This window comes from Thermovibrio sp. (assembly GCA_015488335.1).
In the GTDB taxonomy this organism is placed as follows: domain Bacteria; phylum Aquificota; class Aquificia; order Desulfurobacteriales; family Desulfurobacteriaceae; genus Balnearium.
This window is the reverse complement of record WFNZ01000023.1, coordinates 1-54764: the sequence shown is the minus strand read 5'-3', so window position 1 is coordinate 54764 and position 54764 is coordinate 1. Positions and strand designations below refer to the sequence as shown.

Annotated in this window: 61 protein-coding genes (1 of these 61 running past the window's edge); 19 read left to right on the top strand and 42 right to left on the bottom strand. The window is 45.8% G+C overall.

From position 1 onward, the window contains the following. The 5 genes in view from F8H35_RS02685 to ispG are tightly spaced (at most 53 nt apart) and all read right to left on the bottom strand, a layout consistent with a single transcriptional unit that may run on beyond the window. Positions 1-1194, bottom strand: the start of a protein-coding gene (locus F8H35_RS02685) for a homocysteine S-methyltransferase family protein (protein WP_472572029.1). The gene continues 1335 nt to the left of window position 1, outside the view; 1194 of the gene's 2529 nt are visible here — the first part of the coding sequence; it begins with the start codon at positions 1192-1194; its stop codon lies off the left edge, out of view. Positions 1195-1247: 53 nt separating this feature from the next. Continuing rightward, a complete protein-coding gene (locus tag F8H35_RS02680) occupies positions 1248-1859 on the bottom strand; it encodes an epoxyqueuosine reductase QueH (protein WP_472572028.1) in 612 nt (203 codons plus the stop codon). Beyond that, the gene (locus tag F8H35_RS02675; RefSeq protein ID WP_472572027.1) at positions 1856-2935 is read right to left on the bottom strand and encodes a GGDEF domain-containing protein; all 1080 of its coding nucleotides are present in this window, start codon (positions 2933-2935) and stop codon (positions 1856-1858) included. The genes F8H35_RS02680 and F8H35_RS02675 overlap by 4 nt, the downstream gene beginning before the upstream one ends. Then, positions 2917-3264: a dihydroneopterin aldolase gene (locus F8H35_RS02670; RefSeq protein WP_472572026.1), complete on the bottom strand. Its 348-nt coding sequence runs from the start codon at positions 3262-3264 to the stop codon at positions 2917-2919. Before F8H35_RS02670 ends, F8H35_RS02675 begins: the two co-directional genes overlap by 19 nt. Further along, entirely contained in the window at positions 3242-4318 is a 1077-nt protein-coding gene (gene ispG, locus F8H35_RS02665) for a flavodoxin-dependent (E)-4-hydroxy-3-methylbut-2-enyl-diphosphate synthase (protein WP_472572025.1), read from the bottom strand. The genes F8H35_RS02670 and ispG overlap by 23 nt, the downstream gene beginning before the upstream one ends. A gap of 39 nt (positions 4319-4357) precedes the next feature. On the opposite strand from ispG, the gene F8H35_RS02660 reads away from it, so the two are divergent. After that, the gene (locus tag F8H35_RS02660) at positions 4358-5062 is read left to right on the top strand and encodes a methyltransferase domain-containing protein (RefSeq protein ID WP_472572024.1); all 705 of its coding nucleotides are present in this window, start codon (positions 4358-4360) and stop codon (positions 5060-5062) included. On the opposite strand, the gene F8H35_RS02655 is transcribed toward F8H35_RS02660, so the two are convergent. Together F8H35_RS02655 and mdh are read right to left on the bottom strand one after the other, a co-directional pair. Further along, positions 5059-5904, bottom strand: coding sequence for a fumarate hydratase (locus tag F8H35_RS02655; RefSeq protein ID WP_472572023.1), 846 nt, complete (start codon positions 5902-5904; stop codon positions 5059-5061). The genes F8H35_RS02660 and F8H35_RS02655 overlap by 4 nt on opposite strands. 11 nt (positions 5905-5915) lie before the next feature. Continuing rightward, complete coding sequence (mdh, locus tag F8H35_RS02650; RefSeq protein WP_472572022.1) at positions 5916-6857, bottom strand: malate dehydrogenase; 942 nt, start codon at positions 6855-6857, stop codon at positions 5916-5918. A gap of 150 nt (positions 6858-7007) precedes the next feature. Between mdh and F8H35_RS02645 the strand changes: the two genes are divergently transcribed. Continuing rightward, positions 7008-7277, top strand: a complete 270-nt coding sequence (locus F8H35_RS02645) for a hypothetical protein (RefSeq protein ID WP_472572021.1) — start codon at positions 7008-7010, stop codon at positions 7275-7277. Here the strand turns inward: F8H35_RS02645 and F8H35_RS02640 are convergent. From F8H35_RS02640 to F8H35_RS02585, 12 genes are all read right to left on the bottom strand, one after another. Continuing rightward, the gene (locus tag F8H35_RS02640) at positions 7274-7672 is read right to left on the bottom strand and encodes a 4Fe-4S binding protein (RefSeq protein WP_472572047.1); all 399 of its coding nucleotides are present in this window, start codon (positions 7670-7672) and stop codon (positions 7274-7276) included. The genes F8H35_RS02645 and F8H35_RS02640 overlap by 4 nt on opposite strands. Positions 7673-7683: 11 nt before the next feature. Then, positions 7684-8004 carry a hypothetical protein gene (locus F8H35_RS02635; protein ID WP_472572020.1) on the bottom strand — a complete coding sequence of 107 codons (321 nt, stop codon included), beginning with the start codon at positions 8002-8004 and terminating at the stop codon, positions 7684-7686. A 9-nt stretch (positions 8005-8013) separates the two neighbouring features. After that, entirely contained in the window at positions 8014-9099 is a 1086-nt protein-coding gene (locus F8H35_RS02630) for a hydrogenase large subunit (RefSeq protein ID WP_472572019.1), read from the bottom strand. A gap of 1 nt (position 9100) precedes the next feature. Beyond that, positions 9101-9445 (bottom strand): NADH-quinone oxidoreductase subunit C, encoded by a 345-nt coding sequence (locus tag F8H35_RS02625; RefSeq protein WP_472572018.1) that lies wholly within the window; start codon positions 9443-9445, stop codon positions 9101-9103. Further along, entirely contained in the window at positions 9426-9956 is a 531-nt protein-coding gene (locus F8H35_RS02620; RefSeq protein WP_472572017.1) for an NADH-quinone oxidoreductase subunit B family protein, read from the bottom strand. The genes F8H35_RS02625 and F8H35_RS02620 overlap by 20 nt, the downstream gene beginning before the upstream one ends. Further along, positions 9956-10798: a respiratory chain complex I subunit 1 family protein gene (locus tag F8H35_RS02615; protein ID WP_472572016.1), complete on the bottom strand. Its 843-nt coding sequence runs from the start codon at positions 10796-10798 to the stop codon at positions 9956-9958. The genes F8H35_RS02620 and F8H35_RS02615 overlap by 1 nt, the downstream gene beginning before the upstream one ends. After that, the gene (locus F8H35_RS02610; RefSeq protein ID WP_472572015.1) at positions 10795-12666 is read right to left on the bottom strand and encodes a proton-conducting transporter transmembrane domain-containing protein; all 1872 of its coding nucleotides are present in this window, start codon (positions 12664-12666) and stop codon (positions 10795-10797) included. Before F8H35_RS02610 ends, F8H35_RS02615 begins: the two co-directional genes overlap by 4 nt. Next, on the bottom strand, positions 12654-13139 hold the full coding sequence (locus tag F8H35_RS02605) for a cyclic nucleotide-binding domain-containing protein (RefSeq protein WP_472572014.1): 486 nt from the start codon (positions 13137-13139) through the stop codon (positions 12654-12656). Before F8H35_RS02605 ends, F8H35_RS02610 begins: the two co-directional genes overlap by 13 nt. A 62-nt stretch (positions 13140-13201) precedes the next feature. After that, complete coding sequence (locus tag F8H35_RS02600; protein WP_472572013.1) at positions 13202-14443, bottom strand: Ni/Fe hydrogenase subunit alpha; 1242 nt, start codon at positions 14441-14443, stop codon at positions 13202-13204. Beyond that, the gene (locus F8H35_RS02595; protein WP_472572012.1) at positions 14427-15197 is read right to left on the bottom strand and encodes an NADH-quinone oxidoreductase subunit B family protein; all 771 of its coding nucleotides are present in this window, start codon (positions 15195-15197) and stop codon (positions 14427-14429) included. Before F8H35_RS02595 ends, F8H35_RS02600 begins: the two co-directional genes overlap by 17 nt. Beyond that, positions 15197-16075, bottom strand: coding sequence for an FAD/NAD(P)-binding protein (locus F8H35_RS02590; protein ID WP_472572011.1), 879 nt, complete (start codon positions 16073-16075; stop codon positions 15197-15199). The genes F8H35_RS02595 and F8H35_RS02590 overlap by 1 nt, the downstream gene beginning before the upstream one ends. Beyond that, on the bottom strand, positions 16020-17111 hold the full coding sequence (locus F8H35_RS02585) for a 4Fe-4S dicluster domain-containing protein (RefSeq protein ID WP_472572010.1): 1092 nt from the start codon (positions 17109-17111) through the stop codon (positions 16020-16022). Before F8H35_RS02585 ends, F8H35_RS02590 begins: the two co-directional genes overlap by 56 nt. Positions 17112-17273: 162 nt before the next feature. Here F8H35_RS02585 and coaD point away from each other — a divergent pair, with 162 nt between their 5' ends. Continuing rightward, complete coding sequence (coaD, locus tag F8H35_RS02580; RefSeq protein ID WP_472572009.1) at positions 17274-17765, top strand: pantetheine-phosphate adenylyltransferase; 492 nt, start codon at positions 17274-17276, stop codon at positions 17763-17765. A 138-nt stretch (positions 17766-17903) separates the two neighbouring features. Further along, on the top strand, positions 17904-18296 hold the full coding sequence (locus F8H35_RS02575) for an HI0074 family nucleotidyltransferase substrate-binding subunit (protein ID WP_472572008.1): 393 nt from the start codon (positions 17904-17906) through the stop codon (positions 18294-18296). On the opposite strand, the gene F8H35_RS02570 is transcribed toward F8H35_RS02575, so the two are convergent. Together F8H35_RS02570 and F8H35_RS02565 are read right to left on the bottom strand one after the other, a co-directional pair. Next, positions 18291-19724: an aldehyde dehydrogenase family protein gene (locus F8H35_RS02570; RefSeq protein WP_472572007.1), complete on the bottom strand. Its 1434-nt coding sequence runs from the start codon at positions 19722-19724 to the stop codon at positions 18291-18293. The two genes, F8H35_RS02575 and F8H35_RS02570, sit on opposite strands and share 6 nt — an antisense overlap. A 1-nt stretch (position 19725) precedes the next feature. After that, entirely contained in the window at positions 19726-20448 is a 723-nt protein-coding gene (locus F8H35_RS02565; protein ID WP_472572006.1) for a metallophosphoesterase family protein, read from the bottom strand. A gap of 23 nt (positions 20449-20471) precedes the next feature. On the opposite strand from F8H35_RS02565, the gene F8H35_RS02560 reads away from it, so the two are divergent. Further along, positions 20472-21407 (top strand): amino acid--tRNA ligase-related protein, encoded by a 936-nt coding sequence (locus F8H35_RS02560; RefSeq protein WP_472572005.1) that lies wholly within the window; start codon positions 20472-20474, stop codon positions 21405-21407. Here the strand turns inward: F8H35_RS02560 and F8H35_RS02555 are convergent. After that, positions 21388-21960, bottom strand: coding sequence for a UbiX family flavin prenyltransferase (locus F8H35_RS02555; RefSeq protein ID WP_472572004.1), 573 nt, complete (start codon positions 21958-21960; stop codon positions 21388-21390). The two genes, F8H35_RS02560 and F8H35_RS02555, sit on opposite strands and share 20 nt — an antisense overlap. Before the next feature lie 58 nt (positions 21961-22018). On the opposite strand from F8H35_RS02555, the gene argB reads away from it, so the two are divergent. The 4 genes from argB (at position 22019) to F8H35_RS02535 (ending at position 26171) form a co-directional block, all read left to right on the top strand. Further along, on the top strand, positions 22019-22897 hold the full coding sequence (gene argB / locus F8H35_RS02550; protein WP_472572003.1) for an acetylglutamate kinase: 879 nt from the start codon (positions 22019-22021) through the stop codon (positions 22895-22897). A 108-nt stretch (positions 22898-23005) separates the two neighbouring features. Continuing rightward, on the top strand, positions 23006-24406 hold the full coding sequence (locus F8H35_RS02545; RefSeq protein WP_472572002.1) for a cytochrome ubiquinol oxidase subunit I: 1401 nt from the start codon (positions 23006-23008) through the stop codon (positions 24404-24406). Positions 24407-24421: 15 nt separating this feature from the next. Continuing rightward, positions 24422-25615, top strand: coding sequence for a cytochrome d ubiquinol oxidase subunit II (gene cydB / locus F8H35_RS02540; RefSeq protein ID WP_472572001.1), 1194 nt, complete (start codon positions 24422-24424; stop codon positions 25613-25615). Positions 25616-25748: 133 nt separating this feature from the next. Continuing rightward, positions 25749-26171, top strand: a complete 423-nt coding sequence (locus F8H35_RS02535; protein WP_472572000.1) for a hypothetical protein — start codon at positions 25749-25751, stop codon at positions 26169-26171. Positions 26172-26285: 114 nt separating this feature from the next. On the opposite strand, the gene F8H35_RS02530 is transcribed toward F8H35_RS02535, so the two are convergent. Genes F8H35_RS02530 through gltX form a run of 5 tightly spaced genes read right to left on the bottom strand, consistent with a single transcriptional unit; the run spans position 26286 to position 31956 of the window. Then, positions 26286-27893 carry an Rqc2 family fibronectin-binding protein gene (locus F8H35_RS02530; protein ID WP_472571999.1) on the bottom strand — a complete coding sequence of 536 codons (1608 nt, stop codon included), beginning with the start codon at positions 27891-27893 and terminating at the stop codon, positions 26286-26288. Continuing rightward, a complete protein-coding gene (locus F8H35_RS02525; protein WP_472571998.1) occupies positions 27893-29305 on the bottom strand; it encodes a hypothetical protein in 1413 nt (470 codons plus the stop codon). The genes F8H35_RS02530 and F8H35_RS02525 overlap by 1 nt, the downstream gene beginning before the upstream one ends. After that, positions 29298-29537: an RNA chaperone Hfq gene (gene hfq, locus F8H35_RS02520; protein ID WP_472571997.1), complete on the bottom strand. Its 240-nt coding sequence runs from the start codon at positions 29535-29537 to the stop codon at positions 29298-29300. The genes F8H35_RS02525 and hfq overlap by 8 nt, the downstream gene beginning before the upstream one ends. A gap of 46 nt (positions 29538-29583) precedes the next feature. Further along, positions 29584-30498 (bottom strand): tRNA (adenosine(37)-N6)-dimethylallyltransferase MiaA, encoded by a 915-nt coding sequence (gene miaA, locus F8H35_RS02515; protein ID WP_472571996.1) that lies wholly within the window; start codon positions 30496-30498, stop codon positions 29584-29586. Then, on the bottom strand, positions 30499-31956 hold the full coding sequence (gene gltX, locus F8H35_RS02510) for a glutamate--tRNA ligase (RefSeq protein WP_472571995.1): 1458 nt from the start codon (positions 31954-31956) through the stop codon (positions 30499-30501). It lies immediately after the preceding gene. A 48-nt stretch (positions 31957-32004) separates the two neighbouring features. On the opposite strand from gltX, the gene F8H35_RS02505 reads away from it, so the two are divergent. Beyond that, positions 32005-32274 carry an EscU/YscU/HrcU family type III secretion system export apparatus switch protein gene (locus F8H35_RS02505; protein WP_472571994.1) on the top strand — a complete coding sequence of 90 codons (270 nt, stop codon included), beginning with the start codon at positions 32005-32007 and terminating at the stop codon, positions 32272-32274. On the opposite strand, the gene flgM is transcribed toward F8H35_RS02505, so the two are convergent. Genes flgM through F8H35_RS02460 form a run of 9 tightly spaced genes read right to left on the bottom strand, consistent with a single transcriptional unit; the run spans position 32252 to position 39812 of the window. After that, complete coding sequence (gene flgM, locus F8H35_RS02500; RefSeq protein ID WP_472571993.1) at positions 32252-32521, bottom strand: flagellar biosynthesis anti-sigma factor FlgM; 270 nt, start codon at positions 32519-32521, stop codon at positions 32252-32254. The genes F8H35_RS02505 and flgM overlap by 23 nt on opposite strands. Before the next feature lie 53 nt (positions 32522-32574). Beyond that, the gene (locus F8H35_RS02495) at positions 32575-33288 is read right to left on the bottom strand and encodes a uroporphyrinogen-III synthase (protein ID WP_472571992.1); all 714 of its coding nucleotides are present in this window, start codon (positions 33286-33288) and stop codon (positions 32575-32577) included. Further along, positions 33279-34214 (bottom strand): hydroxymethylbilane synthase, encoded by a 936-nt coding sequence (gene hemC / locus F8H35_RS02490; RefSeq protein ID WP_472571991.1) that lies wholly within the window; start codon positions 34212-34214, stop codon positions 33279-33281. Before hemC ends, F8H35_RS02495 begins: the two co-directional genes overlap by 10 nt. Before the next feature lie 4 nt (positions 34215-34218). After that, on the bottom strand, positions 34219-35493 hold the full coding sequence (hemA, locus tag F8H35_RS02485; protein ID WP_472571990.1) for a glutamyl-tRNA reductase: 1275 nt from the start codon (positions 35491-35493) through the stop codon (positions 34219-34221). A 9-nt stretch (positions 35494-35502) separates the two neighbouring features. Then, positions 35503-36321: a cytochrome C assembly family protein gene (locus tag F8H35_RS02480; protein WP_472571989.1), complete on the bottom strand. Its 819-nt coding sequence runs from the start codon at positions 36319-36321 to the stop codon at positions 35503-35505. An 8-nt stretch (positions 36322-36329) separates the two neighbouring features. Further along, positions 36330-37088, bottom strand: coding sequence for a type I 3-dehydroquinate dehydratase (aroD, locus tag F8H35_RS02475; protein WP_472571988.1), 759 nt, complete (start codon positions 37086-37088; stop codon positions 36330-36332). Beyond that, entirely contained in the window at positions 37088-37429 is a 342-nt protein-coding gene (locus F8H35_RS02470; RefSeq protein WP_472571987.1) for a DUF190 domain-containing protein, read from the bottom strand. The genes aroD and F8H35_RS02470 overlap by 1 nt, the downstream gene beginning before the upstream one ends. Beyond that, complete coding sequence (gene pilB, locus F8H35_RS02465; protein ID WP_472571986.1) at positions 37429-39135, bottom strand: type IV-A pilus assembly ATPase PilB; 1707 nt, start codon at positions 39133-39135, stop codon at positions 37429-37431. Before pilB ends, F8H35_RS02470 begins: the two co-directional genes overlap by 1 nt. 8 nt (positions 39136-39143) lie before the next feature. Then, positions 39144-39812, bottom strand: coding sequence for a bacterio-opsin activator (locus F8H35_RS02460; protein ID WP_472571985.1), 669 nt, complete (start codon positions 39810-39812; stop codon positions 39144-39146). Between the two features lie 93 nt (positions 39813-39905). On the opposite strand from F8H35_RS02460, the gene F8H35_RS02455 reads away from it, so the two are divergent. The 3 genes from F8H35_RS02455 to F8H35_RS02445 are packed head-to-tail and all read left to right on the top strand — an operon-like array spanning position 39906 to position 43481. Next, positions 39906-41063, top strand: a complete 1158-nt coding sequence (locus F8H35_RS02455) for an N-acetylmuramoyl-L-alanine amidase family protein (RefSeq protein ID WP_472571984.1) — start codon at positions 39906-39908, stop codon at positions 41061-41063. Between the two features lies 1 nt (position 41064). After that, positions 41065-42357 (top strand): 3-phosphoshikimate 1-carboxyvinyltransferase, encoded by a 1293-nt coding sequence (gene aroA, locus F8H35_RS02450; protein WP_472571983.1) that lies wholly within the window; start codon positions 41065-41067, stop codon positions 42355-42357. Beyond that, the gene (locus F8H35_RS02445) at positions 42354-43481 is read left to right on the top strand and encodes an MFS transporter (protein ID WP_472571982.1); all 1128 of its coding nucleotides are present in this window, start codon (positions 42354-42356) and stop codon (positions 43479-43481) included. The genes aroA and F8H35_RS02445 overlap by 4 nt, the downstream gene beginning before the upstream one ends. A gap of 8 nt (positions 43482-43489) precedes the next feature. On the opposite strand, the gene F8H35_RS02440 is transcribed toward F8H35_RS02445, so the two are convergent. Next, positions 43490-43795: a NifB/NifX family molybdenum-iron cluster-binding protein gene (locus F8H35_RS02440; protein ID WP_472571981.1), complete on the bottom strand. Its 306-nt coding sequence runs from the start codon at positions 43793-43795 to the stop codon at positions 43490-43492. A 127-nt stretch (positions 43796-43922) separates the two neighbouring features. Here F8H35_RS02440 and F8H35_RS02435 point away from each other — a divergent pair, with 127 nt between their 5' ends. From F8H35_RS02435 to F8H35_RS02425, 3 genes are all read left to right on the top strand, one after another. Next, the gene (locus F8H35_RS02435) at positions 43923-44156 is read left to right on the top strand and encodes an FmdB family zinc ribbon protein (protein WP_472571980.1); all 234 of its coding nucleotides are present in this window, start codon (positions 43923-43925) and stop codon (positions 44154-44156) included. 92 nt (positions 44157-44248) lie between these two features. Then, complete coding sequence (locus F8H35_RS02430; protein ID WP_472571979.1) at positions 44249-44446, top strand: hypothetical protein; 198 nt, start codon at positions 44249-44251, stop codon at positions 44444-44446. Positions 44447-44448: 2 nt separating this feature from the next. Then, entirely contained in the window at positions 44449-44850 is a 402-nt protein-coding gene (locus tag F8H35_RS02425) for a PIN domain-containing protein (protein ID WP_472572046.1), read from the top strand. A gap of 14 nt (positions 44851-44864) precedes the next feature. Here F8H35_RS02425 and F8H35_RS02420 read toward each other — a convergent pair whose 3' ends face one another. Next, positions 44865-46097 (bottom strand): peptidase U32 family protein, encoded by a 1233-nt coding sequence (locus F8H35_RS02420; RefSeq protein ID WP_472571978.1) that lies wholly within the window; start codon positions 46095-46097, stop codon positions 44865-44867. An 81-nt stretch (positions 46098-46178) separates the two neighbouring features. On the opposite strand from F8H35_RS02420, the gene F8H35_RS02415 reads away from it, so the two are divergent. Both F8H35_RS02415 and F8H35_RS02410 read left to right on the top strand, forming a co-directional pair. Then, positions 46179-47207: an SO_0444 family Cu/Zn efflux transporter gene (locus F8H35_RS02415; protein WP_472571977.1), complete on the top strand. Its 1029-nt coding sequence runs from the start codon at positions 46179-46181 to the stop codon at positions 47205-47207. Then, a complete protein-coding gene (locus tag F8H35_RS02410) occupies positions 47204-49423 on the top strand; it encodes a multiheme c-type cytochrome (protein ID WP_472571976.1) in 2220 nt (739 codons plus the stop codon). The genes F8H35_RS02415 and F8H35_RS02410 overlap by 4 nt, the downstream gene beginning before the upstream one ends. A 26-nt stretch (positions 49424-49449) precedes the next feature. Here F8H35_RS02410 and F8H35_RS02405 read toward each other — a convergent pair whose 3' ends face one another. The 4 genes from F8H35_RS02405 to F8H35_RS02390 all read right to left on the bottom strand — a co-directional run bounded on the left by F8H35_RS02405 (position 49450) and on the right by F8H35_RS02390 (position 53836). Continuing rightward, entirely contained in the window at positions 49450-49992 is a 543-nt protein-coding gene (locus tag F8H35_RS02405; protein ID WP_472571975.1) for a hypothetical protein, read from the bottom strand. Positions 49993-50123: 131 nt separating this feature from the next. Further along, positions 50124-52019 (bottom strand): acetate--CoA ligase, encoded by a 1896-nt coding sequence (gene acs / locus F8H35_RS02400; protein ID WP_472571974.1) that lies wholly within the window; start codon positions 52017-52019, stop codon positions 50124-50126. Between the two features lie 19 nt (positions 52020-52038). Then, positions 52039-52581: an acetate uptake transporter gene (locus F8H35_RS02395; protein WP_472571973.1), complete on the bottom strand. Its 543-nt coding sequence runs from the start codon at positions 52579-52581 to the stop codon at positions 52039-52041. 22 nt (positions 52582-52603) lie between these two features. After that, positions 52604-53836 carry a DcaP family trimeric outer membrane transporter gene (locus F8H35_RS02390; protein ID WP_472571972.1) on the bottom strand — a complete coding sequence of 411 codons (1233 nt, stop codon included), beginning with the start codon at positions 53834-53836 and terminating at the stop codon, positions 52604-52606. Between the two features lie 128 nt (positions 53837-53964). On the opposite strand from F8H35_RS02390, the gene F8H35_RS02385 reads away from it, so the two are divergent. Further along, complete coding sequence (locus F8H35_RS02385) at positions 53965-54615, top strand: response regulator transcription factor (protein ID WP_472571971.1); 651 nt, start codon at positions 53965-53967, stop codon at positions 54613-54615. Positions 54616-54764: the final 149 nt, after the last annotated feature.

Below are 54764 nucleotides of genomic sequence, written 5' to 3'. Positions count from 1 at the left end.
GGCATCAGGGTCTTTACTGTCAATAACTAAAGGAAGGTCCGTCGTCTCCATAACTACCCTAACGGCCTCTTTCATAGCAGAAGCCTCATCTATCCCGGGAACGCCAACGTTCACGTCTAAAAGGTCTGCACCCTCTTCCGTCTGCTTTTTAGCCTCTTCCTTCACTATGGAGAAATCACCCTTTTTTAGGGCTTCCTGAAGCCTCTTTTTGCCGGTTGGGTTAATCCTCTCCCCTATCATCCTCGTAAGGTGGCCACTTCCAAGGAAGACAAGTCTTGTTCTGCTTGCAACTTTCAATCCCTTAACAGGATTTCTCTCAACCGGTTTCAGGTCCTTAACTGCCTCCTTAATCGCCCTTATGTGGTCTGGTGTCGTTCCGCAGCAGCCACCTATTATGTTTGCCCCGGCTTTAACGAAATCAACAGCATACTTCCCAAAGGTTTCAGGCGGTTCAGGATAGATGGTCTTCCCCTCTTTCAGAATGGGAAGGCCCGCGTTTGCGTATACAACAATCGGGGTTTCTGTTACCGAGGCCATTCTCTTCACAAGCTCAACAAAGCTCTCAGGCCCTAAGGAGCAGTTTGCTCCCACCGCTGCAACTCCAAAGCCCTCAAAGATTGCAGCTGAAACCTCAGGTGGAGTTCCAAGGAGGGTTCTTCCATCATCCTGATAGGTCATACTGACCATTACGGGAAGGTCGCAAACCTCCTGAGCTGCAACAACTGCAGCCTTTGCCTCTTTTGTGTCAGACATTGTTTCAATGAGAACAAGGTCTGCCCCAGCTTCAGCCCCGGCCTCTATCTGCTCCTTAAATACATCAACAATTTCATCAAAGGTATAGTCTCCAACAGGCTCAACGAAAACCCCCGTAGGGCCAACGGAGAGGGCAACCAAGGCTTTCCCTTTAGCAACCTCTTTTGCAACCTTTACTCCGGCTGTAGTCAACTCTTTTACTCTATCCTCTAAACCGTAGTGGGATAGCTTTATCCTGTTGCTGCCAAAGGTGTTGGTTTCTATTATGTCAGCTCCGGCCTCTATGTATTCAGAGTGTATTTCTTTTAAGACTTCCGGCTTTTCAACGTTGAGGAGCTCCGGCGCGAAGTTTACATTTACCCCCTTCTTCATGAGCATCGTCCCCATCCCGCCGTCCAAAACCCATATCCTTTCAGACTCTAAGAAGGGGTTTTTAGACAAGTTGACCTCCTGAAAAATTTTTAAACTGAAAGGAATTATAACAGCGGGACGGGTTAACCCTTAAAGTGGGATATTACCCTCTCGGCTTCCTGAAGAACCTGGTCAATCACCCAATCAGGTTTCGGCTTACCCTTTGGACAGTAGCGCTCTTTCTCAGAGTAGAGGCAACCGCAGTACTGCTGACGGTATAAACCTTCTGCCTTAGATATCTCTATCCCCTCTTTCCAGCCCTCTCTGAAATCAACGTTTAAGAACTTTACGCCGAACTTCTTAGCGGCATTTTCTGCAAGGGGAACCATAAGCTCCCGTTTCTGATACTTTGAGTAGAAGAGGGTTGAAGTGAAGGCATCAAACTTCCCTTTTTTGGCAACGGCAGCAGCCATTTCTAAGCGCATTGAATAGCAGATCTGACACCTGACAGGCTTCTCCTCTCTAAAGGCAACAGCCCTGAACCACTTTTCAGGCTCGTAGGTATCAAAGTAGATAACTTTTATGTTTTCAATCTTTTCCAACTTCTTAACGGTCTCCATCCGCTTAACAAACTCTGCGCAGGGGTGGATGTTGGGGTTATACCAGAGGCCGACTATTTCATACCCCCTTTCCTTCAGCCACTTTATTGGATAACAGGCACAGGGAGCGCAGCAGATGTGGAGAAGAACCCTCACTCCTCAAGCTCCACGTCAAGGTCTGTTTTTACCTGATTTTTGCCGGAACGTTTTGCAAGGTAGAGGGCTTTATCGGCCTTTTCAACGATTGCCGTTTCGTCAAGACCGTCCCTCATCATCGCAAGGCCAACACTAATGGTTACGGGAATCTGGACATCTTTATACTTAAAAAGGTGTTTCTCTATAGAACGCCTGAGCCTTTCAGCAACTCTTAAGGCCTGACTGAATGTAACGCCGGGAAGGATAATTGCAAACTCCTCACCGCCGTAGCGGGCTATTACATCCCTTGCCCTCAGCTGGCTCTTCAAAACCCTTGCAAGCTCCTGAAGAACGTAATCGCCGGCCTGATGGCCGTAAGTGTCGTTAATCTTTTTGAAGTCGTCTATGTCAATCATTATGAGTGCAAAGGGGTAGTTTCTCCGGTAGAAGTCGTTAACCATATCTGAGAGAGCTCTATCAAAGCTCGCCCTGTTCGCAACCTGAGTAAGGAAGTCAATAGTTGCTTCTTTTTCCCTTTCCTCAAGCTCTTCAGTTAACTTTTTTATCTGGCTGTTGGCCTCCTCTAACCGTTTTTTAAGCTCCTCGTTCTGTTTCCTTATTTCCTTGAGCTCTACAAGAACCTGACCAACCATATCTTTAACGGAGCGGTCTTCTACGCTCTGCTCTATCTCTTTAAAGGACTCTTCTTTTTCAGAAAGGTTCCGGTTGTGTCTTTCAAGGCTCTCTATTACGCTGTCTATTTCGGAAACTATCTCAGAAGCTACCTTTTTTACAAGCTCCTTCTCTTCCGGCTCAACTTCTATAAGAACGTTCTCTACTTCCGTTGTAGTTGGGTATTTCTCCTTGAAGAGCCCCATTATCTCAAGGTCTGAGAGCTTCAGGTCGTTTTCAAGTATGTAGCAGAATATCTCAAACCAGAGGACGTAGTTTTCCGGTATGAGGGGAATGTTGTTCCTGGCAAGGAAGCGGAGCTCCTCCTTGGCAATTTCTGTTATCCTCTGAAGTTCTGAAGGAGTGAGTTTTTTCTTTTCTCTCACCTGTTTCAGGAGTTTACACTCTATTTTTCTCTCTTCCATATCAGTTCAACCCCCGCTCCCTTAAAGCTGTTCTGAAAGGGCACACTAAGTTTAACAGATTTTATTCTAACAAAATCAGGATTCCAGCGTTTAATAATATTATTCAATAAGTCATCCTGAAATTCCTCAATGTAAGTAAAGGTTTTCTCAGAAGCTTTTAGAACTGTCTCGTAAAGTTTTTGATAGTCAACAAACTCTTCGGAAGAAACTTCTACAGTCATTTCAACTTCAACACCAAGTTTCCTCTCTTCAGGGTAAACCCCACACTTCAAGTGGAGCTTCAAACCCTCTATAAAGACTTTTCTCTCAGTTCTTCCTCTCGGCCGCAATTTTCTCTGCCTCCCCTACAAGTCTCTCCAGAGCCTCTTCCTGGGAAAGCTTATCTATCACCTTTCCCTTGAGGAAAAGGATGAAGTAATCGCCGGCACCTGCTATTCCAACGTCTGCAAACATTGCCTCTCCGGGGCCGTTTACTGCACACCCCATAACCGCAACTTTCAGCGGAATGTCTATGTGCTCCAATCTTCTCTCAACTTCCTCTGCTAATGTCTCAACGTCAACCAAACATCTTCCACAGGTAGGGCAGGAGATAACCTCAACTCCCCGTTTTCTGAGCTCTAAGGAAGAGAGGATTTTGTAGGCTATCTTTACCTCTTCTTTTGGGTGAGTTGAGAGGGAAATCCTTACGGTATCCCCAATTCCCTCATACAGCAGTATTCCTACTCCAACAGCCGATTTAACGGCCCCGGATATGAACGTTCCAGCCTCCGTTATGCCGATGTGAATTGGGTAATCAGTTTTCTCTGCAAAGAGTTTGTTTGCAATAACGGTAGTTCTAACCTCTGAACCTTTAAGTGAAAACTTAAGGTTTGTAAAGCCTATGTCTTCAAACCGCTTAGCGTAATCAAGGGCTGTTTCGGCCAGAGCTTCCGGTGTGGGAACTCCATACTTTTTAAGAACTTCTTTGGGAATTGAACCAGAGTTCACACCAACCCTTATTGAAACTTCCTTTTCAGCTGCAAGTTTTGCTATTTCTTTAACTTTCCACCACTCCCCGATGTTTCCCGGGTTTATCCTGATGCAGTCGGCTCCATTTTCAATGGAGAGAAGTGCAAGCCTGTGGTCAAAGTGGATGTCTGCAATGAGGGGAACTGATATTCTCTTCTTTATCTCGGGAAGGACCTCTGCAGCCCTTACAGATGGAACTGCAACCCTCACAATCTCGCAGCCAACCCTCTCAAGCTCCTTAATCTGGGCAACTGTCGTGTCAACGTCTTCTGTAAATGTGTTTGTCATAGATTGAACAACTATAGGGTGGGAGCTCCCAATCGGAACGTTCCCAACCCAAACAGTTCTCGTCTTTCTCCTCTCTATCCAGCTCAAGGAGTTCTCCTTTCAGGAATTGGCTATATTTTAACCCCTATGAAAGATAGGGTTAAGAGGAACTTTTCAAGAGCAGCTAAAAACTACGAGAGGTTTTCGGAGTTTCAGGAGAGGGCTGGAAGGGAGCTCCTAAAACTCTACTCTTTCGTTGGAAGTCCCAAACCGGTCCTTGATGTTGGGGCCGGAACGGGGAAGATACTATCAGGTAGTGGTGTTGTCAGCTTAGACATCTCGTTGGAAATGGCGAAAAACTGCAGGAAGAGGGGAAACCTGTCTGTATGTGGCGATGGGGAGCTCCTCCCCTTCAGAGATGAAACTTTTAACGCCGTATTCTCAAACTTCTCACTCCAGTGGACAGACGTTGAAAAGGCAATCTCAGAATCGGAAAGAGTTTTAAAGAAAGGGGGCTGGCTGGTGATTTCTCTTCCCGTTAAGGGAAGCCTTGAAACGGTGTTTAATGCCTGGAAGAAAGCCTCCGGTTCACTTCCTCTCTTCAATTTTCCAGAAGAGAGAAAGGTATTTGACTCTGTTAAAAAGAGGTTTGAAATCGTCTCCTTTGAAAGGCTGTTTCTGAAGAAAAAGTTTAAATCGGCAAGGGAAGCCTTGAAACGGATAACGGGAGTTGGCGCAAGGAACCCTTTTGGGAGAGCTCCCTTTAAAGAAGCAAAAAGATTTAAAGAGAAATTGGAGGAGAACCCGAAAGTTGAATATAAGGTTCTCCTCTTAATGGCAAGGAAAGTTTAAATCTCTGCTTCTTTATGCCTTGAAGCGTGGCACTGGATGTTGACAGCAACGGGAAGTGAGGCAATATGACAGGGATACCACTCAATCTTCACGTCTAAAGCGGTTACTTTCCCTCCAAAACCTGAAGGACCAATGCCTAACTTGTTTATCTCCTCAAGGAGCTCCTCTTCTAACTTTGCATAGCGGGGGTCTGGATTTCTGTGTCCAATAGGCCTGAGAATCGCCTTTTTGGCAAGATAGGCCACTTTTTCAAAAGTTCCTCCAATGCCAACACCAACAGTAATCGGCGGGCAGGGGTTCGGCCCTGCCTCATTAACAGCTTTAAGAACAAACTTTTTAACTCCCTCAATGCCGTCAGCGGGCTTAAGCATTGCAAGTCTACTCATATTCTCACTTCCGCCGCCCTTAGCAGCAACGGTAATTTTTACTTTATCGCCGGGAACGATTGAATAGTGAATAACAGCGGGAGTGTTATTTCCCGTATTCTTCCTGTCAAAGAGGGGATCTGAAACGATTGACTTTCTCAGGTATCCTTCAGTGTATCCCTCAGCAACCCCTTGATTTATAGCATCTTCAAGGTTTCCGCCTACAAACCTGACGTCCTGGCCGATCTCCATAAAAACAACGGCAAACCCGGTATCCTGACAGTAGGGAATTTCTTCGGTAGCCGCTATCTTTGCGTTTTCTTGGAGAATATCAAAAACGTTCTTCCCAACTGGGGAAACTTCTTTCTCTTTACCCTCTTTGAAGGCATTTAGAACATCCTGAGGAAGGTAGTAGTTGGCCTCCATACAGAGCCTTTTAACAGTTTCCCTAACTTTATCTACGTGAATCTCCCTCATCTTTTCTCTCCTTAAAGGGGCAGTTTTTCAACGAGCCTTCTAACTGAGTCAACAGACTTTCTCCAGGCCTGCCACTCCTCATCAGTAAGCTCAAGTTTAATAATATCCTCAACGCCTTCCTTCCCAAGAACTATTGGAACACCGACACAGAGACCTGAAGCTCCGTAGTACTCTCCAACTTCCCCGTCTAAGTAAACGCTTGCAGATAGTATCTTTCTCTTGTTCCAGAGGATTGCAAGAACCATCTCAAGGATTGAAGCTGCTGGAGCGTAGAAGGCACTTCCCGTTTTCAGAAGCTGAACTATCTCACCACCCCCAAAACGTGTTCTCTCTATAACCTCCTGGAGTTCCTCCTCAGAAAGGAACTTCCTGACAGGTATGCCGGAGATTGTTGTGTACTCGGGAAGGGGAACCATATCATCTCCGTGACCACCTATTACGAAGGCCTTAATGTTCTCAACTGAAATTCCCGTCTTTTCAGATATAAAGTAGGCAAAACGTGCCGAGTCAAGAACTCCGGCCATTCCCATAACCCTCTCCTTTGGGAAGCCGGTAACTTTAAGAGCAGTGTAAGTCATTGCGTCCAAGGGGTTTGTAACAACTATAATAAAAGCTTCAGGAGAATATTTCTTTATTTGTTCAGAAACAGACTTTACAACCTCAAAGTTCTTAAAAAGAAGGTCGTCTCTGCTCATTCCTGGCTTTCTGGGAAAGCCTGCAGTTATAACAACAACATCTGAGTTTGCTGTATCCTCGTAGTTGCCTGTTCCCGTAACGTGGGCGTTGAAACCTAAAATCGGAGAAGCTTCCATGATATCAAGGGCTTTTCCTTTAGCAACGCCTTCATTAATGTCTATAAGAGTGATATCTGCCGTTTCCCGCCTTGCAAGCAGAAGTGCAAGGGTAGATCCGATGTTTCCAGCCCCAACTATTGTTATCTTTTTCCGGTCCAACGTTTCCTCCCTTAATCCTTTGGTTGAAGTATTTTAACACGAATTTAACACGTTTAAGTTTGGAATTGATAACGGTCAAAGACTTCTTGTAAGGTTTAGTTAATATTAAGAATTGTGTATGGGTAGGGTAACAGACTTCTTGGAGAAGCTATGGAAAAATTCTTGAAAAACCTCAGAGAGCTGCTGATTAAAGAGAATAGCCTTCTTAAAGAAATGGTAAAGGAGAAATTTATCTCTGCAGACGCACTGAATGAACTGAAAGAGATTCAGCAGAGGAAAAAACCGCTCCTTAAAGAACTGTTCTGCATGGGAAATTTGGAACTGCAAAAGAGCTGGAAAGATTTAAAGGAGCTCTCCCTGCTCAATACAGAGAACAAGGAGCTCCTCATCAAGCTGATTGAAATATACAGGTACTACTAACTACCCGACTTCTTCGCAATAGCCTTTGCCTTCAGAAAGGCCTTTTTACTCTTTTCAGCCCTCCTCTCAAGTTCATCCCAGTTGGGAATTGAACTATCTGGTGGTGCTGTCTTCTCAACTTGAGTAAGACATCCGGGTTTGGGACAAGCCCTTACACACTCTCCACAGTAGATGCAGAGGTAGGGGTTGTAGTGGTACTTCTTACTTCCATCTTCTCCGTAGGTAAACCTTATAGCCCCAGGTGGGCAGACCATTTCACACTTGGTGCAGAAAATACAGAGCTCCTCTTTGTAAACTATTAACCCTCTGTAGTTGGCAGGTGGGGGTGAGGGCTCTTGCGGATATTTAACAGTTACAGGCTTTGAAAAGAGGTTTTTAATAGTCTCTATAAGCATCTCTTTCAAGGCTAACCTCCCAACAGTTCTCTGTAGTAAGGCGGGAGCTCCCTCTCTTTAAACCTTTTATGACACCCAATACACCTGACTAAAACTCTGTGGGCTTTAGACAAACTCATCACCTTTCTGTAATCGTGACAGTCAAAACAGTCTGAACCGCATCCAGACATTCCCTTTTCAGAATGGTTGGGATGACACTGAATACAGGTTTTTAAAACCTTATGGTTTTTATCATTGGGTATGTTTGAGTGGCACTGATAACAGTCGCTGCTACAGGCAAGAACGGGAGAAGTCATAAGGAGAAAGGTGGTTAAAACAGCCCAAACTCTCAACGTTCCCTCCTACCTTGCAGTACAGGAAAGACAGGGGTCAAAGCTTATAACAGTTGCCGGAACATCGGCGTAGTCCATTCCAATAAAGAGCTCTTTCATCACAGGGATGTTGGCAAAGGTAGGAACCCTTATCCTTACCCTGTCCAAAATCAGCTTTTTAGAACCTCTGATGTAGTAGAAGAGCTCTCCTCTGGGGGCTTCAATCCTGACGAACATCTCTCCTTCAGGAAGACCTTTTACAGGAACCTTTATATCTCCCTCCGGAAGGCCGTCTAAGATGTTCCAACACATCTCTATTGAGTTGAGAATCTCAAGAGCCCTAACCAAGTTTCTTTCATAAATTGAGCCACCTTTCAGAACAACCATTCTGTAGCCAACTTCCTTAAAAGGTAAATAATCAAACTCAGCTCTAACGTCTGTTTTAAGACCTACAGCCCTTGCAGGGGGGCCAACAACGTTCATCTCTTTTGCCATCTCTTCTGTAACAGCGCCTATTCCCTTCCACCTGAGGTTCAGAGAAAAGTCGTTCTCATACACATCTTTTAACCATTGAGCTTTCTCTTCCAAAACCTTCAGCTTTCCTCTTAAAACTTTCTCAACATCTGAAGTTAAATCCCTGTTAACTCCACCTATACAGGCGTAGTCAAACTGAACCCTGTTGCCGGTAAGGAGCTCCAACATCTCCATAACAAGTTCTCTGTGGCGGAAGGTCTGCATAAACAGGTTCTCGTACCCGGCAACTTCAGCCGTATGTCCCATGGCAAGTAGGTGAGAGTGGATCCGGTCAAGCTCACTGACGAGAAGCCTCAGGTAGAGAGCCCTTTTGGGAACCTCAACACCCATAAGCCTCTCTACGGCTGTAACGTAACCCAGCGTATGGGAAATAGAACAGAGACCGCAAACCCTTGCAACAACGTAACCAACCTGCATGTATTTGAATTTTGTTGCACAGGCCTTTTCAATTCCCCTGTGGACGTAACCCACATCAACTTCAACATCAACAATCTTCTCGTTCTCGGTCTGGAATACAAACCTTACAGGTTCTGGAAGGGCAACGTGCTGACTTCCAAAAGGAACGGTTATCCTCTTTCCCATACTAACCTCTCCTTAAGGGGGCTTGGGGACTTTCAGGGTCTAAGAAGAGACCCTTCTTTGCGCCCTCAACGTTCAGGCCAAAGAGATCTGCAAGTTCCCACTCCGAAATCCAGGCAGAAGGGATAAGGTAGGTTATTGTTGGAATTTCATCGTCGTAAGAAGCTTCTGTAGTAACTACCTTAAAGTGCTCTTTCTCTCCATATTTCGTGAAAAACCACTTAAGCTCAACTTTTCCGCCAAGGTCAACGCCGTTCACAGTTATAAAGTGCCACTCACTTGGGTTGTAAAATTCCTTTATTGCCCTCCTCACGTCCCTTAAGGGAACCCTAATCTCTTCTACAACCATGGAACTCCTCCAGACAGCTGTTTAGAAGTTTTGCCCTGTTAACGGGGGGTTTCACGTCGGCTTTGCACCAGCTGGGTAGTTCAAGGTCTTTCCCTTTAGACTTTAGAATCTCTAAGGCCTTTATAAGACCGTCTATTATGGCCTCTGGCCTTGCAGCACAGCCGGGAACGTAGACATCAACGGGAATAACCTTATCTACTCCGTTCTCCACGTTGTACATGTGGCGAAAGACCCCACCGGAACAGGCGCAGGCTCCAACGGCAACAACTACTTTTGGCTCGGGCATTTCAAAGTAAAGACGCAGAAGTCTCTCTTTCGCCCTCTTTGTTACAGGGCCGGTTACAAGAAGGATGTCGGACTGCTTCGGGTTTCCTCTGTTGAGGATTCCAAACCTTTCAACATCGTACTTTGGAGAGAGGCAGGCCAGAATCTCAATGTCGCAGCCGTTACAGCTTCCGGTGTTGTAGTGGAGTATCCAGGGAGACTTTTTCCTAAAGCTTTTAAAGTCCATCAGCTCCTCCAGAGAGCTATAAGCATGAGATTTGTTACAGCAAGGGGAATCAGTATGTACCAGTGAAAGGCAACCATCTGCCTGAAGTTGACCCTGGCAGTTACGTTATCAAGGAGATTGAAGAAGAAGAAGGCAAAGATGATAAGGAGAGCTCCCAGAATGTGGTTCCCTCCGGCAAAGAGGAATATGAAGAAGAAGGCATAGACGTACTCTATCCACTTTGCAGTGTAGACGGCTTCGTAGAACTTTCCAGAGTATTCTATTTCAGGCCCACCGATTATCTCCTGGTGAGCTTCTGCTGTGTCAAAAGGTGATTTCTTCAGGATTGCAGGAAGGGAAAAGAGAACAGCGATAAAGAGGAGAGGCAGGTAAATTAAAGGCACGTGCTCTGAGTGGAGAATGCCGGAAACCTGGAACGTTCCCGTAACGAGGTAGAGAGCTGTGGCACTCAGAACGTAGAGGGGCTCGTATGCAACCATGTGGAGGAGTTCCCTCATCGCCCCAATAACCGAATAGGGAGAACGGACGCTGAAACCGCCAACAACTAAAAAGGCCAGAGAGAGGACGTGGAAGAAGATGGCAATCAGGAGGTCTCCCCCTGAAAGGAGGACAAAGAGGGCAAACCAGGTTCCGATCAGGTACATAACACCCATAAAAGCGTGGAAAGAGTGAATTATTATGCTCCTTTTATCCATCAGCTTGAAAAAGTCGTAGAAGGGCTGAAGTAGTGGAGGGCCGACACGTCCCTGCATTCTGGCCCTTACTATCCTCTCAAGCCCGTAGATAAAGCCCCCTATAACAGGAGAAAAGAGAGTCAGTATAAAGGCTGTCCAGTAACTCATACGAGACCTCCCCCGAGAACAAGGGTAAGGATGAAAAGAGCAACAGCTGCCGTCTCAACAAAGGGTTCAACAACCTGAATGCAGAAGAAGTTGTAAGTTCCTATGTTCAGTTCAAGTTTTTCGCCACAGGTGTACTCGTAAACCCTGTCTGTTCCCGTAAAGTGGACAAAGTATGCAAGTATTGGAACGATGAGAAGTAGAACAAAGGCACCGATTATCTGCCACCCGTAGAGCTCCGAAACAGGAGTGATCAGAGTAAGCCCTTTGGCTATGATGGGAGCTGGAGTTCCAATAACCGCTTCAACGACCGGGTTAACTGAAAGACAGAGGAGCTTGGCTATAAAGATGGAACCAACAATAACGAAAAGAACCAGGGGAACGGTTGAGAAAAGGTACGCAAACGGGACTTTTTCTAACTGAAACTTTAAAAACTCTCCCCTTTTCCTGGTCATAACACCTATAACCTTAAAGTAGAGAAGGGCGAGGATTACGCCACCTGTGGCCATAAAGATGATTGAACCAACGTAAGCCCCGTGGGAGAGGAAGTTTGAAGCTTCTTCAATGGCCATCCACTTTGAAACGAAAATCCCGTAGGGAACAATGGTCATGCTCATAAAACCGATAGAAGTGAAGGCAACTGTGATGGGAGCTCTCTCTACAAGCCTCCTTATATCCTCTATATACTTGGCTTTAAATAGCTTCTCCATAACCCCGGCTTCCATAAAGAGAAGGGCTTTAACAACGGCGTGAAAGAGAATGAGGGTAAGAGAAGCAAGAATAGCCATGGAGCTCCCCATACTGGCAGTAAGCATCATAAGACCTAAAAGGGAAATGGTTGAGTAAGCGAGGATCTTCTTAAAGTTTTCCTGTGTAAGTGCTAAAAGACCTGCACCGACAAAGACAAAACCGGTAGTAATAATGAGGAGCTTTGCAAGAAGTGTTCCCTTTATTACCGGTGAGAGCCTGAGTATGAGGTAAGGAGCTATCTTAACCATAGTAGCCGAGTGGAGAATTGCGCTAACGGGAGTTGGAGCAACCATAGCTCCAAGGAGCCACCTGTGGAAGGGCATTTGAGCACCTTTAACAAGGGCTGAAACGGCAAGGAAGCCTAAAGGAATCATAACAATGGCCGGCTTTCCAGATAGGGAGAGGAACTGAGTAAAGTGGGTAAAACTGTAGTACTTTATTCCAAAGAGAAGGCCTAAAAGGATGGCTATTCCCCCTATCTGGTTCATCCAGAGAGCTCTGAGGGCGTTTTTAATACTTACTTCATCCCACCTGAACCTGATGAGGATGTAAGAAGCAAGAGTTGTTGTTTCAAAAAGTGCAAAGAACCACTCAATGTTGTTTACAGAAACGGCAAGGTTCATAACCCCTAAGAACCAGAGGAGAATAGCAACAAACCTATTTTCTCTCTCTAAGTTCTCCTGTTCCATATACTTGGTTGCGTAGATACAGATAAGGGTTCCAACAGTTGAAACTATCAGGAACATAAAGGCCGAAAGCCTGTCTACGTAGAAGTCGGGAACGGAACTTTCAGGCATTATCAGAAGAATCCAGGTGAGGAGAAAGAGCTGAAAGAGTGCCAGAACAGTTACCAGGAAATCCCTGAACTTTATACCCTGATAGAGGAAATAGAGAAGAAGACCGTAGTCGTAAACGGTAAAGGCCAGATTTAACCACCGAGGAGTTTCTATCTGCAGAGGAAGATGGCCGTTCCAGACCAAATAGGTAAGAAAGGATAGAGCAGGAAGCGAGAGAAAGGTAATCAGCTGCCTCAACCTGTGGAAACGGGCTCCCGGCAGAAGAAAGACTGCAAGGGCCAGCACCCAGGGAACCAAAAAGAGAGAGTAGACTATCTTCTCCATCTGCCTCCTCCCGGAACGGAAAAGAATCCGCACAGTTCAGAAAATTTCCTGTCTTCGGTTTTAAGCCTTTCGGCGAGAACAGAGAGAACAATCTCCATGAACTTTACAAGGAGCTCCGGCCTTTTCTCCCTGAGCTCATCAAAAGAAGCCCTGTCTATCCTGAACGCCTTTACAGAAGACTCTGCAACTGCCCTCAAAGAGTGGGGAGAATTAAGGAAGAAAGCACACTCTCCTAAGGGGGTTCCGCCGTAAACAACCGCAACCTTAGTCCACCGGCCAAAGTTGTCACTCCTGTAAAGGCCAACCTTTCCCTCCTTTATCAGGTAAAAACACTCCGGCTGGTCAAACTCGTCAAAGAGGAGCTCCCCTTTACCAAAGGTTATAAGGTCAAAGTAGCCGGCCAGCTCCTTTAATTCATCATTAGTAAAGTTTTTAAGGAGCGCACACTCCTGAAGTTCTCCCAATTTCACCATTACAACCTCTCTATCCTCACAGTTTCAAACTCTCCACCGAACTGGTGGACTGCACAGGCAATTCACGGGTCGTAAGCCCTTATGAGCATCTCCGCAAGCTTTCTGAGTTCTCTATCTGAAACGGAGCTGTAGGTTTCGGTAAGGTTCCTCAAATCACTCTCAATGGCCGCCTGAAGCTGGGCTGTTGGAGTTATGATGTTTGCACCGGTGCAGTGACCGTCATCTGAGAAGGAGTACCTGTGGTAGAGTGTCCCCCTCGGAGCTTCCTTTATGCCGTAGCCCGTTCCAGCTCTGGGCTCAACAGAAATTTTGGAAGGAGTACGTTCACAGTTAAGGAGCTCCTCAACTATCTCTACTCCCCTGTAGGCAACGTTTAACAGCTCAACAGCCCTTGCAACGTTGCTGTGAAAAGAGTTTTTAGAGGGAAAATCTGTTTTCAGAAGTGATATCTCTTTCTTTACGGCCGGGTGGAGCTCCTCAAGGTGGAGGTTCACTCTTGAAAGGGGACCTATAAGAAACGGCTCCTCTTCAAACCTTGAAACTTTTGCAGTTGTATACGGAACGGTCTCTTCCCTGATGAAAAGCTCGTACTCCTTTCTCGTAAACCGGACTCCATCAGAGGTGGAAACAGTGTCGGAAAACTCTGTAACGTCCTTAGAATCAACCGAAACGGCAACGGAAACTTCTGACGTGAACTCAGGATAGTCAAGGGAATCAAACAGGGAAAGCGTAGCCTCAAGCTCAGGGATAATGGATCTCAGCTCATTTCCAACAGACTCAAGGGCTTCTTCAGTTGGAAAAGAGGCAAAACCGCCTACCAGAATGTTCTCACCGTGAACTGTCTTCCCTCCTAATAATTTCATTATTTTGTTCCCAAGCTCTTTAATTCTGAATCCCCTCTTAACGACGTTGGGATAGTCTTTGGCCATCTGAATGGCACCGGGATATCCCATGTAGTCGGGAAGGGCAAGGAAGTAGAGGTGAAGTGCGTGGCTCTCCAGGTATTCTCCAACTACCAAAAGCCTTCTGAGGAGTTCCACTTCCCTCGGAACTTTAACGCCAAAGGCATCTTCAACGGCAAAGGCAGAAGCAAGCCTGTGGGAAACGTAACAAATGCCGCAGATACGGGAAACGATCTTTGGAATTTCAGAGTAGAGCCTTTCTCTCGTAATAAACTCAAAGAACCGAGGCCCCTCTGTAAATCTAAGCCTTATCTCTTTAAGCCTTTCATTCTCAAAAACAATATCAACGGCACCGTGGCCCTCTACCCTTGAAAGGTGGTTAACGTTAAGCTCCCTTTTCATCGGAAAACCCCACTTTTAAACCGGAAATTGTTTTTCCTCGGAAGACCTTTAAGAACTTCACGGAATCGTCAAAAGAGAGACCGATGTCCCGATAGATGGAGAGAATCTCGTCAAAGTTCGGGAAGTCGCAGTTCCCTCTGCACCCCTGACATCCTACGCCGGCTGAGGTGCAGGGAGCTCCACAGCCAGAGAACGAAACAGGCCCCTGACAGGGAATTCCTTTAAGAAGCAAACAGTCAGTCTCACTAAGCTTACACTCGTGGCAGACAGGGATTTTGGGGAAGAAAGGCTCAACTCCATTCAGGAGTGAAGCAACGGTGTAGACAAACTGCCTCTTATCTAAAGGACAACCAGGAAGTTCGTAATCAACATCAACAACATCGCTAAGAGGCATAGGTTTAAAAACTTCCAGGTCAAGTTTGTTCTCTCCGTAAACAGCCTTAAGCATTTCGTCTAAAGAGATCTCATCGTTTCTCTGAGACTGAACACCTCCGTAACAGGCACAGGTTCCAACGGCAACGAGTATCTTCGTTCTCTCTCTACCCTTAACCAGTTTCTCTCTGTCTAGGTTTGTGGAAACAGAACCCTCAACAAAGAGGATGTCAAACTCTGAAAAGTCGTTCACATCTTGAGCTAAGGGGAAGTAGGCAAACTCAACCTTTCCAATGAGCTTACCTATCGCATCCTCACAGTTGAGGATTTCACACTGACAGCCCGAACAGCCCGTTAAACCCATAATCCCTACTCTCACCATTAGAGCATCTCCGGAAGGTTTTTTGTGTCCCACAGAGGGAAGATGGGGCCGTCAACACAGGCAAACTTGTAGCCAATCTGACAGTGGCCACACTTTCCTATGCCGCACTCCATCTTCCTCTCTAAAGAGACGAATATCTGGCTCTCAGGATAACCGTTTTTGAGGAGCTCCTTTCCGATGAACTTGTAGGCAACAGGAGGACCACAGACGGCAACGTAAGTTTCAGAGGGTTCAAGCTTAACCTGTGGAATAAGCTCAGTAAGAAGTCCCTCTATATCGGCCCATTCCCTGTCCTCTGGCGTTTCTACCCTGTCTAAACAGAAAAGGCACTTAATGTCTTCCCTTTCTTTGAGGCGACGGAGCTCCTCTTTGTAGAGAACAAACTCATAATTTCTCGTTCCGTAAAGGAGATAGACCTCTTTAAACCGGCTGCGCCTGTCCAGGATGTACCAGACCAAGGACCTTAAAGGGGCCATTCCCAGACCACCGGCAATAATGAGAACGTTGTGTCCTTCCATAATCCCAACGGGAAAGCCGTTTCCGTAAGGTCCTCTAACTGCAACAACATCTCCCGGCTTAAGTCGGTGAAGAACCTTTGTCTTCCTTCCCACTTTCCTTACGGTTAACTCAAAAAAACCTTTACGGGTTGGAGAAGAACATATGGAAATAGGGATCTCTCCAGCCTTTGGAACAGTGAGCATGACGAACTGACCGGGAATGTAATCCCAGACCTTTGCAAGACTCTCATCAAGAAAAGCGAAAGTAAACTTCTTGTGATCAGGAGCCAGCTCCTCTACATCTGTTATAACTGCTCTTTGAGGCTTAAAGGGATCTACCGGCAGAGGTTTGTTCAGTAGCTTTTCCAGACTCTTTTTCATCAGCTCCTCTCAGCTTAATAAGAGTTTCAACCATACTTATCTTTGCCGGGCACTCTGCACTACAACGGCCACAGCCCACGCAACCCAACTTCTCAATCTGGTAGGGATAACCAACCAACTTGTGGTAGTAACGGTGTCTGAAACGGGCCGTCCTTGTTGGCTTGAAGTAGTGCCCTCCGGCAACCAAGGAGTAGTAGGGATACTGACAGGAAGTTGTGAACTCAACTCTCTTTACAGTTTTCCCTTCAAAATCGGGAACGTCTACAGAGGTATAGCAAAAGCAGGTAGGACAGACGTTTGTACAGGTTCCGCAGGAAAGACATCTCTTCGCCTCTTCATCCCAGACCGGAGACTCATACTCAAGCTCTATCAGCTGAGAAATCCTCTCCAGGTCGGGAAGTTTCTTATCTCTAAAGGCCTCTTTCTTCTTTCGGGTTGAACGTTTGTAGAGCTCCAGATCTTCACGCTCAATATCTCTAAAGAGCTCCTTCAGTTCTATTATCAGTTCATCGCCTTTAGGACTTCCTATTGATACAAAGTAATCTGCTCCAATATCTGTTAAGAACAGGTCCCAGTTGGCCCCATCAGGAAAGGCTGTCCCTGTTGAAAGGCAGAAACAGTAATCGTCGGGCATACAGGAAATTCCAATAAGAACAGTCTTTTTCCTCACCTCAAGATAACGAGGGTCAGGGCTCTCCTTTAGGTAAACAGAGTCAAGGATTGAAATACCGTGGAGATCGCAGGAGTGGATACCGAATATTATCTGGTCGCGGGCTTTAAAGTTTGAGGAGAATGATAGCTCTCCAGTTGAGTAAGTAAACCTTACTCTTCTGTACGGAACTAAGAACTTCTTGGGGGGAAGAACAGTCCTGGTGTAGTTAATTGTTACATCAGAAATATCATTTACCTCAGAGAAAACGGTCTTATTTCCCCTCTCTACTGGAGCTATAAGGGGAGCGACGCCCTTTAACCCCTCTAAGAAACCCCAGAGATTTGACTTTGGAAGAATCTTTGCTCTCTCTATGTGGAAGTCCAACGTTTCCTCCCATCAAGCAATCTTGTTGATTTATATAAAAACAAATTTATTTAGTCAATACTTTCTAATATTCATAAATACTACGGAATATTAGGTGTTGTTTATATTCAGGTTTACTTATCTGAAGCGAGAACTTTTAAAATTTCACCAAAGGAGGCGAACATGATAAAGAGAGCTATCTACCCCGGAACCTTTGATCCCGTAACGTTAGGGCATTTAGACATAGTAAAAAGAGGATTGGAGCTCTTCCCTGAGCTCATAGTAGGAATTGCTGAAAACCCTAAGAAAAAACCTCTCTTCTCTATTGAAGAAAGGAAAGAGATGTTCATTGAAAGCCTAAAAGAGATTGGTCTTAACGGGAAAGTAAAGGTAAAGACGTTCAACACCCTGTTAGTTGAGTTTGCAAAGAGAGAAGGGGCAGTGGCAATCCTAAGGGGAATAAGGATAGTCTCAGATATGGACCACGAGTTTACTATGGCTTCACTGAACAGAAAGCTATATCCTGAAATTGAAACAGTTTTCCTGATGCCTTCAGACGATTATGCTTATCTATCCTCTTCTGCGGTAAGGGAAATAGCTTTCTACGGCGGCGATGTTTCACAGTTTGTAACTCCATTTGTTGAAAAGAAACTAAAAGAAAAGTTCAGGAGATAGTTTTGAAGAGGTTAGAGAAAATTACAGTGAGATAAAGGAGCTCCTTGAGGAATCTTTCCTACCCCACAAGGTTGACATCGTTGAACTCAGAAAACTTCCAGAGGGTTTCAAAGAGGAAATAGAAAAAGAGAAAAAGGTATGGGTAGACTTGAAAAAGTGAGGGACGATTTCCGAAAAGCTCTGCTAAGGCTAAGAGAGGCCGTTGAAAGAGCTAAAAGAGAAAAACAGTCTTCCGATTATCCCTTCTTTAGAGACTCTGCCATTCAGAGATTTGAGTTCACTTTTGAGGTAGCCTGGAAACTTGTAAAAGCACTCCTTGAGAGAGAGGGAACTATCTGCCGAAGTCCAAGAACGTGCTTCAGGGAACTTTTCTCAGATAGATTCATTGATGAAGAAACTGCAAGGGAGCTCCTCAAAATGGTTGAAGATAAAAACTTTACAGTTCATACATACAGGGAAGAGGTGGCCGAGGAGATATTCAGCAGGCTCCCCGGCTATCTGAAAGCCTTAGAGAAACTAATTGAGCTATAAACTGGTATCAAAACAGATAGTTTTAATCTCAGTCATCTCCTCAACGGCGAACTTGGGGCCTTCCCTTCCGATTCCGCTCTCCTTAACTCCGCCGTAGGGCATCTGGTCAACCCTGAAGGTTGGAATTTCGTTAACCATTATCCCGCCGCACTCCACCTCTTCAGCAAATTTAAATGCAGACTTCAAGTTATCTGTAAATATTCCAGCTTGAAGACCGTAAGGGGAGTCGTTAACGGCCTCTATCCCCTCTTCCAGCGAGTCAACCCAGTTAACGGCTATAACTGGGCCGAAGACCTCCCTCCTGAAGAGCTTTGCCTCGCGGGGAACGTTAACAACGACGGTGGGCTCAATAAGGGTGTCCGATAGTCTCTTTCCGCCGCAGACAACCTCAGCCCCCATGGAAACCGCCTCTTCTATCCACTCCATAATCCTGTCAGCCGCCCCTTTATCTATTACGGGACCTACATCTGTATCCTCAAGGCGGGGGTCTCCAACTTTTAGCTTCCTGGTAAACTCAACAACCTCTTTAACGAAATCATCAAAGAGGGACGAGTGGACGAAAACCCTCTGAACGGAGATACAGACCTGGCCGGCGAGAGCAAAACCGCCTCTCGCAATCTTTTCGGCAATTTGAGGAAGTTTCTCTCTCTGGTCTTTATCAACGTAAACGCCGGCATTTGAGCCCAGCTCCATTGCATACTTTTTCAGCCCTCCACGGCTCATTATTACCTTTCCTGTCTCAACGCTTCCCGTGAAGGTAATCATCCTCACATCGGGGTGGCGAACTAAGGCGTCTCCTGCCTCTTCCCCGTAGCCCGTAACAATGTTCACTGCCTCTGGTGGGAAGCCGGCCTCTACGAGGAGCTCCCCCAGCTTTATAACTGTTAAAGAGGTGTTCTCAGAGGGTTTCACAACAACGGCATTTCCGGCAGCCAGAGCTGGAGCAACTTTATGGCAGGTAAGGTTTAGTGGAAAGTTAAAAGGAGTGATACAGCCAATAACTCCAAGGGGAACCCGCCTGTAGAATCCTACTTTTCCCTTTATTCCGGGAGCTGCGTCAAACCGGACTTCTTCGCCCAGAACCCTTTTAGCCTCTTCTGCAGAGAGGGTAATCGTGTTAACGGCCCTTCCAACCTCTCCCATCGCCTCGTTTATCGTCTTCCCAACTTCCATGACGAGAATCTCCGCAAACTCCCTGCTCCTCTTAGAGAGGAGCCTCGCAGCCCTTTCTAAAATCCTGAACCTCTCGTAGGCTGTAAGTTCCTTCATCTTCTTAAATCCCACTTTGGCCGACTCAACGGCAAGCTCAACGTCCTTCTCATCTCCCCTGGGAATCGTTCCTACCAGAGAGCCGTCGTAGGGGAAGTGAATCTCAATCTCCTCCTTCTTAAAAACCCTCTTTCCAGCTATAAGCATGTATCCTTTCATCTCAAACCCCCAGAACTAACCTTGCTGCAAGATACTCAGGAAGGCCTGCTCTCAAAATCTCCCTGGCAGCCGCCTTTGTATCGTATTCTACCCTATAGAGTGAAAACCTTTTCTCATCCAAGTCAAAAACTCCAAAAGAAGCCCTTGGGTCGTTGTCCCTCGGCTGGCCAACGCTTCCCGGGTTTATGAGATATCTGCCGGCGTAAATGGAAAGGGAATAGACGCTCAATCTATCTACAGTTGAGCTTAAAAGCCTGTAAGCGGCAGGTATGTGGGTGTGGCCGAAAAAACAGATGTCTTTCCTCTGAGAGAGGAGAGCTCTGTAGGCATCCCCTTTACTCAGGATGTAGTCCATACTGCCGGGAGACTCGGGAGTGTCGTGGACAAGCTGGCAGCACTCTGTAAAGTGCTGAACTCCAAGTTCCCTTAAGAATTCTAAATTTTCCGGGCTGATGACCCCTTTTGTCCACTCAATGGCCTGCCTGGCGTAATCGTTGAGGAGAAAGGTGTCAACAAATCCCAAAAGGGCAAGCTCGTGGTTCCCAAGGAGAACAACAGAACAGTTCTCTCTCACCCATTCAACACACTGGTTCGGAAATGCCCCATAGCCTACCGTATCTCCAAGACACCAGACATTATCAACGTTCAACTCCCTTAAACGCTTTTCAACGGCCCTGAGGGCGTGTATATTCCCGTGGATATCTGAAATGACGGCAGTTTTCATAGAAAGCTCCAGAGAGGGTTCCAGTGTTAGAAATTTTAAACCTTAGAAGCAAAATACTTAAGAGAATTAGGGAAACTTTTGACAGTTGGGGCTATACAGAAGTTGAAACTCCCATAATGACCCCGTATAGAAATCCCGATTCAAACGTTGAGAACGTCAAGGCACTGTTTCACGACTTTCAAGGGAAAGGACACACCTGGTTTCTCCACACCTCTCCTGAGTTCTTCATGAAACGTTTAATCTGGCACGGCGCAGAGAGGATTTTCCAGATAACAAAGGTTTTCAGGGATGGGGAGATAACGGAGCTCCACAATATAGAGTTCACAATGGTTGAGTGGTACAGAACAGGGGAAAACTACAGGAAAGGTATGGAAGAAACTCTAAACCTGATAGTTAAATGCGGAGAGGAACTCGGAATCAAAGAGGTTGTGTTAAAAGGCCGAAGGGTAAACCTTTTAAATCCCATATTCTTAACCGTTGAAGAGGCGTTTTTAAAGTTTGCAGGGGTTTCACCCTTTGAAAAAGAAAAGCTCAAAAGAGTGGCTAAAGAGGAAGACTACGAAACGGCATTTTTTAAGATTCTGGTTGAAAAGGTTGAACCGGGAATCGGGGAGCTCCCCGGCCCTGTGGTTCTATACGACTACCCGAAAGAGTTTGGAGCATTCTCAAAGAGAAGAAGAAAAGTTGCAGAGAGGTTTGAGGTATACATTGGGGGAGTTGAGATAGCAAACGGATACACGGAAATGACCGAATACGAAGAATACGCCAAGGAGATGGACAAAAAGGAGGGAAGTTCTGATAGAGGATTTTTAGAGCTCCTTAAAAGGAAACCCTTACCTCCCTGCGAAGGAGTAGCGCTGGGACTTGATAGGCTGTTAATGGTTCTGCTGGGAAAAGAAAAAATCTCAGAGGTTATTCCTTTTACTGTTGGGGAGCTCCTTAAAGAGTCCAGCCCCTAAAGAGGCCTAAACCCCTTCCCAAAACGTGTGTAAGTGCCCTGTCAACAACAAAATCAACAAGCTCCTCAACGGTTTTCGGTCTTCCGTAAAAGGCCGGAGAAGCTGGAAGAACAGTTGCCCCTACATCTATAGCCTTGAGGATATTCTCAGCATGAACCCTGTTCAGTGGAGTTTCCCTCAAAACGAGAACAACGGGTCTTTTCTCCTTCAGGTTAACGTCTGCTGCCCTGTGGATAAGGTTAACTGTAGAGCCTGAAACTATGTGCCCCAAAGTTCCTGCAGAGCAGGGAATCACAACCATTCCCTTAACGGGATAGCTGCCGCTTGATATCGGCGCAAAGAGGTCTTCAGGGCTGTAAACGTTAACAAGGTCTTCAGGAAGAGAAGAAACGAAACGGTTAAAAGGGATTTGTAGCTCATACTCAAAAACCTTTTTTCCGACTTCAGAAACAACAAGCTCAACGCCATAACCCTTTGAAACCAGAACTTCAATGCATCTTTTACCGTAAATAGAACCGCTGGCTCCGGTTATCCCAACAACAACCCTTTCCACTGTTAACCTCCCGGAACAATTGAGTTATTATAAGGGGAAAAGAGAAAGGAGGAAAGAATTGGAAAAGCTGATAGAAAAGGTTTCCACCCTCCTTGAGGCTCTTCCCTATATAAAAGAGTTCTACGGTAAAACTGTTGTCATTAAGTACGGTGGAAATGCAATGGTAAATGAGGAGCTTAAAAAAGCTTTTGCTGAAGATATAGTCCTCCTCAAATATGTGGGAATAAACCCGGTAATCGTTCACGGAGGGGGACCTCAGATTGGGGAGCTCCTCAAGAAACTCAACATCCCCACAAAATTTGTTGGAGGAATGAGGGTTACAGACAAAGAAACGATGAACGTTGTTGAAATGGTTCTGGTAGGTCAGGTCAACAAAGAGATAGTAAAGCTCATAAACTCCCATGGGGGAAATGCAGTAGGACTCTCAGGAAAAGACGGTAACCTCATAGTCGCCGAGAAAATTGATTCAAGAGAATACCTTTCTCAGGTGAGAGCTCCCGAGATAATAGATTTGGGTTTTGTAGGAAAAGTTAAAAGAATAAACCCGGAAATTGTCAACAAACTTCTTGAGTCTAAATTTATACCTGTGATAGCTCCTGTTGGAATTGGGGAGGACTTTGAGGCGTATAACATAAACGCCGATTTAGTGGCGGGGGAGATGGCGGCAGCCCTTAAAGCCGAAAAGCTGATCATGCTAACCGATGTTGAGGGGCTAAAGGACAAGGAAGGAAAGCTCCTGCACTCTCTTGACCGCTCAAAAATCTCAGAACTGATAGAAGATGGAACCGTTTCCGGAGGGATGATTCCCAAAGTTAAAGCCTGCGAAATTGCCCTCACAGGTGGCGTTAAAAAAGCTCACATCATTGATGGAAGAGTTAAACACTCTATCTTGCTGGAACTGTTTACACAGGAGGGGATTGGAACAGAAATTATATAAACAACTTTGAATATAACTAAAGACTTAGTGTTAATCAGATTTTGATATAATCAGATTTTGGAGTTAAAAATAGAATAAGACCTATAAAACTTTTTGGGAGGTGCCGCGATGGACTTCGTACTACTGGTATCGCGACTGCAGTTCGCGATGACAGCCTTCTTCCACTTTATCTTCGTTCCATTAACTTTGGGGCTGTCAACGCTATCTGCACTCATGTTAACGCTTCACTACACAACCGGTAAAGAGATTTACCGGGACATGGCAAAGTTCTGGTCAAAGCTCTTTGCCATCAACTTCGCACTTGGAGTAGCTACAGGACTTGTTCACGAGTTTGAGTTCGGTATGAACTGGTCTGTCTACTCAAGGTTCGTTGGAGACATCTTTGGAGCTCCACTGGCCATTGAAGGTCTCCTGGCGTTCTTCATGGAGTCAACCTTCATGGGTGTATTCCTCTTCGGATGGGACAAGGTACCAAAGGCAGTTCACCTTTTAGCTGCATGGCTTTCTGCCATAGGTTCTAACCTCTCCGCCCTCTGGATCCTCATAGCCAACGGCTGGATGCAGCACCCTGTAGGAGCTAAAGTCTCCATGTTTGTTGCAGGAAAAAGGGCTGAGCTTGCTGACTGGTGGTCAGTTGTATTCAACTCTGTAGCAGACGTTAAGTTCTGGCACACAGCAACAGCTGGAATGGTTCTCTCCTCAGTATTCGTCCTATCAGTAAGTGCTTACCACCTCCTCAAGAAGCAGCACGTTGAGTTCTTTAAGAAATCTGCCTACATCGCCCTTATCTTTGGTCTTATAGCTTCAATCGGTGAAGTTATCATCGGTGACTTCCACGCCCATGAAGTTGCCAAAACACAGCCAACAAAACTTGCAGCAATGGAAGCCCTCTGGGATACAAAGAGCCACGCAAACATTCAGCTTGCAGTATGGGCAGACCAGAAAGCCCAGAAAAACATAATTGAGATTCCTCTTCCAATTCCAGGACTCTTAAGCTTCCTTGCAACCCACGACTTCAATGGAAAGCTCCTTGGCGCTAAAGACCTTCAGAAGATGTTTGAAGCCAAGTTTGGTCCAGGCAACTACATCCCACCTGTTAACTTCGTATTCTGGGCATTCCACATCATGGTTTACTTAGGATTCTTCTTCGTAATCCTCTTCATTTGGGGACTCATCAAGTACAAAGACCTTGAAAATGCAACAGGATTCCTCAAAGTTGCACTCTACTCCCTGCCACTTCCATACATCGCCTGCTGGTTAGGATGGGCAACAGCTGAAGTTGGAAGGCAGCCATGGATCGTTTACCCACTTACAGACGACTATGGAAAGATTCTCCTTCCCGACATTGGACTTAAAACTGCACAGGCCGTTTCACCCCTTACAAACATTGAAGTAATCATCACTTACATCATCTTCCTTGCAACATTTACAGGCCTTGCGATTGCAGACTTCTATCTCCTTGCCAAGTTTGCATCCAAAGGCCCAGAAAAAGAAGCAGAACTCTACTAATGGAGGAGGTGGGCGATGCACTTTGACCTGCAAACAATTTGGGCGATCCTGGTTACCATCCTGATCGCCGGTTACATAATCACAGACGGTTTTGACCTTGGAGTTGGAATACTCCACGGTCTTGTTGCAAAAACAGACATTGAGAAAAGGGTTACCATCAACGCAATCGGTCCTGTATGGGACGGAAACGAAGTATGGTTTATTACAGCTGGTGGTGCTGCTTTTGCAGCGTTTCCTGAACTCTACGCAGCACTCTTCAGCTCTCTCTACATCGCTCTCTTTGTAGTTCTCCTTGCCCTCATCTACAGGGCAGTATCCTTTGAGTTCAGGAGTAAAGAAGAGAGCGAAGGCTGGAGGAAGTTTTGGGATCAGAGCATCTTCTGGTCATCACTTCTCGTTGCTCTCCTCATCGGTGTAGCAATTGGAAACATCCTTGCTGGAATTCCTATTAAGAACTCCGCTATTGAAGGAGACCTTCTCCACGGGTTCGTTTACGCTGAAAAGTTCCCAATCAGCTTCATCAACCTTGTAAATCCATTTACTTTCCACGGTCTCTTTGGACTGTTAGTCGGCGTTACAACTGTTCTATTCATCATTATGCACGGTGTATCCTGGCTTATCTGGAAGACTGAAGGTTCAATTGCTGAAAGGGCAAGGAACATTGGAATGAAAGTCTGGCTTCCTTTTGTAATCATGTACGTCATCTGCACAGGCGTTGCTTACATGATCTCCTTCAAGATCGGAGACCCATCAAAGCTTAAGTTCCTGAACCTTCCACAGGATATGATGCAACAGGTTGCTTCTATGGTTCAGGGTAACGTTCTTCCCCACGCTCTCTTCAGGTTCCCTGTAATTGAGCTCATACTCATCGTTCTTGCAGCTCTCTGTGCAGTAGGCTGGCTGTTGGCCGTCAAGAACATGAAAGGCGGACAGGCATTTTTCTTTACAACACTTACATTCATCTTTGCCGGATTTGCCGTAATGTTCGGAGCTTATCCGCTGGCAGTTCCTTCAAGCTTAGGACTTGAACACTCCATCACCATCTACAACGGTTGTTCCAGCCATCTTACACTTACAGTTATGTTAGTTGCTGCTCTTATCTTTGCTCCAATCGTTATCGCTTACCAGGCATGGGTTTACAAGATGTTCCTCTTCAAGATCTCTCCAGAAAGCCTGAAGAAAGAACTTGAAGAGGCAAAAGAACACTAAAGGAGGAAAGCTATGTGGCTGATAATTGCCTTTATCTGGTGGGTATTCGTTCCATGGTTGACATACGTTTTAGTTAAATCTAAGTTTGAGGGTCAGGGGGCTTAGTCCCCCAACCCCTTGATGGGAGAGGTAGATGGCTGCCATAGTGGGTCTGAAAGAGCAGTTCCTGAAGGGAAGGAGAGACCTGATAGACAGGGCTTTCCAGCTCAAAAGGGAAGGGAAGTCCTGGCAGGAAATTGAAAGTTTCTTGAGAAAAGAGTTTGAGAGGGACTTGAGCTTTTTCAAGCCAAACCTCTTTACATACTTCCTGTTAATCGGTGGAGCTCTTCTTCTTCCTTTTCTATACCTCTGGAAGGTTGTTTTTCCTCCAGGAACTGGAGCCCACTTTATAGCAAGGCTAATCTTCATACTGGCAGCCATGTTTTCCCTTAAAGGGATTGTTGGGCACTATGTTATTGTCTTCCTTAACAGAGATAGATTTGAGGAAGAACTGAAAGCCTTAAAAGCCATCATTGAAGGAGGAGAAGATGGGAACTGTAGAAAACAGCCCAATTAAGACGCTCCTTTTCTACGGAGTGTTTGGAATATACATCCTCATCGTTCTCATTACATCTTTCGTTATTATCACAAGCCAGTAAAACTTAAACTGCCCCCTTTCTGGGGGCTTTCCTTATTTCTTTCCCTTCTCTAAAAATTCCTTAAAATCTTCAGGTTTTGCTGCAACTGTTCTCTCACCTGAATAGATAACAAACCCTTTAGGTGTTTTTGGGGGGTTCTTTAAGTTTTTTACCTCTGTATAATCAACTAAAACTTTTCCCGAATCCTGCCCTTTGCTGAAGTAGGCCGCTGCTGAGGCTGAGAGCAAAATGTCCTCTTCTGTCGGTTTTTCTCCTTTCTGGAGCCTCAGGATAACGTGGGAACCAGGAATATCTTTCGCGTGGAACCAGATATCCCACGGATTTGCGAGCTTTAGTGAAAGGAACTCATTTTCAGAGGCGTTTCTGCCTATAAGTATTTTCCTACCTGAAGGTAATGTAAAGGTTAAAAAGTTGGGAACGGTGATTTCTCTGTCTCCTTTCTGAAAAATGGGTTCTAAATGCTCCAAACTCTCTTTTGAAATAACTGTTTCTTTAAGGAGCAGGCTCTTTTCAAGCTCGTCTTTAAGCTCCTGAATCCTGCTTTTTGCAAATTCCAGTTTCTTTAGGGCTTTCCGGTACTTTCTAAAAAAACTGTTCAGGTTTTCCTTTGGCGAAAGCGAAGGATCTAAAGGAATACTCTCCTCTTTCCCGGTTGAAAAGTCTAAAACTTTTACTTCTTTCTGCCCCGGTTTTACGAGGTGAAGGTTGTATTTGAGGAGCTCCCCCCACCTCTTCCACCTCTCTACCTCTCTCTGAAGACTCTCAATATCTGAAAGTTCCCTTAACTCCTTTTCAAGGGCTTTTATTTTCTTTTCAATTCTTGAAACTATTTTTTCTTTAACTGCTCTAAGCTGTTCTTTCTCAACTGCTTCTCTGTAAAACTCTTCCCACGCTGAAGAGTAGGGAAATTCTCCATCAAACTCCTTAAACTGAAGGTGTGAAAGGGATTCATAGGGAAAAGTTGTAAGGTATTTCGGCTTTCCGTTCTGGTAGTAGAGGTAAGCTTTTTTAGATTCTCTGTGGAGCTCCATAAATCTCCTGTAAGCCTTTTCCAGGCTTCCAAGTTTTTCAGTTAGGTAGGCAATTTCCTTTGAGTTGAGGGGAGAAATTCCGGCAACGAATCTGTAGAGCTTCTTTTCTACCCCTTCTGGAGTAACTTCTCCGAACCGGAGCTCCTCAAATGGTTTTTTATCAGACGGCGGGAATGTGTAAGCGTCGCCAACAGAGAGGGGACGGACGGAGCTCTCCGGAGCTCTCAAAAGGAAGGTAATTTTTCTTTCTTCGTTCAGCAGGAAAAGGTTGACGTTCTTTCCCGTTAGTTCAAAAATGAGAAAAAAACGGGAAAATCTATTTCCGGGCAAGGGTTTCAGAAGCTCAAACTCAAGAACTCTGTCAACAACGGGAAGGGAAACAGATTTAACAAAAGCTCCCTTAATCCTCAAAAGGGGAGAAAAGACTGTTTCAGATATAGGTTCTCTGCCAATAAAGAGGGCGTTGGGAACTCCCCAGTAGAAGTTGAGCCAGAACCTGTCAAAGAGGAAGGAGAGCTCCTTCTCTCCTCTTAAAATTTCCTTCAAACGGGTTTTTCTAAGAAGAGAGTGGAGCTCCCCGGCCAGCTTCTCTATGTAGAGGTAGTCCATTAAGTCGCCTCTGGAATGAGGTCAAGGTATGGCTGAAGTTTTGTCTGGTTTCCGTAGAGAGCCCTTGCGGCGGTTCCAGCAAACTTCCCTTTGAGCTTGATAAAGGGTTCTGATGAAGAGAAGGCCTTTTTAAAGGCGGACTCACTGACGTTTAAGCTTGAAAGAAGGCTGTAAAACTCCCTCTCTGCAGCCCTCTTTGCCTCAAAGAGCTTCATTTGAACTCTGCTCTTAACATTTACCTCGCTGTCTCCAGAGGTCTCTATAGAGATGAAGATGCTCTCGGGGTAGTCTGAAAGGACTTTTGCCTGAGCTCCGTCGCTTTGGGTAGATGGCATACAGCCAAAGGGCTTAACGGAGAGAACCATGTGGGCTTTCCTATGGATAACGTTGTAAACGTGCTTTCCAACCTCTAAATGGCCCTCTCCGCCAACGACAAAGTGGTCAAAGTAGGGTTTAGCAAGCTCAGAAAGTTCTTTTTGAGGTGGAAGGGCTTTCGGTCTGAAGGAGAAGACTGAACGGTAGAGGTTGTAAAGGCCCCTGAAAACAGCCGCCATAGACTTTACAGCCAGGAGCCTTTTTAACCTATCTAAAGAGAAGCCTTTGACCTTAAAGTCTCTCTTAATTCTCTCTTCTTCTATGAAGAGCTGGTAGTCTATCCAGCCGGCTATGGGCTCGGGGCGAACCTCTGCTCCCTCCTCCTCAAGCCATCTGTGGATGTGGTAGTTTCCGGCACTTTCTGTTGTGTGGGCCCAGAACTCTCCAATTACGCTTACAACTGGCTTAACCCTGGTGTAGTCAAACCTGAGCTTCTCAAGCTCTTTTCGGAGTTCCTTCAGGAGTAAAACGGTCTCTTTGACGGGAGCTCCCTCCTTCAAAGCTCCATAAATCCTCGGTTTAAACTCTTCTATAACTCCATCTACAGAACCTTTTTCAATCTCATAAGGCCTCAGCTGGTAGCCCAAATCTCTGACTATATCTGCAAGCCACACGGCCTTAACAAGTGCCCACATAAGTGAAGGTGTTAGCTCAAAATCCCCCTCAGAAGAGAGCTCGCTCTGATTGAGAATAGAGATTTTAAAGTTCTTGAAACCCGCCTCTTTAAGGGCGTGCCTGTATTCCGTCTCATACATTCCAAAGCGGCACGGGCCGCAGGCTCCAACGGTGACGAAGAAATACCTGTTTTCAACGTCAATACCCTTTTTAGACTCATCAAGTAAAAACTTAACGAGGTTTCCAACGGTGTAATATGTGGGATTGCACATTCCCCTGTTGCAGAATTCCCTGCCGATGGCAAGGGAAGTGTTGTCAGGGTTTGGAAGGAACTGGGCACTGTATCCCAAACTCTCTACGGCTCCCTTTATGAAGAGCTCGTGAATGGGTGTAAGGCCACCAAAAAGCAGAGTTTTAGCCATTTTCGTTCTCCTCTTTCTGCTCTGCAAAGATGTTCTTAACAGGTCTTGATGGAACTATTGTTGCAACGGAGTGTTTATAGATGAGCTGCTGGGTCCCTCCGTTTTCAAGGAGAATCGTAAACTGGTCAAAGAATGTAATTACCCCCTGAAGCCTTGTCCCCTTAGCAAGGAAAATGCTGACAGGAATTCTCTCCTTCCTCAGTCTGTTGAGGTAAGCGTCCTGAAGATTCATGGTTCCTCCCCTAATTTAATATCTTTATGTTTTAAATTTAGGCCTTTTAGCCCTTTTTATAACTCTTCAGGTCTTTCTTTATCAGCTCCAGAACTTTCTCTTCTGGAACTTCAGAAAGGTTTATCCACTTAAAGCCGGGCTCCTTCCTGAACCAGGTGAACTGCCGTTTTGCAAATTCCTTAGTTCTCCTTTTAAGAGTTTTTACAGCTTCATCAAGGGTTTTCCTGCCCTTTAAGTAGTCTACCATTTCCTTGTAGCCGAGGGCCTGGAATGCCGTCGTATCCTCTCCGAACTTTAAAAGCCCTTCCGCTTCCCTCAAAAGCCCTCTCTTAATCTGAGAATCAACTCTGTTCTCTATCCTTTTGTAGAGCTCCGGCCTGTTCCGGTAGAGAAAGTAGCCAAGGAAGGGATATCTGGGCTTTTCAGACCAGACCTTAAACGATGAGAGTGGCCTTCCTGTCAGCCTGTAAACCTCTAAAGCTCTAATTATCCGCTTCCTGTCCCTCTCGCCGATTTTCTTTGCGTACTCAGGGTCAACAGAGAGGAGTTCCCTGTATAGAGCTTCTGTAGGGAGTCTGGAGAGCTCCCTCCTTACCTCCTCGCTTGCCGGCGGAGTCTCTGGAAGGCCGTAAAGAAGAGCCTTTATGTAAAAACCCGTTCCCCCAACAACTATGGGGTATTTTCCCTTACTCCAGATTTCCCTTATGGCCTCATCAGATAGCCGAACGAAGTCTGCAACGGAGAACTTTTCATCTGGTTCAACAACGTCTATGAGGTAGTGGGGAATTTCCTTCCTTATCTCTTCTGAAACCTTATCGGTTCCGATGTCCAAGCCCCTATAAACCTGCATAGAGTCGGCAGAGATTATCTCCCCGCCTATTTCCCTTGCAAGTTTCAGTGAAAAGTCTGTTTTACCGGCTGCAGTTGGCCCCGTTATAACGATTAAAGGTTTTTTCTCCATTTAACCTTCTAACTGCCTCAAACTATTCTCAAGCCTCTTTAAGACCCTCTCCTTTCCAAGGAGCTCTGAGAGGATGGGGAGCTCCGGTCCGCTCATCTTTCCTGTCAGTCCAATCCTTATGGGCATAAAGAGGTTCTTACCCTTAACTCCAACTTCCTTTCCAACCTCCTTGACTAACTTCTTAAAGGACTCCTGGGAGAGCTCTCCTTCAAAACCTGAAAGTTTCTCCTTAAAAGCCTTAATAACCTCAAGCCTCTTAGGGTCTTCTGAGATGAACTCCTTAGCTTCAGGCTGAACCTGAAAGTCGTCTTTAAGGAATGTTTCCATGTAAACGGGAGCGTCTGAAAGAACTGTAAAGTATTCCCTCGTAACCTCTACAACCCTCTCAAGCCACTCTCTACTGAAACCTGAAAGGTCAAAACCGGCCTTTTCAAGGTATGGGATAACGAGGTCTGTGAGCTTGTCTATCGGGTAACTCCTTATGTAGACCTGGTTGAGCCAGTTGAGTTTCGTGGTGTCAAAAACGGCAGGGGCGCTGTTTACGTCTTTTATGTCAAACCTCTCTATGAGCTCCTCCATTGAGAGAACTTCTTTTCCGTCCTTCGGATACCAGCCAAGGAGAGCTAAGAAGTTTGTAAAAGCTTCTGGAAGGTAGCCCTTTTCCTTAAACTCCTTAACAGAGGTGGAGCCGTGGCGTTTAGAGAGCTTTGACCTGTCCTGTCCTAAAATCATTGGAAGGTGGGCAAACTGTGGAACGTCAAAGCCTAAAGCCCTGTAAAGAAGTATCTGCTTGGGAGTATTTGAGATGTGGTCTTCTCCCCTTATAACGTGAGTAATCTTCATAAGGGCATCGTCTATAACAACAACGAAGTTGTAAACCGGCATCCCGTTTGAACGGACGATTACAAAGTCACCACCAAGCTGGCGGGAGTTTATCTCTATCCTCCCCTTGACAAGGTCTTCAAAGACAATAACCTCATCCTCAGGAACCTTAAACCTTAAAACAGGTTTTCTCCCTTCAGCTCTCAACTTTTCTTTCTCTTCTTCGGTTAAGTGTCTGCACTTGCCTGTATACCTTGGGGGCTCACCCCTCTCAAGCTGTTCTTTCCTCATTGCGTCAAGCTCTTCAGGGGTGCAGTAGCACTCATAGACAAGCCCTTTCTCCTTTAGCTTCTCAATAAACTCCCTGTAGATGGAAAGCCTCTCAGACTGCCTGTATGGGCCGTAAGGTCCTCCTACGTCGGGCCCTTCGTCCCACTCAATTCCCATCCACCTTAAAGCCTCGTATATGACGTTAACGGCCTCTTCGCTGTGCCTCTCTATATCCGTGTCCTCAACTCTTAAAACGAAGGTTCCGTTGTTGTGGCGGGCAAAGAGGTAGTTAAAGAGGGCAGTCCTTGCGTTTCCAACGTGCATGAATCCCGTTGGGCTCGGCGCAAACCTTACTCTTACGCTCATCAATTTCCTCCTAAAAACAAGCTTGGTGGAAATTTTATAATCAAACCTATGGAAGAGAAAGTTAAAAAGGCTGCAGCTTTAAAGTATGAGAGGAGAAAAGATAGAGCTCCCCGCCTGGTAGCAAAGGGAACGGGGCCCATTGCAGAGAAGATTGTTGAGCTTGCAAGGGAAAACGGCGTTGAAGTTTTAGAGGACAGGGAGCTTGTTGAGTTTCTGGTAGCCTTAGATGTAGGGCAGGAGATACCGCCGGAACTCTACAGGGCAGTTGCAGAGGTCCTCGCCTACGTTTACAGGATTACTCGCCGAAGAACTCCTTAATGATGGCCTCAGAGATTTTGTGAGGGTTAACCTCGTACCTTCCCTCTTTTATGGCCCTCTTAATCTCTTCAACCTTTTCCTTAGAAACTTTTTCAGGCTCTAAAGAAGAAATCTCCTCGGTTATCTCAACAGAGATTCCTTCAAACTTATGAACCTTTTTAGCCGTAGAGCCCTTTTTACTTACAGTCTCTTTCAGCTCTCCCGAGAGGAGTTTCAGGAGCTCCGACGAAAGGCCGTTTATCCTCAACTTTTGCCCTCCTGAACGTTCCAGTTAAATTATCGGAAGTTCCCCCCATAAATTTATACCTGAGGAAGGCTTTTCAAAACAGCTCCGGTAATCCCCCTTAAAGAGAACTCCTCCGGAACAGTATAGCAGGAGAAGCCAGCATTCTCAATTGCCCTTTTTGTTGTTGTTCCTATGGGAATGAGCTTTACGTTTTTAAGGAGCTCCGCCGGAATCTGAGAGAGGAGAGACTTAAAGTTTGAAGGGCTTGTGAAGGCTGCAAAATCAACGCCAGCTTCAAAGAATTTCAAAATCTTTCCACTGTTTGACGTATCCTGAACAGTCTCATAGACAATTAACTCCTCAACAACTGCCCCCTCTTCCTTTAAAAATTCTGAAAAGACTCTCCTTGCAACCTTTGGCCTGACAATCAGGAATCTAACTCCGCATAAATTTTGATTTTTAAATAGTTCAACAAGTCCTTCACCGCTGAACTCTGAGGGAACCAGTGGAGAGAATCCAAGTTCTCTCAATTTCTTAGCAGTTGAGGAACCAACGGCAACAACACTTCCCTTTACCCAATCAGCAGGAACTTTCTCAAAGAACCACTTAACGCCGTTCTTACTTGAAAAGACAACGTAATCTGGAAAGAAAGCTCTAACAATCAGAGGGTTAAAATCAACAGGAACCGTTTTTATAAGGGGAAGGGAGAGGAGCTCCACTCCCACACTTTCAAGTTTTTCCTTTAAATCAGAAGGGAGCTCTGCCGATATGAAAACCCTTACTGGCACTTCATAAGCTCCTCTAAAATCTCTCTTCCTCCGGCAGAGAGGAGCCTCTCTGCAACGGAAACACCTATCCTGTCTGCATCTTCAATTGAAGAGAACCTGAAAACACCCTCTTCCTTATGGAAAAACTTTCCATCAAGGTCTGATATAAAAGCCCTGACGTGAACCCTGTCCTCGTTTACAACGGCATAACACCCGAGAGGAACCTGACATCCTCCCTCAACCGTTCGGAGAAAAGCCCTCTCAACGGCTGCAGCAACCTCAGATTCGTAAGAGTTGATAGCCTCACGAACAATTCTCTCTATCTCTTCATCACCCTCTCTCCCCTCTATTCCTAAAATACCCTGAGAAACAGAGGGAATCATCCTGTCGGGAGAGAGAATTTCGTCTATCTCATCTTCCCAGCCGAGCCTCTTAACACCAGCAGCTGCAAGGATTATTGCATCGTACTGGCCCTCTTTCAGCTTCCTTATCCTGGTATCAACGTTTCCCCTCAGATCTCTTATCTCAAGATCCGGCCTCAAAATCCTCAGCTGTGCCTTCCTCCTCAGAGAGCTCGTTCCAACAACAGCTCCCTCAGGTAAGGTCTCAAGGGTGTATTTACCGTTAGAGAGGAACGCATCCCTTGGGTCTTCCCTGTCTGAATAGGCTATGAGCTTTAAGCCCTCCGGAAGCTTACTGGGAACGTCTTTAAGGCTGTGGACAGCTATGTCAACATCTCCTCTCAGCATTGCCTCTTCAATCTCTTTAGTAAAAAGGCCTTTATCTCCAATCTTTGCAAGGGGAACATCTAAGATTTTGTCTCCTTTTGTTGTTATCTTTACAAGCTCAACCTCAACTTCTGGAAACTTCTTCTCTATCTGCGCCTTTACCCACTCAGACTGCCACAGGGCTAACTTGCTCTTCCTGGTTCCTATTCTTATCTTCATCCAACTACTCCTTGCTCAGTCCAAAGATTTCCCTGAATATCTGGACAACCTGATTTCTCGTCTCTTCCTCAACGGCCTTCTTCTTAACGTTGGTTATGGGCTGGTGGAGGAGCTTGTTGATGATTATTCTGGTTATGTTGTCAACCTCCTGCTCCTGCTCTGGAGTTAAACCCAGTTTTGGAAGCCTCTTAGAGAGAACCTCTTTTCTGATTGACTCTGCTTTCTCTTTCAGCTCTGCGATGAGTGGAGCAACCTCTAACTCTCTCAGCCACTTCATGAAACGCTCAACGTATCCCTCTATTATCTCCTTGGCTACTTCAGCCTCCCTGAGCCTCTCCTTTATGTTGGCGTCAACAACCTGCTGAAGGTCGTCTATATCGTAAACGTAGAGGCCTTCGTAGTCGTTTAACGCAGGATCTATATCCCTCGGAACGGCAATGTCTATCAGGAACATTGGACGGTGCTTTCTGGTATTAAGGGCTGGAAGGACGTTCTCAGGGGTGAGGACGTAGCCGGGAGCTCCCGTTGAGCTGATAACGATGTCTGCCATCTTTAAAACGGTTTCAAGCTCTGTGAGAGGGAACGCCTTTCCTCCAAACTCCTCGGCAAGCTTTTGAGCCCTTTCAAAGGTTCTGTTAACAACAAAAACTTCCGAAGCTCCGTTTGTTATGAGGTGCTTAACGGCAAGCTCTGCCATCTCTCCGGCACCTATTATCGCCACCCTTTTACCGTGTAAGTCCCCAAATATCTTCTTTGCAAGCTCAACCGCCGCAAAACTTATTGAAACTGCGTTTTTAGAAATCCCCGTTTCAGTTCTCACCCTCTTAGAAACCTTAAGTGCAGTCTCACAGAACCTGCAGAGGACCGTTCCTACGGTTCCCAGCTCCTTAGCAAGTGAAAAGGCATCCTTGAATTGTCCAACTATCTGGGGCTCCCCCACAACCATAGAGTCAAGGCTTGAGGCAACGTAGAAACCGTGGCGAACGGCGTCTTTGTCCAGTTTCCTGTAGAAGTGCTGGTTTATCTGGTCAACAGAGGCTCCCTTTTCGTCTATCAGGAAGTCAACAACCTCTTTAAAAGGCGTCTCAGACCTGGTGGTGAAGTAGATTTCAACCCTGTTGCAGGTTGAAAGAATCATGCTCTCCTCAATTGAAGGAAGGGAGTTAAGTTTAAGAAGGGCCTTCTCAAGCTCCTCTCCCTTAAACGAGAACTGCTCCCTTACAGATACGGGAGCTGTTTTGTGGCTCACCCCCAGACAGCACAGTTTAAGCTCTTTCATCGTTTCCCTCTACCCCTTAAAAGAGTGGACATCTTTGCTTGATAATAAATTTACTCCGAAAAAGTTTAACACTATTACAAATAAACCTAAAATGTTGAGATAGCAGAACCTCTTTCCCCTCCACTCTCCGTAAAGGTATAGGTGGATTATCCCGGCATAGACAAACCAGGAGATAAGGGTAGCAACCTGTTTTGGATGCCAGCTCCAGTAGGTTCCAAAAATCTTCTCAGACCAAACAGCACCGGCAAACATTGAAAGGGTTATGAAGAAAAACCCAAGTGCAACAGAGTGGTAGATTACGGATTCCATAAGAGATAGGGAAGGGAGTTTCTGGAAGAAAACTGAAAACTTCTTCTTCTTAAGGTGGTTCTCAAAAATGAGGTATAGGATAGAGAGAAGAGAGGCAAAGATAAAGGCGCTGTAGCCTAAAAAAGCCGAAACTATGTGAACCATTCCAACAATTCCCACGGGGAAAACTTCTTTCGGAGCTCCAGAAACTAAAGAGGAGATGAAGGCAAAGAGAGTTGCCCACGGCATAAGGAATGCGCCGGAGAGGGAGAGTTTATGTTTGGTTGAGAAGTAGAGGTAAACGGTAACCACGCTGATTGCGAACAGAAGGAATGCTCCCTTTGGAGTGAAGAGGCTTACAGAACCGTTTTTAACAATCAGGAAAATAAGGGCCAATAGGTTTGTAAGGAAGCCGAACCTTGCCGAGTATAGCCCAACAGTTGCCAGTTTTTCTTTCCGGAAAAGGAGATAGAGGAGATAGTGGAGAGTTGATATACCGTAAAGGACAGCTGTTGAGTAGGTAAAAACTTCCGGACTCATGGCTGAGATTATATCAACTGGAAAAACTCTTCAGAAAGGAACTTCTCCCTCTTTTTCCTGTAAGATGGATAGAGGTTAGAAAGGAGCTTTATCAACCTCTCAGCCTCTATTTGGCCGGGAGCTACAGGTTTTCCAAAGAAGGTGTACGTAAGGAGTGAGCCAAAGGAGAAACCGACAACCCTTGTAAATGAACCTACTTCTCCCATAACCATGAAAATCTTTGGGTAGTCAAATTTAGAGAGAACACAGCAGACCCTTGCAGCGTCTTCCTGACTCTTTCCCATAAAGGCAACTTTAACTATATCTGCTCCCGATTCTTTACACCTGTTGACTATCTCCTCAATTTCTTCTTCTGAAGGGGTTTTCTCAAAATCGTGGTAAGAGACTATCAGCTTTTTCCTATCCTCTCTGACCATAGAGGCGACTTCTGGCAAAAGGGAGCTCCTCAGCTCAACGTCAACAGCCCCCGTTGCAGGGTGTTTAACTATAACCTCAAAGAGCTTCAGCCTTTCAGATTCCTCTCCTTTAAATTCTCCACCTTCCCAGACAGGCCTTAAAGTTGAAACAGCATAGAAGCCGAAATCGGCAACTGTATCTAAAAACCTTCTGATGGTTTCAGGAGTTATTTCAGATAACAGGTCTAAACGGGCTTCAACAAGGTCTATTCTCAATCTTCTGGCTTTCTCAAGGTTTTCCTTCAGGTTTTCTCCATTTAAGGCAACTATTACAGCCGGCTCTTTTCCAAGCTCAACAGTCCCTATCTGCATCACTTCTCCCTGTGCCTGTAGCTGACAACTTCAACATCTTCAAGAACCACAAGCCCTTCTTCAAGGATTTCGTCAAGAACCTTAAGGAAATCCCTTATTTTCTCCTCCCGGTCTATGATTTCTACAACAACGGGAAGGTTCTGTGAGAGGCGCCAGACGGAGAAGGTGCGGAGCTCCGAGTGGGCCCCTATACCGGCAGCGGCCTTAAAAACTGTCGCTCCCGCCAATCCCTTTTCCTTAACAAGCTTCAGTATATACTCCCAGAGAGGCTTCCCTTCGTATTTATCTTCTAGGTCAACGAATATTCTCAGGAGTTTCCTCTTTCCAACAATTCCCTTCATCAGTAGCTCCTGGTTACCCTCAAAACTTCCTCTGGTGTAGTTATACCTTTTGCAATTTTTATCCTTCCAATCTCCCTTAAAGTTCTCATCCCGTGTTTTTTAGCCAGCTTCCTTATCTCATCAGCATTTTTTCCTTTCACTATAGCATCTTTAATTTCAGGAACAACCTCCATAACCTCGTAGAGGGCAACCCTTCCTTTATATCCCGTGTAGTCACACTTCTCGCAGCCCTTTCCTTTGTAGGTCTGAAGATGGGCTATCTCCTCATCTGTAAAGCCTACCTCTTTTAAAACTTCAGGTGGATATTTGTAAGGCTCTTTACAGTAAGGGCATATCTGCCTTGCAAGTCTCTGAGCTATGACCAGAATGACAGATGAAGAGACCAAAAAAGGTTCTATTCCCATATCAACAAGCCTTGTTACGGTGCTGGGAGCGTCGTTTGTGTGAAGGGTTGAAAGAACCAGGTGACCGGTTAAAGCGGCTTCAACGCCAATTTCGGCCGTTTCTGTATCCCTTATCTCTCCAACCATTATGATGTCTGGGTCTTGACGCAGGAAGGCCCTTAGAGCCCTTGCAAAGGTCAGGCCAATTTCAGGATTTACCTGAACCTGGTTGATACCGTAAAGGTTATACTCAACCGGGTCTTCAACGGTCATTATGTTAACTTCAGGCTTGTTGACTGTAAGGAGAGAAGAGTAAAGGGTTGTTGTTTTACCTGAACCTGTAGGGCCTGTAACAAGAACCATTCCGTATGGTGAGTGGATAGCCTTAAGGAGCAAGTTGTATTCCCTCTCTTCAAGGCCGAGTTCTGAAAGGTCAAGCTTGAGAGCTCCCTTGTCCAAAATCCTGAGAACAACCTTTTCCCCGTAAATTGTGGGAACCGTTGAAACCCTAAAGTCTATCTGCCTTCCTTTAAAGGTTGCTTTCATACGGCCGTCCTGGGGGAGCCTTTTCTCAGCAATGTCTAAACCGCTCAAAACTTTTATACGGGCAACAACGGCATCTTTTATTTCAGGCGAGTACTTTGCCACAACTCTTAAAACGCCATCTACACGGTAGCGGATGCGGAGCTCCTTTTCAAAGGGCTCTATGTGAATGTCTGAAGCCCCTTTCTGGATAGCCTCAAGGATGAGGGCGTTCACCAGTTTAACTATAGGAGCTTGAGATGCAAGACTCTTTAAGTCATCAAGACTTACAACTTGAGAAGTGATAGAGACAGTTTCAAAACCTTCCGTTTCAGAAGCTACTTTCTCCTTTTCAAGTTCAGACTTTAAGCGTGAAAAAAACTCCTCTTCTGCTTTTCCATAAACCTCAATCAGTTTCTCTCTTATTCTGAAAGGAAGAGCAACGTAAGGTTGAACCTTAAAACCGGTAGTAAACCTAATCCTTTCCCTTATTTGAATATCAGAAGGGTTTGCCATTGCAAGTTTTAAAACAGGCCCTTTTTTATCAAAGGGAAGAACCAGAAATTTCTCGGCAGTAACCCTCGGAACTATCTTAACGATGTCGGGGGGAATCTCTATCTTCCTTAAGTCTACTGCCGGGAAGTTGTAAAACTCAGATAGAAGGGAAAGGAGCTTATCTTCAGTAACGACCTTTTTCTCTATAAGTGTCCTCTCCCAATCGGGGCCTTTAAGGAGCTGGGGTGGGACCCCCAGCCTTTCCGAAATGAACTCCTTTAGTTTTGCCTCATCGGCCTTCTGCATTATCGGATTTAACCTCCTTTAACAGCAGCTGCCAATTTATGGAGAAGTTCCGCCGGACTTTTAACAGGAAATTCTATCTTATCAATGAGTTCTTCAGCTGAAACGTCTTTAACTTTTATTCCCTTAAGCCTTTCTTTGAGCTCCTTTTTCTTAGATTCGTCAACAGGGAAATCCATACCTTTAATGGCTTTAAGAACATAAACAGGCCATACAAGGCCTATATCCGGGCAGGCTGCAGCCGGCTGGCCGGATTCTGCAGCTTCCATGGGCTTTTTAATGTACTCCTCACACAGATAAGCAACGAAGGAAACGTAATCGTTTCCTTTCTTAACCTCCTCGTAGGCTTTTTTAGCAAGTCCACCAGCAGTGTGAACTTTAACTTCTCCGCTTTCAAGCTCTCCTTTGAGTTTCATCATTACAAGCTCTGGATCTGCAGAGAGCATATTCCTGACAGTCTGCTTCGTAAGCCCTAAAAACTCTGCAATCTCATCATCAGTTTTCATGGCTTCATACTTGAGAACAACTGCATAAGAGGCTTCCATAAGGCTTGGAACCCAGGTCAGATTCCTGTACTCAAACAGAGCTCTCGGACCACCTATCAACTCTATAGCTTTAAGAAAAACTCTTAAAGCGAGAGCATCGTAATCCACCTCTTTTGGTTTCACTTCTACTACCATCGCTCCCTCCTTCAAAGGATTTTTCACATTTTTTAAATTATATTCTGTCTGAAGCAAATTGTTAGAATTGGGCAAACTAAAAGGGGAAAAATAATGGACAGGAGAGCTCTCCTTAAATCGCTGCTACTCGGTAGTCTGTTTGCTGAACTTACCGATGAAGCAGAGGCAAAAAGACATCCTGTTATACTGCGAATCCGATACTCTTCAACAGAGGCAAGAACCAGAATTGTTCTTGACTGCACCCATACAGTTCTAAGGAAGAGCATAAAAGAGAAATTCAAAAGGAATATACTCTGGCTTGACCTTAACGGAGTTGGAGCCGTAAGGAAGCTTAAACGATACCTAAAAAGCCCTCTGGTTAAAGAGGTTGAAGTTATCCCGATAAGCTACAGAAGAACAAAAGTAAAGATTGTTTTCAAAGAACCCCACAGGTTTAAGATATTCGGCCTTAAAAGCTGTGGAAGAAGACCCTTCAGAATCGTTATTGACGTTTTCCCGGAATTTGTAACTACAGAGTGCAAAGTAAGAAAAACTCCCCAAAGGGTTGTTGTTATTGACCCGGGGCACGGCGGTAAAGATCCGGGAGCCGTATGGCCTGTTAGGTCAAAACACCCCAAAATTGAGGAGAAGTGGATAACCCTCTCCATCGGACTAAAAGTGAGGAAATACCTGAAAAAGAATCCAGACATAAAAGTTGTAATGACAAGAACCCGAGACGTTTACGTTCCGCTTCTTAAGAGGGCAGAAATTGCTGCAAAGTCGTGTGCAGATGCATTTGTAAGCATCCACGCAGACTCTATGCCAAGATATCCCCAGTGGAGCGGTGTAACGGTATTTAAAGCTTCACCGAGGCTCTTTGCAAAGGCTGAGAATACTGCAAAAGCGGTGGCAAAGAACGTGAGGCTCTGCAACGACGTTATGTGTTGGAGTATAAGCCCTCTTCTCATAAACCTTGCAACAACTGTAACCTTTGCAGAGAGCTCCAAGCTGGCAGAAGCTATAGTTCAGAGCCTTAAAGCACACGTAAACGACGAGCTCATAAACGGAATCAAGGACATGTATAGAAACATTCTGGTTCTCAAGACTCCCGGAAGACCTGCAGTTCTCATAGAGAGCGGTTTTATGACAAACCCTCTGGATAGAAAAAGGCTTGTTAAAGACTGGTATCAGGACGAGATAGCAAAGGGAATAGCTCAGGGAATTGAACGTTACATACAGTCTCTTAACACCGTTGCAATGGTAGAGGAGTAGGATGGCTGTTTTCCACTTTAAGGAAAAGAGTTTGAAAGGGGAGCTCCGAACCCCCAGCGACAAGTCAATCTCCCACAGATCAGTAATGCTTGGAAGCATAAACAGAGGTGAGGTTGTTGTAAGGGAGTTTTTAAGGTCTGAGGACTGTTTAAACACACTGAAGGCCTTTTTAGAGTTGGGAGCTGAAATAGACGATAGGGGAAGTGAGATAGTAATAAAGGGGAAAGGAAAGCGCTCACTGAAGGAGCCTTTCAACGTTATAGACCTCGGGAACTCCGGAACTTCCATAAGGCTGATAAGCGGAATCCTCTCTGGCCAGCCTTTCTACTCCGTTTTAACTGGAGACCGGTATTTAAGGCGAAGGCCCATGGACAGGATTGCCGTTCCCTTAAGGGAGATGGGAGCTCTCATATTGGGAAGGGAAAACGGCAAATACCCGCCCCTTACGATTGTTGGAAGGGAGAAGCTGAAGGGGATTGACTATAAAAGTCCCAAAGCCTCCGCTCAGGTAAAGTCTGCAGTTCTGCTGGCAGGCCTTTTCACAGACGAGCCGGTTTCTGTTACAGAACCTGCTAAGAGCAGAGACCACACAGAGAGAATGCTGAGGGCATTCGGCGTTGACATTGAAGTTGAAGGTTTAACTGTAAGGTTAGGGAAAAACAGAGAACTCAGCAGAGACCTTGAGATAACAGTTCCTGCAGACATCTCATCCGCTGCGTTCTTCATGGTTGGAGCAGCGATAACTCCAGGCTCAGAGGTTGTTTTAAAAGAGGTAATACTCAACCCCACAAGAACAGGGATTTTAAATGTCTTTGACAGAATGGGAGTTAAATACGAAATACTAAACAGAAGGGAAACCTCCGGAGAGGAGATTGGAGATATTGCCGTTTACTACTCTCCAGACATTAAAGCAACTGAGATTAAGGGAGATGAGATTCCGACCCTCATTGACGAACTTCCCGTTATTGCCCTCCTTGCAACTCAGGCTGAAGGGGAAACCGTTATAAGGGATGCGGCGGAGCTCCGGGTTAAAGAGAGCGACAGGATTAAGTCAACGGTTGATAACCTGAAGTCCATTGGGGCGGATGCAGAGGAGCTCCCCGACGGAATGGTAATAAGGGGAAAGGCTAAACTAAAGGGCGGAAAGGTCAAATCTTACGGAGACCACAGGATAGCAATGACCTTTACCGTTGCTTCCTTAATAACTGAAAATCCCGTTGAGATAGATGATACAGGGTGCGTCTCAACATCTTATCCTGGATTTTTCAAAGACCTTGAAAGGCTCTTAACTTGAGGGCTGACAGGAACGTTCTCCTGTTAGGATTGACAAGCTTTATAAACGACGTTTCAAGTGAGCTCATCTCTGCCGTTCTCCCCCTCTTTATCTCTCAGCTTGGTGGGGAAGGAGTTGCTCTTGGTATGGTAAGTGGCTTGAGGGAGCTCCTCTCAAACGGCCTTAAACCATTTTCCGGCTACCTCTCTGACAGATTTAGGAAGAAAAAGCCCCTAATAGTTTCAGGTTATCTCGTTTCTGCCATTTTCAAGCTCCTGATAGGCTTCTCAAAGAACGTGAATCAGGTTGTTCTCAGCTCAACACTTGAAAGGGTGGGAAAAGGTTTAAGAACAGCACCAAGGGATGCTCTCATTTCCCTCTCCAAAGGAAAAAGCGGCAAAAAATTTGGAATCCACAGGAGTATGGATACAGCGGGAGCCCTTGTAGGTGTTATCCTCGCCACGCTTCTAATCTATCTGGGCTTCTCAAACAGAACCGTAATCCTTACAGGCGGAGTTATCTCTTTTTTCAGTCTGGTTCCTCTAATTCCCGTAAAAGAGGTTGAAACGGCAAGCCCTAAAAAGGAAAATCTTTCAGAAAGAAAAGAGCCGCTAAACAGGGAGTTCTTCAAAATCCTTTTAGTTCTGACCCTCTACTCGGCGGGAGCTCTCAGCTTTATGTTCCTCATCTTCGTTGCAGGAAAAGAGACTTCAGAGGAAACAGCTTTACTCCTCTACCTTCTCCTAAATATTGCCTACCTTTCAACATCCCTCCCTGCAGGGAATCTTTCCGACAGGGCAGGGAAGACGAGAGTCCTCTCGGCGGGATACGCTATCTCAGCAATATCCCTTCTTTTCCTTGCCGTCCATAAAAACCTGCTTCTTTTAACCATTTCATTCCTTCTTTACGGCATTGCCATGGGAATTACAGACACGGTTCAGAGAGCTCTCATTGGAGAGATAACGGGAAAGACAAAAAGGGGAACGGCCTACGGCCTGTTTCACGGGATTACAGGGGTGGGAGCTCTTGCAGGTAATCTCTCCGCTGGTTACCTGTGGAACTTGTGGGGAAACGCCTCTTTTCTCCTCTTCTCACTGTTTTGCTTCCTCTCATCAGCCCTGATGGGAAAACTTATCAGGAGTTAGGATCTCCCCTACAGGTCTTTAACAACATCCTGAACTGAACCGGATACTCCAAGACCAACATCAATACCAAACCTTCTGAAAAACTCCTGAGCTTTTGTCCCCATACGGTAGGCAACAATTCTTTCAACTCCCCAGCTCTTAAGGAACTCCGGCAGTGCCCCTTCCGTATGTTCAAGGAGGGGGTTCTCCCTTACTTCAACGGAAACTCCACCTTCACCGATCTCAACAACGGCGAAATAGGGAGCTCTCCCAAAGTGTTCACAAACCGGAGAGTCAATTCCCCTGTTTTCCTCTACAGGTATCGCTATCCTCATTTAGTAGTTTAGAACAGAATTCGCTATTACTAACAATATATTGTAAAGATTCTTCTGCGCCACTCTTGACACCGCACAAACCAGAGATTTAGATTTTAATCAGAACCTTAATTAGGAGATACTAACTATGGAAGTAATTCCGAAAAGAAAGTTTAAGTGTTTAGACTGCGGAGAGGAGTTTGAAGTTTCCTTTGGGAAGCCCCGCTGGATGGTAACCTGCCCTAAGTGTGGAAGCGAAAACCTTGTAAGGGTTGACGTTCCTACAGGTCAGGGCTGGGGATTCAGGAGAGGAGCTGGCGCAGGAGCCGGTAGAGGCTGGTTTGGTCGCAGACGCGGTAGAGGGTTCTGTCGCTGGTGGTAATAGGGAGCTCCCCTCCCTTTTTAATTTATCGGTTGCAGCCAACGGAACTATGCCTATGTTAGAACCTAGTGAACAAGATTCAGAGGCAAAATGTGGGAGAGATAATAATTAAAGTGTCAGGTAACATAAAACAGGTTTTTGATAATATAGATGAAGCTTTAGATAAATTACAGGAAATGAAAAACATAGAAAATCAAAAAAAAGCCCTAGAGTTTTTCATAAAGAACGCTGGAACATTACCAGAAGATTTTAAAGTTTCCGAGGAAGAACTGCATATGCAGGGCGATTGAAAGTGTTTTTAGATAGTAGTCTAATAATTGAGGGTCTTAAAGGTAATCCTGAAGCCCTAAGGATTTTAATCAAACTAACAAAACTTAGTATCAGGCTTTATATTAATAGTGTTGTTGCAAGTGAAGTTGTCTATCAGTTGCACTCAAAAAGAGGATATAACCTGAAGCAGCTGGAACAACATCTTCTAAGCTTTTCAATTCTGGAAACGAACGAAAAAACGATAAACCTTATGTTTAACCTGATAGAGAAATACGCACTAAAACCAAACGATGCACTAATCTTAGCAACCTGTAAGCAATACAATATCTCCCATTTAATCTCTCTGGACTCCGACTTTAAAGAAGCCTGTGAAAAGGAGAAAATTATCCTTATCAACTCAGCCCAGAAGTTAGAAAAAGCTTAACCGATAGAACCATATTAAACCGCTACAGGTTCGGTAACCTCTTTCCGTCTGAGGATCGCCTTTTCCGGAATCTCTACCTCTCCGTCAAACGAAATTACGGCCTGCTGGTTGGGGTTTGCCGAGTCTGTCTCAACTAACCGGTCTTTCTTTAAGACTTTTATCCCTGAAACTTTGAGCTTTAGAACCTCTGCAGAGGGGGTGAAAACCTCAACTTCGTCTCCAAGGCTTACCTTGTTCCTCACCTGCCAGAGGCCGTTTCTGAAAATTCCTAAGAACTTGTAGTTCCTGATGTATGAACTCGTCTCGTAGTGCTGGAGGACTTCGTTACCTCCTTTTAAAAAGCCAAGGGTGTAAGGCCTGTGGCTCACCTTCTCAAGCTCTTCTAAGAGGTGTGGGAGCTCCCTCCTGAACGCCTCTCTATCGGAGAGGATCAAGTCAACTGCCCTCCTGTAAACGCTTGTTGTTACGGCAACGTAGTAGGCAGACTTAACCCTACCCTCAATTTTCAGTGAATCAACGCCGGCGTCTATCAGCTCATCTAAAACGGGAAGTGCACAGAGGTCTTTTGAGTTGAAGATGTATGTTCCGCTTTCGTCTTCCTCTATCGGGTAGAACTCCCCCGGCCTTGTCTCCTCAACAACGTAGTACTTCCAGCGGCAGCTCTGAGAACAGGCTCCCTTGTTGCTCTCCCTGTGGGAGAGGTAGTTTGAGAGGAGACATCTTCCGGAGTAGGCCATACACATAGCACCGTGAACGAAAACTTCAACCTCCATGTCGGGAACTCTCTCCTTAATCTCCCTGATTTCAGGAATGGAGAGCTCCCTTGCAAGAACAACCCTGCTCGCTCCCAAAGATTTATAAACTTCAACTGCCCTGTAGTTTGTTGTGTTGGACTGGGTGCTTATGTGGACGTCTATTTCGGGAGCTCTCTCTTTAACCGTTTTAAGAACTCCCAAATCGGAAACGATAAAGGCATCGGGGGAGAGGGTTTTAACGGCGTCAACAAACTCCTCTACTGCCTTAAAGTCTGAGTTCCTTGCAAAAGCGTTAAGCGTTATGTAGACCTTAACACCCCTGCTGTGGGCGTAGTCAATCCCCTCAGCCATCTCATCTATGGTAAAGTTTCCGGCCTTTGCCCTCAGGTTAAAGAGCTTCCCACCTAAGTAAACGGCATCTGCTCCAAAATCAACGGCAAACTTCAGCTTCTCAAGGTTTCCAGCAGGCGAGAGAACTTCAGGCTTCCTCATAGTATCTCCTCTGCAAAAATTCACTGTTAAAATTTAGACTTAATAGACCTTATTGAGAACCTTTTTCAAAAAGGGGGCGTTTTGGAGTTAGCACTACAGTTTTTAAAGGCTTTCTGGGAATTTACAAACTCAATAAGCCTCTACCTACTATTAGGCCTCTTCCTTGCCGGGCTACTCCACGAGATTTTCCCGGACGACTTTATAAAGAAACACCTTGGAGAGAAAAAAATCTCTTCTGTTTTCAAGGCTGTTCTCTTTGGGATTCCCCTGCCCCTCTGTTCCTGCAGCGTTATCCCGTTCATAAGCGCACTTAAGAAGAAGGGGGCAAACAGCGGAGCAGTTCTGGCGTTTACGATTGCAACTCCAATAACCGGGGTTGATTCAATTTTTGCCACCTACGGTGTTTTCGGATGGCTCTTTACGGTTCTTAGAATCGTTGCCTCAACAGTTATTGCAGTTGTCGCAGGAGTTGTAGGCCTTTTCACATTGAAAGGAGAAGAAAAGGTTGAAACTTCCACCTGCGGGTGTTGCGGCTGCAGCTGTTCGGTTCCGGCAGAGGAGAAAGAAAAGAAGTTCTCACTCCGGGGAGCTCTCCGCTACGGCTTTAAGAACATCCTCTCAGACATTGCAAAACCTCTGCTGGTTGGTTTAATCGTTGGAGCTCTCATAACTGTTTTAGGCGAAAACTACCTGAAAACTGCCCTTTCAAGCTCTCTCTTTGGCTATACAGCAGCCCTATTAATTGCCGTTCCGATGTACGTCTGCGCAACCTCTTCCATTCCCATAGCGGCATCTCTCATTCTGGCGGGAGCTCCCCCGGGAGCGGCTTTCCTCTTCTTAACTGCAGGCCCTGCAACAAACGCCGTTTCAATTGGGGTTGTAAAGGAAACTTTAGGGAAAAGGGCAACTGTTGTTTACCTCTTAACAGTTATCATCGGAAGCCTTCTCTTTGGCCTTTTAATAGACTACACGTTCCATCAGTTCCACATAGACCCGAAGAGCGTTTTAAGGGTAGAGGAGTCAAACGGCCTCTTAAACATGGTCTCCTCTGTTATACTCTTAACACTGTGCGTCTATTACGTTTTTAAGAAAAAGTGGGGGAAAAGTTGAGAAAACTGATTCCCATACTTGCCTTAACTCTCATTTTCAGTGAAGCTGAGGCCAACAACTGCCTTAAGTGTCACAGAAGAATAGAGAACATCGTTCCGCCAGAGAGCAAAATGGCAAAAGCCCTTAAAGCCGTTGCCAAAAGAATTGGATACCCCGACAACACCTGTATAGTGTGCCACGGTGGAAACCCTGAGGGAAAGACGGAGAAAGAGGCTCACTCTGGAACCGTTGAAGCCCTTAAAAAGATAGGCGGAGCGGAAGATTTCTACCCTGACCCTGGAAGCCCGTGGATAAACAAGCACACCTGCGGACTGTGCCACAGGTTTGAGGTAAAGGTTCAGAAGACCTCTCTAATGTTTACAGAGGTGGGGAAGATTCAGGGAGCTCTCTGGGCTTTCGGCGGCCTTGAAGGATACAACCACAGAGTTGCCAACTACAAAGTTAAGAGCGGAAAGCTCTACGGAACAGACGAATACAGGAAATACGTGGAAGAGCTGAAAAAGGCTGAACCTCAGCTTTTCCCCGAAGAGACCGTTCCGGTTCCGAAAGCTCCAAAGGCTGAAGAAGTTGAAAAAGACGTAAGAAAGGCCGTTTACACATACCTGAGGGAAGAGTGTTTAAGGTGCCACACAGGGGTTAAGGGAAGGACAAAGAGGGGAGACTACAGGGGAATGGGCTGTTCTGCCTGCCACGTTCCCTACTCAAACGAGGGCTACTACGAGGGGAAAGACCCAACAATTCCAAAGGATAAACCGGGCTACCCGCTGGTTCACGAGCTTCAGGGAACAAGGAGCTTAAAGGTAAGAGTTCACGGAATAACCTACAGCGGTATTCCAGTAGAGACCTGCAACTCCTGCCACAACAGGGGAAAGAGGATAGGGGTTTCATACGAAGGGCTTATGGAGTCTCCCTACGGCTCTCCCTACTCTGAAGACGGTTCAATGCAGCCAAAACTCCACACAAAGCGCTACATCCACCTGCACCCAGACGTCCACTACGAAAAAGGGATGACCTGTCAGGACTGCCACACAACCCTTGACATCCACGGAAACGGAATAGTTGCAGGAACAAACCTTGCGGCTGTGGAAGTTGAGTGTCAGGACTGCCACGGAACGGTTGATAAGTTCCCGTGGGAGCTCCCCTTAGGCTACGGCGACGAGCTTGAGGGGAATTACAGAAAACCCAGGGGCGTCGTTTTCAAACTTCCAGACTACATGAAATTTGGAAAAGTCTACAAACCGGAAGACGGATACCTCTTAACGTCAAGGGGGAATCCCTTTGGAAATGTTGTCCGCAGGGGGAACTTAGTTGTAGTTCACACCGCCGGCGGGAAAGACCTGATACTTAAACCTTTAAAACTCCTATACGAAGAAGGAAAAATCCCCAAAGAAGCCCTCGTTGCAATGAAGTTCGTTAAAGGCCACGGGAAGTTAGAATGTTACACCTGCCACTCAGACTGGGCTCCCCAGTGCTACGGCTGCCACGTAAGGATTGACTACTCCAAAGGGAAAAAGCACTGCAACTGGCTGTCTAAAGGCGAAGAGCACCTGAAAAACGGCCTTGAAGGAAAGGGGAAGAAAATAGATGGAGAGGTAAAGGAGACGAGAAGCTACTTAAGGTGGGAGAACCCGCCCCTTGTCGTTAACGGAGAACACAGGGTCTCTCCGGCAATTCCCGGCTGCCAGACAGTTATAACCGTTATAGGGAAAGATGGAAAACCGATAATCCTCAACCACATCTTCAGGGTTCCAGATGCTGAAGGTGCAGGAAAAGAGGGGCAGAGGACAATAGACATAGCCCCCGTTCAACCCCACACAGTTTCAAAGAGGGCAAGGAGCTGTGAAAGTTGCCACAACAACCCTGTAGCAATGGGGTATGGAATTTCCGGCGGAAGGCTGATGGCTCCCCCTGATAAACCCTACGTTGTTGACATAAAAACTCAAGATGGAAGAGTTGTTCCCGAAAGGGCAAGGGTTCAGATTAACGCAATTCCAGACCTGCCGTCAGACTGGAGCAGGTTTGTAACAGAAACGGGGAAACAGCTCCAAACGGTAGGCCATCACTTTAAGGGCTCAAGGCCGCTGAACAGCAGGGAGAGAGCTCTCCTTGACAGGCGGGGAGTCTGCCTTGCCTGCCACAAAAAACCGTTCCCTCAGGTTGAGCCGGCAGGGTTCTTGCTTGACCACCTTGAGAAAGTTTTTAAGCTGAAGAGGTGAAAGAAGGGGAGCTCCCGCTCCCAGGTTTAATTACCTAAACCTTTAACAACGTTCTTAACGGCATTTACAGTCTCTTTAGCCTGGTTTACCTTCTCTTTCGCCTTCTGTATTTTTGAAGGTATCTCCTCAACCTTCACGTTTTTAACAGCCTTTTTTACCTTCTCTACAGTAGAAGAGGCTTTATTTCCTGCCTCTTTCTTCTGCTCCTGAGCTTTTTGGACAGTCTCATTAGCAGCCTTCTGGGCACTTTCAGCTTTCTCTTTAGCAGCAGAAGTTCCGCTCTTTACAGCATTGTGAACAGCGTTTTTAACAGATGAAGCCGCATTACCCGTTGCTTTTTTAGCGGAGTGAGCTACAGAAGAGGCTTTGCCAGCAACAGTTCCAGCACTTTCCTCAGTAGATTGAGCAGTAGCTCCGGCCTTCTGGCCTGCAGACTCAACTTTCTCCTGCATCTGACTTTTAATGTTTGAAGTCCCCTTTTGTCCTTCCTCTTTATTGAAGCAACCACTTAAGGTTACTCCGGAAACAGCAAAAGAGGTCAATGTAAGAACTGTAAGGAGTTTCCTCATCTTTTCCCCCTATAAAGTTTTGTTTTGAATTAATTGGAAAGTTTAGACCTTTAAGGGGGAAGTTTCTTTAATTTTTATTATTTCCGAAGGCCTAAAAGGAGAAGGGGGAGCTCCCTCCCCCAGAAAAATAATTAATCTTCAAGGGTTGAGAGGTCTCCCGGGTCAATGCCGAGCTCTTTTGCCTTAAGAACCCTCCTCATAATCTTCCCACTTCTTGTTTTTGGAAGCTTGTCAACAAACTCAATTTCAGATGGAACGGCAAGAGCTCCAAGCTCCATCTTAACGTGGTACTTAAGGTCTTCAACAAGCTTGTCAGAAGCCGCCACACCCTCTTTAAGGATTACAAAGGCTTTAATAGTTTCACCCTTAACGGGATCCGGCTTACCTATAACCGCAGCCTCTGCAACTGCCGGGTGGGAAACGAGGGCAGACTCAACCTCCATCGTTCCAATCCTGTGGCCGGAAACGTTAATAACGTCGTCTGCACGGCCTAAAATCATTATGTAGCCGTCTTTATCCTTAACTGCAACATCGCCGGCCGTGTAGCAGTTGGGAATTGTGTTCCAGTACTGCTCGTACCTTTCGGGATTCTTCCAGATTGTCCTCATCATGGAAGGCCACGGATACTTAACTACTAAGAATCCGCCCTTATCAACTTCAACAGGGTTTCCTTCTTTGTCAACAACGTCTGCAATAACGCCTGGAACGGGCTTTCCGGCTTTTCCGGGCTTCATGGGAAGGCCGTCAATGGTTGTAATCATTACGGCTCCTGTTTCTGTCTGCCACCAGGTATCAACTATCGGGCACCTCTCCTTACCGATTACCCTGTAGTACCAGAGCCACGCTTCAGGGTTTATGGGCTCACCAACGGAACCTAAAAGCCTTAAAGAAGAGAGGTCATACTTGTTTGGCCACTCCTCTCCTGCCCTCATGAACATCCTTATTGCTGTAGGAGCCGTGTAGAAGATGTTTACGCCGTACTTCTCAACTATCCTCCACCAGCGGCCGTAGTCGGGGTAGTTGGGAGCTCCCTCTGCAATCACCTGAGTAGCTCCTGCAACAAGTGGACCATAAACGATGTAGCTGTGGCCCGTAATCCACCCTGGGTCTGCAGTGCACCAGAAGACGTCGTCGTCTTTCAGGTCAAAAACGGTCTTCATTGAGTAGTAAGTTCCAACCATATAACCGCCAGTTGTATGGAGAACCCCCTTTGGCTTACCTGTTGAACCGGAAGTGTAGAGGATAAAGAGCGGGTCTTCTGCATCCATGACTTCAGGCTCGCAGTAGTCTAAGTGGCCGTCCATGAACTCGTAGAAGTCAACTTCCTTCTCACCAATCAGGTCAACTTTCGGCTCAAGCCTCCTCAGAACAACAACCTGCTCAACAAACGGAAGGTCTAAAATGGCCTCGTCAACAATCCTCTTAAGAGGAATAGCCCTTCCACGCCTTATTGTTACGTCGGCGGTTATGACCATTTTGGCTTCTGCGTCCTCAATCCTGTGGCGGAGAGCTGGAACGCTAAAACCTGCATAAACAACAGAGTGGATTGCACCTATGCGGGCACAGGCAAGCATTGCAACAACCTGCTCAACAACTAAGGGCATGTAGATAACTACCCTGTCTCCCTTCTTTATCCCTGCGGCCTTCAGGGCATTGGCGAATTTATTAACGAGCCTGTAGAGCTCCCCGTAGGTTACAACCCTCTCGTTTCCAAGTTCATCTTCCCAGAAGAAGGCAACCTTGTTCCTCTTTCCGTTTTTAACGTGGCGGTCTAATGCGTTGACGGTTATGTTTGTCTTCCCACCAACAAACCACTTGGCGTAGGGGTAGTTCCACTCAAGGACTTTCTCCCACTTCTCATACCAGAAGAGCTCCTCGGCAACCCCTGCCCAGAACTTCTCAGGGTCTTCAAGGAACCTTTTGTACTCTGCCTCGTAGTCCTTTACATTCGCCCTTTCCACAAACTCTTTCGGCGGCTCAATAACCAGCTCTTTCTTTAGTAGATGGTCAAGTTTTTCCTCTGCCATACCTACCTCCTCTATTTGGTTATGCCGTTTTTGACTCAGTTAAAACAGTCTTAAATCCAACGTACATGGCCAGAGCTCCACACAGTATCCCTTCCCAGCCGGCAAAGTGTTTTATGACGGAACTCCCTGTATAGTCTCCAATGGCTAAGAGGAAAAAGAGAATCCATAAGGTTATGAAAACCGCCTGAATGTCCCAGCCGTGCTTCGTAACGTAGAGAACTATCCACAGGAGAAATGTGAAAATCCCCCAGATAGTTAGATAAGCTACTATTCCCCCCTTATCCGGGCCTGCCCACCAGCCCCATTTAGACATTAGGAGAAGGAAGACAAGGGTTTCCCAGAAAAGGCCGTAGGATGAGAAGGCGAGAGCTCCAAAGGTATTACCTTTTTTAAATTCAAAGATACCTGCAATTACCTGGGCAAGGCCTCCGTAGAAGATTCCCATGGCAAGGATCATCGTCCCAAGGCCGAAAAGCCCCGCATTGTGAAGGTTTAAAAGAACAGTTGTCATACCAAAGGCAAAAAGGCCTAAAGGTGCAGGGTTTGCGATCTTCCCCTCCATAACGCCTCCTCCTCTAATTTTATTACCAGTTGTAGATAGCAGACATCATGAACCTTTCACCGTGCTCAACATCTCCCTTGTAGAGGGTTTCCTGGTGGTCCCACTCAGCCCCAAGGGAAACGTTTGGCGCAAGGCTGTAAATGACGTTCCCAAATGCCCTCCAGTTCTTCTCATACGTTCCTGCCTTGTCTGCATCGTCGTTGTCCGGGTTGTCCATTCCTGCCCCAAGGTTTACTGTGAACTTCCTGTAGGGCTTCACCGTCAGCTGGACAAATCCTCCCCAGGTCTGGAGTTCGTCAAGTCCGTTTCCGTTCTTGTAGTGGGGGGTTGTGAAGACCAAGAAGTCTCTCTTTGTAAGCCCCTGACCTACGTATGCCTCTCCCTTTATTCCCATCGGAACTATCAGGTTGAAGGGAACGTTCCACTCTAACGCCGCCAGGTAGTCCGATACGTCGTCTTTTACTCCATCTACTTCGTCGCTTCCGTGTCTGTAGGCCCCTCCAAGGGCTAAGTAGAGGGGTTTCCCGGTTCCCAACAGGTCTCCCTTGTAGAAGATTTTTGCTCCTACCCAGGGCATTCTCATTCCTACGTGGTCTGTCGTGGCTGAGCTTTTCCACGCTGTTCCAAGGATTCCAAATCCATTGCTAAAGGTCTGGGTTATTGTTACCTGGGGTGTCCTGTCCCACAGGTTTCCAGAACCGCCCATGCTTAGGAAGTCTAAGGTTGACGCCATCTGGGAAGCTATTGGGATGTAGTCCTGTCCTATTCTGATGTTTGTCCCCTCTCCATTGCTGAAGTTGATGTATGAGAGCCTTATCCTGAATCCTCCGTTGTCTTCTCCACTTCCTCCAAGTCCGTAGAAGTCTCCCTCTATCCTTCCTGTTATCTTCCAGCCGTCTGCTTCAGGACCGTTGATGATTAAGCCTATTCGGGTGTCTTTTACGTTGAAGGTTGACCTGTCCTGCCTGTCTCCTTTGGGGAGTCTTGTTATGAATGCGTCTGTTCCCATGTTGTGGGTGTCGTAGATGGCGTCCATTTTGATTCTACCGTAGAGTTTTACTCCGCTCTTTAGTCCCGTTACTGCCCTTGCCCCAACGCCCCTCTGGGCTTCAAGTTCAGAGAGTTTCTCCTGGAGCTTTGTCATCTGCTCCTGGAGTTTCTGAATCTGGGCTTTCAGCTGAGAAACTTCGTCCTGGGCAAGTGCAGGCTGGAACAGAAAAGCAAGGGATGTTGCCGTTAACAATACTCTTCTCATCCTCCTTCCTCCTCCATACTGTTAAACTGTGTTGCGATTATTGTAGCAAAATTTTAATATTTCCTTATACAATATATTTAACATAGTATCTAAATTTGTTGTAAACACCCTGTTAAAAGGATGTAAAAATGAAGGTTCTCCTGATAGAGGATGACAAAAGTCTGGCAAAGGAAATCGTTGATACGTTTGACCTTCACGGTATAGAGGTTGAAACAGGAACCAGCAGGGACGACATCTTTCACAGGAACGGCTACTCTTTTCTGATTTTTGACTTAACACTCCTTGGAAGTAAAGGTCTTGAGATGTGCAGGGAAATAAAGGAGAGAAAAGGTATTCCTATTATTGTTCTGAGTTCCGTCTGTGACGTTAACACAAAAGTGAAGTGGTTTGAAATGGGGGCAGACGACTTTCTGGTCAAGCCGTTCAGCACAAGGGAGCTCCTTGCAAGGTGCCTTGCGATAATGAGGCGCTACAGGGAAAAGCTGAAAAACGTTCTAGAGTTTGAAGGAATTATTCTCAAAAAGAAGGAAGGGCGGTTAATAATCGGGGAAAGGAGTGTAAATCTGACAAAGATTGAGCTTGAGATTCTGGAGCTCCTAATAAAGTATTCAGAGGAAGTTCTACCAAAAGAGTTTATCCTCCAAAAGGTATGGAAGGGAAAGGGAAACACAAGAAGCCTTGACGTTTATATCTACAGGCTGAGAAAAAAATTGGGGGATAAGGGTAAACATCTGAAAACATTAACAAACGTTGGCTACATCTTGACGAGGAACATTTAAATCTTAATGCTAAAAGCTCAGGGAGAAATTCTTTTTAGATTACAAGGAAAAGTTTATTTCAAATTTTGTAAGGTTTTCTAAGTCTAAAGACTGCATTCTATCAGAAGGAGCTCTTAGAACTGTTGCTGTTGTGATTTACGATTCACTTT

What these genes read in the sequence shown, in the direction of transcription:
- F8H35_RS02675 (WP_472572027.1), bottom strand. Translation starts at nt 2,935, where the DNA reads ATGGAAGAGAGAAAAATAGAGTGTAAACTCCTGAAACAGGTGAGAGAA.
- F8H35_RS02660 (WP_472572024.1), top strand. Translation starts at nt 4,358, where the DNA reads ATGAAAGATAGGGTTAAGAGGAACTTTTCAAGAGCAGCTAAAAACTAC.
- F8H35_RS02655 (WP_472572023.1), bottom strand. Translation starts at nt 5,904, where the DNA reads ATGAGGGAGATTCACGTAGATAAAGTTAGGGAAACTGTTAAAAGGCTC.
- F8H35_RS02645 (WP_472572021.1), top strand. Translation starts at nt 7,008, where the DNA reads ATGGAAAAATTCTTGAAAAACCTCAGAGAGCTGCTGATTAAAGAGAAT.
- F8H35_RS02640 (WP_472572047.1), bottom strand. Translation starts at nt 7,672, where the DNA reads ATGCTTATAGAGACTATTAAAAACCTCTTTTCAAAGCCTGTAACTGTT.
- F8H35_RS02630 (WP_472572019.1), bottom strand. Translation starts at nt 9,099, where the DNA reads ATGGGAAAGAGGATAACCGTTCCTTTTGGAAGTCAGCACGTTGCCCTT.
- F8H35_RS02625 (WP_472572018.1), bottom strand. Translation starts at nt 9,445, where the DNA reads ATGGTTGTAGAAGAGATTAGGGTTCCCTTAAGGGACGTGAGGAGGGCA.
- F8H35_RS02620 (WP_472572017.1), bottom strand. Translation starts at nt 9,956, where the DNA reads ATGGACTTTAAAAGCTTTAGGAAAAAGTCTCCCTGGATACTCCACTAC.
- F8H35_RS02615 (WP_472572016.1), bottom strand. Translation starts at nt 10,798, where the DNA reads ATGAGTTACTGGACAGCCTTTATACTGACTCTCTTTTCTCCTGTTATA.
- F8H35_RS02610 (WP_472572015.1), bottom strand. Translation starts at nt 12,666, where the DNA reads ATGGAGAAGATAGTCTACTCTCTCTTTTTGGTTCCCTGGGTGCTGGCC.
- F8H35_RS02605 (WP_472572014.1), bottom strand. Translation starts at nt 13,139, where the DNA reads ATGGTGAAATTGGGAGAACTTCAGGAGTGTGCGCTCCTTAAAAACTTT.
- F8H35_RS02600 (WP_472572013.1), bottom strand. Translation starts at nt 14,443, where the DNA reads ATGAAAAGGGAGCTTAACGTTAACCACCTTTCAAGGGTAGAGGGCCAC.
- F8H35_RS02595 (WP_472572012.1), bottom strand. Translation starts at nt 15,197, where the DNA reads ATGGTGAGAGTAGGGATTATGGGTTTAACGGGCTGTTCGGGCTGTCAG.
- F8H35_RS02590 (WP_472572011.1), bottom strand. Translation starts at nt 16,075, where the DNA reads ATGAAAAAGAGTCTGGAAAAGCTACTGAACAAACCTCTGCCGGTAGAT.
- coaD (WP_472572009.1), top strand. Translation starts at nt 17,274, where the DNA reads ATGATAAAGAGAGCTATCTACCCCGGAACCTTTGATCCCGTAACGTTA.
- F8H35_RS02575 (WP_472572008.1), top strand. Translation starts at nt 17,904, where the DNA reads ATGGGTAGACTTGAAAAAGTGAGGGACGATTTCCGAAAAGCTCTGCTA.
- F8H35_RS02570 (WP_472572007.1), bottom strand. Translation starts at nt 19,724, where the DNA reads ATGAAAGGATACATGCTTATAGCTGGAAAGAGGGTTTTTAAGAAGGAG.
- F8H35_RS02565 (WP_472572006.1), bottom strand. Translation starts at nt 20,448, where the DNA reads ATGAAAACTGCCGTCATTTCAGATATCCACGGGAATATACACGCCCTC.
- F8H35_RS02545 (WP_472572002.1), top strand. Translation starts at nt 23,006, where the DNA reads ATGGACTTCGTACTACTGGTATCGCGACTGCAGTTCGCGATGACAGCC.
- cydB (WP_472572001.1), top strand. Translation starts at nt 24,422, where the DNA reads ATGCACTTTGACCTGCAAACAATTTGGGCGATCCTGGTTACCATCCTG.
- F8H35_RS02535 (WP_472572000.1), top strand. Translation starts at nt 25,749, where the DNA reads ATGGCTGCCATAGTGGGTCTGAAAGAGCAGTTCCTGAAGGGAAGGAGA.
- F8H35_RS02530 (WP_472571999.1), bottom strand. Translation starts at nt 27,893, where the DNA reads ATGGACTACCTCTACATAGAGAAGCTGGCCGGGGAGCTCCACTCTCTT.
- F8H35_RS02525 (WP_472571998.1), bottom strand. Translation starts at nt 29,305, where the DNA reads ATGGCTAAAACTCTGCTTTTTGGTGGCCTTACACCCATTCACGAGCTC.
- hfq (WP_472571997.1), bottom strand. Translation starts at nt 29,537, where the DNA reads ATGAATCTTCAGGACGCTTACCTCAACAGACTGAGGAAGGAGAGAATT.
- miaA (WP_472571996.1), bottom strand. Translation starts at nt 30,498, where the DNA reads ATGGAGAAAAAACCTTTAATCGTTATAACGGGGCCAACTGCAGCCGGT.
- gltX (WP_472571995.1), bottom strand. Translation starts at nt 31,956, where the DNA reads ATGAGCGTAAGAGTAAGGTTTGCGCCGAGCCCAACGGGATTCATGCAC.
- F8H35_RS02505 (WP_472571994.1), top strand. Translation starts at nt 32,005, where the DNA reads ATGGAAGAGAAAGTTAAAAAGGCTGCAGCTTTAAAGTATGAGAGGAGA.
- hemC (WP_472571991.1), bottom strand. Translation starts at nt 34,214, where the DNA reads ATGAAGATAAGAATAGGAACCAGGAAGAGCAAGTTAGCCCTGTGGCAG.
- hemA (WP_472571990.1), bottom strand. Translation starts at nt 35,493, where the DNA reads ATGAAAGAGCTTAAACTGTGCTGTCTGGGGGTGAGCCACAAAACAGCT.
- F8H35_RS02480 (WP_472571989.1), bottom strand. Translation starts at nt 36,321, where the DNA reads ATGAGTCCGGAAGTTTTTACCTACTCAACAGCTGTCCTTTACGGTATA.
- aroD (WP_472571988.1), bottom strand. Translation starts at nt 37,088, where the DNA reads ATGCAGATAGGGACTGTTGAGCTTGGAAAAGAGCCGGCTGTAATAGTT.
- F8H35_RS02470 (WP_472571987.1), bottom strand. Translation starts at nt 37,429, where the DNA reads ATGAAGGGAATTGTTGGAAAGAGGAAACTCCTGAGAATATTCGTTGAC.
- pilB (WP_472571986.1), bottom strand. Translation starts at nt 39,135, where the DNA reads ATGCAGAAGGCCGATGAGGCAAAACTAAAGGAGTTCATTTCGGAAAGG.
- F8H35_RS02460 (WP_472571985.1), bottom strand. Translation starts at nt 39,812, where the DNA reads ATGGTAGTAGAAGTGAAACCAAAAGAGGTGGATTACGATGCTCTCGCT.
- F8H35_RS02455 (WP_472571984.1), top strand. Translation starts at nt 39,906, where the DNA reads ATGGACAGGAGAGCTCTCCTTAAATCGCTGCTACTCGGTAGTCTGTTT.
- aroA (WP_472571983.1), top strand. Translation starts at nt 41,065, where the DNA reads ATGGCTGTTTTCCACTTTAAGGAAAAGAGTTTGAAAGGGGAGCTCCGA.
- F8H35_RS02440 (WP_472571981.1), bottom strand. Translation starts at nt 43,795, where the DNA reads ATGAGGATAGCGATACCTGTAGAGGAAAACAGGGGAATTGACTCTCCG.
- F8H35_RS02435 (WP_472571980.1), top strand. Translation starts at nt 43,923, where the DNA reads ATGGAAGTAATTCCGAAAAGAAAGTTTAAGTGTTTAGACTGCGGAGAG.
- F8H35_RS02420 (WP_472571978.1), bottom strand. Translation starts at nt 46,097, where the DNA reads ATGAGGAAGCCTGAAGTTCTCTCGCCTGCTGGAAACCTTGAGAAGCTG.
- F8H35_RS02405 (WP_472571975.1), bottom strand. Translation starts at nt 49,992, where the DNA reads ATGAGGAAACTCCTTACAGTTCTTACATTGACCTCTTTTGCTGTTTCC.
- acs (WP_472571974.1), bottom strand. Translation starts at nt 52,019, where the DNA reads ATGGCAGAGGAAAAACTTGACCATCTACTAAAGAAAGAGCTGGTTATT.
- F8H35_RS02395 (WP_472571973.1), bottom strand. Translation starts at nt 52,581, where the DNA reads ATGGAGGGGAAGATCGCAAACCCTGCACCTTTAGGCCTTTTTGCCTTT.
- F8H35_RS02390 (WP_472571972.1), bottom strand. Translation starts at nt 53,836, where the DNA reads ATGAGAAGAGTATTGTTAACGGCAACATCCCTTGCTTTTCTGTTCCAG.
- F8H35_RS02385 (WP_472571971.1), top strand. Translation starts at nt 53,965, where the DNA reads ATGAAGGTTCTCCTGATAGAGGATGACAAAAGTCTGGCAAAGGAAATC.